Source organism: Chryseobacterium sp. MMO-72 (assembly GCF_037146035.1).
In the GTDB taxonomy this organism is placed as follows: Bacteria; Bacteroidota; Bacteroidia; order Flavobacteriales; family Weeksellaceae; genus Chryseobacterium; species Chryseobacterium indicum.
This window is the reverse complement of record NZ_JBBCWG010000006.1, coordinates 173,015-230,685: the sequence shown is the minus strand read 5'-3', so window position 1 is coordinate 230,685 and position 57,671 is coordinate 173,015. Positions and strand designations below refer to the sequence as shown.

46 protein-coding genes and 25 tRNA genes (1 of these 71 cut by a window edge) are annotated in these 57,671 nt (G+C 34.8%); 9 read left to right on the top strand and 62 right to left on the bottom strand.

All coding sequences use genetic code 11. The features are described 5' to 3' along the window. Positions 1-62 precede the first annotated feature (62 nt). From WFH39_RS11035 to WFH39_RS10865, 35 genes are all read right to left on the bottom strand, one after another. Positions 63-932: a nucleoside hydrolase gene (locus WFH39_RS11035; RefSeq protein WP_336689930.1), complete on the bottom strand. Its 870-nt coding sequence runs from the start codon at positions 930-932 to the stop codon at positions 63-65. A 272-nt stretch (positions 933-1,204) separates the two neighbouring features. Next, the gene (locus WFH39_RS11030) at positions 1,205-2,149 is read right to left on the bottom strand and encodes a peptidase (protein ID WP_336689929.1); all 945 of its coding nucleotides are present in this window, start codon (positions 2,147-2,149) and stop codon (positions 1,205-1,207) included. Positions 2,150-2,537: 388 nt separating this feature from the next. After that, the gene (locus tag WFH39_RS11025; protein WP_336689928.1) at positions 2,538-3,128 is read right to left on the bottom strand and encodes an RNA ligase 1 family protein; all 591 of its coding nucleotides are present in this window, start codon (positions 3,126-3,128) and stop codon (positions 2,538-2,540) included. A gap of 52 nt (positions 3,129-3,180) precedes the next feature. Next, positions 3,181-4,197 (bottom strand): RNA ligase, Rnl2 family, encoded by a 1,017-nt coding sequence (locus WFH39_RS11020; protein WP_336689927.1) that lies wholly within the window; start codon positions 4,195-4,197, stop codon positions 3,181-3,183. A gap of 94 nt (positions 4,198-4,291) precedes the next feature. Next, entirely contained in the window at positions 4,292-4,849 is a 558-nt protein-coding gene (locus WFH39_RS11015) for a DinB family protein (protein WP_336689926.1), read from the bottom strand. Continuing rightward, the gene (locus WFH39_RS11010) at positions 4,849-5,220 is read right to left on the bottom strand and encodes a cyclic-phosphate processing receiver domain-containing protein (RefSeq protein WP_336689925.1); all 372 of its coding nucleotides are present in this window, start codon (positions 5,218-5,220) and stop codon (positions 4,849-4,851) included. The genes WFH39_RS11015 and WFH39_RS11010 overlap by 1 nt, the downstream gene beginning before the upstream one ends. A gap of 11 nt (positions 5,221-5,231) precedes the next feature. Next, positions 5,232-6,008, bottom strand: a complete 777-nt coding sequence (locus WFH39_RS11005; RefSeq protein ID WP_336689924.1) for an ATP-grasp domain-containing protein — start codon at positions 6,006-6,008, stop codon at positions 5,232-5,234. Positions 6,009-6,032: 24 nt separating this feature from the next. Continuing rightward, positions 6,033-6,845, bottom strand: coding sequence for an ATP-grasp domain-containing protein (locus WFH39_RS11000; protein WP_336689923.1), 813 nt, complete (start codon positions 6,843-6,845; stop codon positions 6,033-6,035). A gap of 126 nt (positions 6,846-6,971) precedes the next feature. Further along, positions 6,972-7,457 (bottom strand): ribonuclease H-like YkuK family protein, encoded by a 486-nt coding sequence (locus WFH39_RS10995; RefSeq protein ID WP_336689922.1) that lies wholly within the window; start codon positions 7,455-7,457, stop codon positions 6,972-6,974. A 213-nt stretch (positions 7,458-7,670) separates the two neighbouring features. After that, positions 7,671-7,741, bottom strand: a tRNA-Trp gene (locus tag WFH39_RS10990). 8 nt (positions 7,742-7,749) lie between these two features. Continuing rightward, positions 7,750-7,822 (bottom strand) — tRNA-Gln (locus WFH39_RS10985). An 89-nt stretch (positions 7,823-7,911) separates the two neighbouring features. Continuing rightward, positions 7,912-7,984 (bottom strand) — tRNA-Phe (locus WFH39_RS10980). Between the two features lie 90 nt (positions 7,985-8,074). Continuing rightward, positions 8,075-8,148, bottom strand: a tRNA-Leu gene (locus tag WFH39_RS10975). 312 nt (positions 8,149-8,460) lie between these two features. Further along, positions 8,461-8,533, bottom strand: a tRNA-Glu gene (locus WFH39_RS10970). Positions 8,534-8,694: 161 nt separating this feature from the next. Then, positions 8,695-8,781, bottom strand: a tRNA-Tyr gene (locus WFH39_RS10965). Between the two features lie 172 nt (positions 8,782-8,953). Next, positions 8,954-9,035, bottom strand: a tRNA-Cys gene (locus tag WFH39_RS10960). Positions 9,036-9,424: 389 nt separating this feature from the next. Beyond that, positions 9,425-9,498, bottom strand: a tRNA-Met gene (locus WFH39_RS10955). 99 nt (positions 9,499-9,597) lie between these two features. Continuing rightward, positions 9,598-9,669: transfer RNA gene (locus WFH39_RS10950), tRNA-Glu, on the bottom strand. A gap of 6 nt (positions 9,670-9,675) precedes the next feature. Beyond that, a tRNA-Pro gene (locus tag WFH39_RS10945) sits at positions 9,676-9,747 on the bottom strand. A 68-nt stretch (positions 9,748-9,815) separates the two neighbouring features. After that, a tRNA-Asp gene (locus WFH39_RS10940) sits at positions 9,816-9,887 on the bottom strand. A 5-nt stretch (positions 9,888-9,892) separates the two neighbouring features. After that, a tRNA-Ser gene (locus WFH39_RS10935) sits at positions 9,893-9,977 on the bottom strand. A 5-nt stretch (positions 9,978-9,982) separates the two neighbouring features. Beyond that, positions 9,983-10,056: transfer RNA gene (locus tag WFH39_RS10930), tRNA-Arg, on the bottom strand. A gap of 110 nt (positions 10,057-10,166) precedes the next feature. Further along, positions 10,167-10,240: transfer RNA gene (locus tag WFH39_RS10925), tRNA-Lys, on the bottom strand. A 95-nt stretch (positions 10,241-10,335) separates the two neighbouring features. Next, positions 10,336-10,409, bottom strand: a tRNA-Arg gene (locus WFH39_RS10920). 97 nt (positions 10,410-10,506) lie between these two features. Then, positions 10,507-10,580 (bottom strand) — tRNA-His (locus tag WFH39_RS10915). 857 nt (positions 10,581-11,437) lie between these two features. Beyond that, positions 11,438-12,457, bottom strand: coding sequence for a tetratricopeptide repeat protein (locus WFH39_RS10910; RefSeq protein ID WP_336689921.1), 1,020 nt, complete (start codon positions 12,455-12,457; stop codon positions 11,438-11,440). Further along, positions 12,450-14,147 carry an APC family permease gene (locus WFH39_RS10905; protein ID WP_336689920.1) on the bottom strand — a complete coding sequence of 566 codons (1,698 nt, stop codon included), beginning with the start codon at positions 14,145-14,147 and terminating at the stop codon, positions 12,450-12,452. The genes WFH39_RS10910 and WFH39_RS10905 overlap by 8 nt, the downstream gene beginning before the upstream one ends. Beyond that, on the bottom strand, positions 14,137-16,533 hold the full coding sequence (locus WFH39_RS10900) for a hypothetical protein (RefSeq protein WP_336689919.1): 2,397 nt from the start codon (positions 16,531-16,533) through the stop codon (positions 14,137-14,139). Before WFH39_RS10900 ends, WFH39_RS10905 begins: the two co-directional genes overlap by 11 nt. Beyond that, complete coding sequence (locus WFH39_RS10895) at positions 16,524-17,267, bottom strand: hypothetical protein (RefSeq protein ID WP_336689918.1); 744 nt, start codon at positions 17,265-17,267, stop codon at positions 16,524-16,526. The genes WFH39_RS10900 and WFH39_RS10895 overlap by 10 nt, the downstream gene beginning before the upstream one ends. Continuing rightward, complete coding sequence (locus WFH39_RS10890; protein WP_288460084.1) at positions 17,240-18,373, bottom strand: AAA family ATPase; 1,134 nt, start codon at positions 18,371-18,373, stop codon at positions 17,240-17,242. Before WFH39_RS10890 ends, WFH39_RS10895 begins: the two co-directional genes overlap by 28 nt. 675 nt (positions 18,374-19,048) lie before the next feature. Beyond that, a complete protein-coding gene (locus WFH39_RS10885; RefSeq protein ID WP_336689917.1) occupies positions 19,049-19,747 on the bottom strand; it encodes a hypothetical protein in 699 nt (232 codons plus the stop codon). A 2-nt stretch (positions 19,748-19,749) separates the two neighbouring features. Then, positions 19,750-20,337 carry a DUF4919 domain-containing protein gene (locus WFH39_RS10880; protein ID WP_336689916.1) on the bottom strand — a complete coding sequence of 196 codons (588 nt, stop codon included), beginning with the start codon at positions 20,335-20,337 and terminating at the stop codon, positions 19,750-19,752. A 387-nt stretch (positions 20,338-20,724) separates the two neighbouring features. Then, positions 20,725-21,438 carry a hypothetical protein gene (locus WFH39_RS10875; protein ID WP_336689915.1) on the bottom strand — a complete coding sequence of 238 codons (714 nt, stop codon included), beginning with the start codon at positions 21,436-21,438 and terminating at the stop codon, positions 20,725-20,727. Positions 21,439-21,440: 2 nt separating this feature from the next. Continuing rightward, positions 21,441-22,025, bottom strand: a complete 585-nt coding sequence (locus tag WFH39_RS10870) for a DUF4919 domain-containing protein (RefSeq protein WP_336689914.1) — start codon at positions 22,023-22,025, stop codon at positions 21,441-21,443. Between the two features lie 79 nt (positions 22,026-22,104). Beyond that, on the bottom strand, positions 22,105-22,743 hold the full coding sequence (locus tag WFH39_RS10865; RefSeq protein ID WP_336689913.1) for a hypothetical protein: 639 nt from the start codon (positions 22,741-22,743) through the stop codon (positions 22,105-22,107). 138 nt (positions 22,744-22,881) lie between these two features. On the opposite strand from WFH39_RS10865, the gene deoD reads away from it, so the two are divergent. Next, entirely contained in the window at positions 22,882-23,592 is a 711-nt protein-coding gene (gene deoD / locus WFH39_RS10860) for a purine-nucleoside phosphorylase (RefSeq protein WP_336689912.1), read from the top strand. Positions 23,593-23,648: 56 nt separating this feature from the next. On the opposite strand, the gene WFH39_RS10855 is transcribed toward deoD, so the two are convergent. From WFH39_RS10855 to WFH39_RS10780, 16 genes are all read right to left on the bottom strand, one after another. Continuing rightward, positions 23,649-24,434: a TatD family hydrolase gene (locus tag WFH39_RS10855; protein WP_336689911.1), complete on the bottom strand. Its 786-nt coding sequence runs from the start codon at positions 24,432-24,434 to the stop codon at positions 23,649-23,651. Continuing rightward, positions 24,431-24,751 (bottom strand): hypothetical protein, encoded by a 321-nt coding sequence (locus tag WFH39_RS10850; protein WP_336689910.1) that lies wholly within the window; start codon positions 24,749-24,751, stop codon positions 24,431-24,433. The genes WFH39_RS10855 and WFH39_RS10850 overlap by 4 nt, the downstream gene beginning before the upstream one ends. 341 nt (positions 24,752-25,092) lie before the next feature. Continuing rightward, positions 25,093-25,161, bottom strand: a tRNA-Arg gene (locus tag WFH39_RS10845). An 11-nt stretch (positions 25,162-25,172) separates the two neighbouring features. Then, positions 25,173-25,886: an SIR2 family NAD-dependent protein deacylase gene (locus tag WFH39_RS10840; protein ID WP_336689954.1), complete on the bottom strand. Its 714-nt coding sequence runs from the start codon at positions 25,884-25,886 to the stop codon at positions 25,173-25,175. Between the two features lie 131 nt (positions 25,887-26,017). Then, positions 26,018-26,087, bottom strand: a tRNA-Val gene (locus WFH39_RS10835). Between the two features lie 85 nt (positions 26,088-26,172). Further along, positions 26,173-26,244: transfer RNA gene (locus WFH39_RS10830), tRNA-Gly, on the bottom strand. Between the two features lie 8 nt (positions 26,245-26,252). Continuing rightward, positions 26,253-26,325: transfer RNA gene (locus WFH39_RS10825), tRNA-Arg, on the bottom strand. 7 nt (positions 26,326-26,332) lie between these two features. Then, positions 26,333-26,404, bottom strand: a tRNA-Asp gene (locus WFH39_RS10820). Between the two features lies 1 nt (position 26,405). Next, positions 26,406-26,479 (bottom strand) — tRNA-Gly (locus WFH39_RS10815). Between the two features lie 3 nt (positions 26,480-26,482). Further along, a tRNA-Ala gene (locus WFH39_RS10810) sits at positions 26,483-26,557 on the bottom strand. 9 nt (positions 26,558-26,566) lie between these two features. Then, a tRNA-Asp gene (locus tag WFH39_RS10805) sits at positions 26,567-26,637 on the bottom strand. 85 nt (positions 26,638-26,722) lie between these two features. Further along, positions 26,723-26,793, bottom strand: a tRNA-OTHER gene (locus WFH39_RS10800). Positions 26,794-26,798: 5 nt separating this feature from the next. Continuing rightward, positions 26,799-28,163: an SDR family NAD(P)-dependent oxidoreductase gene (locus WFH39_RS10795; protein ID WP_336689909.1), complete on the bottom strand. Its 1,365-nt coding sequence runs from the start codon at positions 28,161-28,163 to the stop codon at positions 26,799-26,801. Positions 28,164-28,518: 355 nt separating this feature from the next. After that, positions 28,519-29,184, bottom strand: coding sequence for a hypothetical protein (locus WFH39_RS10790; protein WP_336689908.1), 666 nt, complete (start codon positions 29,182-29,184; stop codon positions 28,519-28,521). A gap of 448 nt (positions 29,185-29,632) precedes the next feature. Then, positions 29,633-30,346: a DUF434 domain-containing protein gene (locus tag WFH39_RS10785; protein ID WP_336689907.1), complete on the bottom strand. Its 714-nt coding sequence runs from the start codon at positions 30,344-30,346 to the stop codon at positions 29,633-29,635. 15 nt (positions 30,347-30,361) lie between these two features. Beyond that, positions 30,362-31,351: a hypothetical protein gene (locus WFH39_RS10780; protein WP_336689906.1), complete on the bottom strand. Its 990-nt coding sequence runs from the start codon at positions 31,349-31,351 to the stop codon at positions 30,362-30,364. Positions 31,352-31,688: 337 nt separating this feature from the next. Here WFH39_RS10780 and WFH39_RS10775 point away from each other — a divergent pair, with 337 nt between their 5' ends. Next, on the top strand, positions 31,689-32,717 hold the full coding sequence (locus WFH39_RS10775; RefSeq protein WP_214588603.1) for a LacI family DNA-binding transcriptional regulator: 1,029 nt from the start codon (positions 31,689-31,691) through the stop codon (positions 32,715-32,717). Positions 32,718-32,935: 218 nt separating this feature from the next. After that, positions 32,936-33,469, top strand: a complete 534-nt coding sequence (locus WFH39_RS10770; RefSeq protein WP_336689905.1) for a hypothetical protein — start codon at positions 32,936-32,938, stop codon at positions 33,467-33,469. Between the two features lie 235 nt (positions 33,470-33,704). On the opposite strand, the gene WFH39_RS10765 is transcribed toward WFH39_RS10770, so the two are convergent. Next, entirely contained in the window at positions 33,705-34,073 is a 369-nt protein-coding gene (locus tag WFH39_RS10765; RefSeq protein WP_214588602.1) for a winged helix-turn-helix transcriptional regulator, read from the bottom strand. Between the two features lie 128 nt (positions 34,074-34,201). Here WFH39_RS10765 and WFH39_RS10760 point away from each other — a divergent pair, with 128 nt between their 5' ends. The 5 genes from WFH39_RS10760 to WFH39_RS10740 all read left to right on the top strand — a co-directional run bounded on the left by WFH39_RS10760 (position 34,202) and on the right by WFH39_RS10740 (position 41,574). Next, positions 34,202-34,993 carry an SDR family oxidoreductase gene (locus WFH39_RS10760; RefSeq protein WP_336689904.1) on the top strand — a complete coding sequence of 264 codons (792 nt, stop codon included), beginning with the start codon at positions 34,202-34,204 and terminating at the stop codon, positions 34,991-34,993. Between the two features lie 20 nt (positions 34,994-35,013). Beyond that, positions 35,014-35,331: a nuclear transport factor 2 family protein gene (locus WFH39_RS10755; RefSeq protein WP_290261926.1), complete on the top strand. Its 318-nt coding sequence runs from the start codon at positions 35,014-35,016 to the stop codon at positions 35,329-35,331. Between the two features lie 1,067 nt (positions 35,332-36,398). Further along, positions 36,399-38,474: a leucine-rich repeat domain-containing protein gene (locus WFH39_RS10750; protein WP_336689903.1), complete on the top strand. Its 2,076-nt coding sequence runs from the start codon at positions 36,399-36,401 to the stop codon at positions 38,472-38,474. A 65-nt stretch (positions 38,475-38,539) separates the two neighbouring features. Continuing rightward, positions 38,540-40,585: a leucine-rich repeat domain-containing protein gene (locus WFH39_RS10745; RefSeq protein WP_336689902.1), complete on the top strand. Its 2,046-nt coding sequence runs from the start codon at positions 38,540-38,542 to the stop codon at positions 40,583-40,585. Positions 40,586-41,067: 482 nt separating this feature from the next. Beyond that, positions 41,068-41,574: a hypothetical protein gene (locus WFH39_RS10740; RefSeq protein WP_336689901.1), complete on the top strand. Its 507-nt coding sequence runs from the start codon at positions 41,068-41,070 to the stop codon at positions 41,572-41,574. A gap of 82 nt (positions 41,575-41,656) precedes the next feature. On the opposite strand, the gene WFH39_RS10735 is transcribed toward WFH39_RS10740, so the two are convergent. The 10 genes from WFH39_RS10735 to kduI all read right to left on the bottom strand — a co-directional run bounded on the left by WFH39_RS10735 (position 41,657) and on the right by kduI (position 54,699). After that, positions 41,657-41,887, bottom strand: a complete 231-nt coding sequence (locus WFH39_RS10735; protein ID WP_336689900.1) for a hypothetical protein — start codon at positions 41,885-41,887, stop codon at positions 41,657-41,659. A 188-nt stretch (positions 41,888-42,075) separates the two neighbouring features. Next, the gene (locus tag WFH39_RS10730) at positions 42,076-43,227 is read right to left on the bottom strand and encodes an AbiH family protein (protein ID WP_336689953.1); all 1,152 of its coding nucleotides are present in this window, start codon (positions 43,225-43,227) and stop codon (positions 42,076-42,078) included. Positions 43,228-43,259: 32 nt separating this feature from the next. Continuing rightward, complete coding sequence (locus WFH39_RS10725; RefSeq protein WP_336689899.1) at positions 43,260-44,876, bottom strand: UxaA family hydrolase; 1,617 nt, start codon at positions 44,874-44,876, stop codon at positions 43,260-43,262. Between the two features lie 5 nt (positions 44,877-44,881). Beyond that, a complete protein-coding gene (locus tag WFH39_RS10720; RefSeq protein WP_336689898.1) occupies positions 44,882-46,345 on the bottom strand; it encodes a tagaturonate reductase in 1,464 nt (487 codons plus the stop codon). Between the two features lie 893 nt (positions 46,346-47,238). After that, on the bottom strand, positions 47,239-48,774 hold the full coding sequence (locus tag WFH39_RS10715; RefSeq protein ID WP_336689897.1) for an MFS transporter: 1,536 nt from the start codon (positions 48,772-48,774) through the stop codon (positions 47,239-47,241). A gap of 178 nt (positions 48,775-48,952) precedes the next feature. Next, a complete protein-coding gene (locus WFH39_RS10710; RefSeq protein WP_336689896.1) occupies positions 48,953-49,612 on the bottom strand; it encodes a bifunctional 4-hydroxy-2-oxoglutarate aldolase/2-dehydro-3-deoxy-phosphogluconate aldolase in 660 nt (219 codons plus the stop codon). A 210-nt stretch (positions 49,613-49,822) separates the two neighbouring features. Further along, positions 49,823-50,830 (bottom strand): sugar kinase, encoded by a 1,008-nt coding sequence (locus WFH39_RS10705; RefSeq protein ID WP_336689895.1) that lies wholly within the window; start codon positions 50,828-50,830, stop codon positions 49,823-49,825. 825 nt (positions 50,831-51,655) lie between these two features. Further along, positions 51,656-53,053 carry a glucuronate isomerase gene (gene uxaC / locus WFH39_RS10700; protein WP_442891704.1) on the bottom strand — a complete coding sequence of 466 codons (1,398 nt, stop codon included), beginning with the start codon at positions 53,051-53,053 and terminating at the stop codon, positions 51,656-51,658. A 16-nt stretch (positions 53,054-53,069) separates the two neighbouring features. Beyond that, entirely contained in the window at positions 53,070-53,852 is a 783-nt protein-coding gene (locus WFH39_RS10695) for a gluconate 5-dehydrogenase (protein WP_336689893.1), read from the bottom strand. A 10-nt stretch (positions 53,853-53,862) separates the two neighbouring features. Continuing rightward, the gene (gene kduI, locus WFH39_RS10690; protein WP_336689892.1) at positions 53,863-54,699 is read right to left on the bottom strand and encodes a 5-dehydro-4-deoxy-D-glucuronate isomerase; all 837 of its coding nucleotides are present in this window, start codon (positions 54,697-54,699) and stop codon (positions 53,863-53,865) included. An 853-nt stretch (positions 54,700-55,552) separates the two neighbouring features. Between kduI and WFH39_RS10685 the strand changes: the two genes are divergently transcribed. Beyond that, positions 55,553-57,671: the 5' portion of a SusC/RagA family TonB-linked outer membrane protein gene (locus WFH39_RS10685; RefSeq protein WP_336689891.1), read on the top strand. 896 nt of this gene lie beyond the right edge of the window; only the first 2,119 of its 3,015 coding nucleotides appear in the window; it begins with the start codon at positions 55,553-55,555; its stop codon lies beyond the right edge, outside the window.

Genomic DNA, 57,671 nt, shown 5'->3' with positions numbered 1-57,671 from the left:
CTGTGTCAGAATGACAAACTTGCTGATTAAAATTGCAGTTTTAGTTTAATAATATTAATTCGTTAAGGTTTCATCACCATCCACAGATCTTTGAAATCCGGAATATGAGTTGTAATCAATGATGAGTTGTGTCCGGAGCTTTCTTTTACTTCACGAGAGCCCCATTCACCACGCTGTCTGTAAGGAATTACTTCCGCCCAGACTGCTTTTGACGGATCTATCGCCAATAAAGCTGCCACAGTATCATGAAGTGCCTTTTCTTTGAGTTCCACTGCTTTAAGAAATAGCTTCAATCCTTTATTTTCATTTAGAAAAGGGATCAGGATTTCTGCATCTTTCTTTGTAAAAACAGCAGCATGACAAACATTTTTACTGATCATCCGTCTCTCAGTCATCGGTATTGAAAGCAGCTTTTCTGCAGCCAATGGATTTCCATTCAGGTTGAACGTCGCACAGGTAAGCTTACCGTCAAATTTTTCCAGTCGATGTTCTTTTGGAACAATATTATCGCCTGCAAAACCACCCTGACAAAACCAGCGATCAAAGAAAACTCCGGTTTCCCACAATGAATGCGGATTTGTAAGTGCTGCTCCCGTCAGTAAAGTACAATCGGGAAACTGATGAAGTGTTTCAGCCATAATATTTGCTGCGGTATCATCCGCTTCTAAGTCCTCAAATTTTCCGATCCAGTCTTGGTAAAAGCCCGAAACACGGCTCGCCGAAGATTTTGGAGTTCCTGCGCCGACGCGGACATCTTCTCTGTCCAGAATTTGCAGAACACGTTTTACAAATCCTATCTGATCTTTTCCTCCCGGATGTATGGATACGCTTGCGAGATGAACCTTGGGATGCGTTGCCAAAACAGCCAACGTCATCGAATCATCAGGATCAGCCGTTTCCATATCGAAATGAAAAGGTAATTTATTTTGCATGATTATTTTTAGTTTTTTTAATTTTAATTGAATAAATAATTTTAATTAATTGATTTATAAAATCATATTAATTTATCGCAAAGAAAAACAAAAGATTTTTTTACTTATTGAAAGTTGGTAAGCTAAACAAAGGCACTTCGTTTATTTAAAAAATAAAAAAATGGTATTACTTTGATCAGTTTTACGCCTTTGTATATTTTAAAAGCTGAATTTTTAATAATTGAATCTCTTTGTTTAACCTTGCGTTTAAGACTTATCCCGAACTCAGTTAATTAATTTCCCTGAAATGCTTTATAAAAAGCGGTTTCAATTTCCAATTGGTCGCTTTCAACATATCTTCTTGAAAAGTGAATCGGAACGGCTTCTTTCACTTCACATTCTTTCATGATTTTTCCGGATGCAGAAGCAAAACTGTGATAGTTGATCTTCGCAAATTCCTGATCTTCATCTTTGTAGAATGTTTCGATGTACACCATATCCGCTTCCCTGAAAACCGTTTTAATTTTTTCATAATTGTCTTCACAGACCGCATGATCCATGATTACGCCTAATTTATATCCTTTGTTTCGAGTCAGAAAGTGAAATAAATCGCAGGCTTTATAAACCGCTCCTTCAATCTCAATTTCTTTGCCGGAATCATTGTTTTCAAAGGCTTTCTTCAATTCGCTGATCCATTTTCCTTTTTTGAATTCTAAACCGTTTTCATTAAAAGTAACCGAATCTTTTTCTCTGAATAAATACGCGATGGAATCTGTTTTGTGATCCAAAATTGCAAAATCAACATTCATATATTCGTCTTCAAAAAGGAAATTCTGGGTTTCTATCAATTCCAGATTCCAATGTGGAGGAAGAATTTTATAGACATTAATTTCTTCTTTTGAAACGATTTCTCTAATCTCATATTCAATTGCATTTTCATCAATTAAATTCCAAGTGTAAGATTTTAATCTTGCTTCAATCTGCTGATGAATATTTTTCGGTCCGCAAATCACGATTTTTTCTCCGCTTCCAATCTGGTGTCTGAAAATTCCGTCGAAATTGGAAAAGTGATCAATGTGAGTATGACTGATGAATATTGCTGAAACCGACTGTACTTCTTTCACCGTCAGCAAACTTGCCTCTCCGCAATCGCATAAATAATGCTTTGCTGAATTCGGGACTTTTATTAATATACTGATGTCTTCTTTTAATAAACTTTTTATTTCTGCCTGTAACATTTTTTTCTAATTTTTTTTGATTATCCGTTATCAATCATAATACTTGATTTTAACGCTAAGCACACAAAGATTTTTTATAAACAAACTGTTTTTAAGGTTCGCAGAGGCGTTAAAACTTAACCAAGATCGCAGAGGTTTTTATTATGACAAATTACAGACAATCAGATTTTTTTAACAATAATTAATTATTTCTGCTGTCATTCTGAATGGAACAAAGTGGAGTGAAGAATCTCTAAAAAAATATTGTGTAGATTCTCTGAACTTCGTTCGCATCCTTTCAGGCTGTGTCAGAATGACAAACTTTCTGCATATTAGTCAGATCAGTTTATGGTTCAATTTAATACGTAAAAAGTTCCGATAAAATAAATTACCGAAACTTCATCTATATTTAAACAATAAGTTCTTTTACTGATATTCTTCGTACACCAAAATCAGATTTTCTGATCTTGCACATACGATTGTCAGCAGTATGATGGAAAACAATACCCTCCATATCATTTTCGGGATTGCTCAAAAAGTTTTTGATAAATTCAAAGTCCAGACTTTCTAAACTAAGAATATTTTTGCCATGTTTTACCAATAAATGACCTTTAATATTCTCAGGATTTCCTTGTATCTTTTCACCAATAAGTTCGTAGGTTCCATCTTCCACCCTGCCCAATTCAGCCAAAGCACTGAAACCTTCCCAGAAGTATTGATCTTCTTTTTTATCAATATCACACGCTACCCAATGCGGATGATGACCTGTAATAAGATCCGCTTCCTGACACGGAATTGCGCCCTCAGGAGCTGTTTTTCCTTTTTTGGCATCGTATCTTTTGTATAATTTACCGTTGATTACTGCACATGCAGAACCATCAAACTTTTGTGTAGCAACAGCTTTCCCATCAAAAACCCATTTGTTTTCAGGATTAATTTCGTTAATAACTCTTCCTAAATTATGTATATCTTTTTTGAATAATGTACTTATCTTTTTCATTTTTAATAGTTTTAATCACAAAAGTTTTTATTCATCGGCATAACTCTCAAAACTATACTTTTGCGGAAATTAATTCTTCTTTTACGATGTCAATCACTAAAGAATTCAGTTTTTTATTGATTCTTTTCTGTTCTTCTTTCTCAATGGTTTCGAAAACTTTCGGAAAATCTTTTTCAAAATCTTCTAAAATATCCTGCGCAAAAAGACCGATCACTTTCCCAATCATTTTGGGTTCGAATTCACCAATTTTGCTGACCACGTTGTTTAGCCTGTTTGTAGTTACATATTTTTGAATTTCTTCCCAGATACTCTGAGCTTTTTCGCTAAAGCTGATTTGCTTTTGAACCGTTTTTTCCTGTTTTCTTACCACTTTAGATTTCTCGATCCATTTTTCATTTTTATTTTTCAAAATGACTCTTGAGCCGTTTCCAAAATATCTGGTTTTCAAAGTTTTCAAAATGGTTCCTTCACACATATTGTTCTTGATTTCAGGAAGTCCAAGCCAGCCCGGAATTTTAGAATCGAAAACATTCGGAAACTTCAAAGCATCTTCCAAAGTTCCCTGAAAAAGAATTTTTGCATAGAAAAATCCGGTTTCTTCGAAAATTTCATTCACCACATCGGTATCCAGATAAGTAGTTCCGTTCAGCTTGATGTCGAATGCATAAAATTCGTTGTGCGGAGCATATTCAATACCTTTCTGCACTTTTACCGCATCTTTTACAGGTTCCACTTCTTTGTGTTTGTAACCTCCACCGAACAATTCACCGTAGATTACGACCGTCTCTACATCCGGATGAATATTTTTCACTTTTTCGAATACTTCGATGACGTTTTTTCTGTAACGTTCTAAAATCTGATGTGCGTTGAAGAATTTTTCATCCTTTTCGATGAAAGCGGTTCTCTTCCCGATTTTAATTTCCTTTCCATCGGTAAAGAAAGAGAAATTAGCACCGTGAACTTTCTCCTGCACGATGAAAACCTCATCCCCAAAACCCTGAATCCTGATCTGATCGATTACCCGGGTCTGGTAAGCGTTTTCTATTGAGTTATATGTTTTGAAAATCATTTTTTTAATTTTTTATTTGTTATTACTTTAAACCTCACAGGTTTTGAAAACCTGTGAGGTTTCACTACTGTCTGAAAAAAGACAATTCAAGTATTCAAATCGCTTCTAATTCATTATTTTTCATCTGAGTAAGATGTCTCTGAGCATGAAGCGAAAGGAAATAAATGTACTCGTAAACATTGATTTTCCCGAGTTCGTTCACCGTCATTGTTGTTTTGCAGAGGAGACCTTCGCCATTTTTCATCAAGTCTAAATAACTTAAACATTGATGATATTGCTGAGTAATTAAACTTCTTATTTCAGTTAAATTTAATTCTCCTTTCGGCTCCATATGTTCCGGTCTTATCCATTCGAATGAACCGTACTCGCCTATTTTTTCAAACTTTTCCTGATTGAAACGGTAATTTTTTATTTCAAGATTCAAATCAAGATGCAGATAATTCCGCATTGCTTTTTTTGAGCCTTTTTCAATGAGTATCAACAGATAAAAGTTCGTGAGATAAATATGTTCTAAAATCTGCTGAACTGTCCAACCTCCATTTGAAGGCTGAAAATTCAACGTTTTATTGTCTTTATCAAACCACTTGTCAACCTCATCAAAACTGAGCTTCAAATGCATTTTTATGTCTTGAATGAATCTGAAAATGTCCATTATAAATTTTTAAAGTTTTTTAAAAGGCTTTCAATATTTTCCTTTCCTACAGGATTCATGGAATGGCAATAAAACTGTGGCAAATCCAAATAATTATCGATACAATATTCTACCAGCCATTTTGCACAATCGTAACCTGTTTTTTCAACAAATTCCTGAGAATTCGGTTCCAAATAATGTTCATCAGCAAGGTCGTGGTCAAAAGAGATCATTTCTGGAAGTCCTTTTTCCAAAATCCTGTTGACAAACTGTTCGTAATTCCGAACGATATGCCAGTCTTTTCTGAGGAAAATATCCTGTTTGGTATAATGATACGCTTCAATCGGATATCTTATATCGTCCAGAAACAGTAATCTTTTTGTTATTTCCATTGCTTATTTTTTTAATTCGAAAAGTAAATATTCAAAGCTTTGATAATACTTTTCACGTTTGTATTCGGATAAAATCCTGAACTGTTGATGCAGTTGATTTCAACAATCTTCCAGCCTTCATCAGTTAAACAAATATCCATTACAAAAGCTTCTTCCAAATTGAAAAGCTGAATCATTTTATTGGCGAAACTCAATCCGTCTTCTGAAACTTTTTCTTCAAAAGGAGCATGATCATTGAATTTATAATATCCTGCATCAATAATTTGTCCGCCAACAATCCAAAGTCTTGCTTCTTTGATCGTTCGTTTTGCTTCAGAAATCTGAACCAAAGAATCTTCTGTAATTCTGTTGGTTTGATTTTGCAATGCTTCAAAAGCAAAATCTTTCCATTCCGTTTCATTGAAGACTTTTCCAGTAAAAATTTTCGCTTCATTATATGGCTTGATGAATTTGAGTTCATCTTTTTTCCAAATCAATTCTTCCGAAATTTTATGAACGGAAACTTTATGATTAAGAAGGTTTTCACTGTAATATTTGGAATACACTTCATACAAGTGATTGCCTCCGTAAAAAGAACCGGGAAACCAATCTGTATTTTGCTTTGCCAATCTTGCAATCGTCACCGAACCGTATACAAAAACATCTTTTCTGTCTGTTTCGAAGTCAATTTTTTGTGCGGTTGGAGGAATATTAATTACGCTGTAATCAATATTTAATTCTTCCAAAGCATCAAAAATCCTGTAATGATCGGGATCTAAATACGTATTAGCCTGAACTAAAAAATACATGGTTATTAATTTTTTAAGGTTCTTTTATTTGTTTTTTACAATACCCGCCAATTCCAGTTTTGCATCTTCAGGAAATCCTGAAAGTCCGGGAATATCGTTGTATTCTACAATCACTTTTTCTCCGTTTTCTGTTTCCAGAACGTCAATTGCCACAATATCTGCTTTGATGTTTTCCTGTAACAGTTTTATTTTTTCTATCCATTCTTTTTCGGGCTCGATGAGTTGATATTGCTGAGTTAAAGAATTGGCTTTCCAATATTTGCCTTTTCTTTTCATTGCCCAGACTTTGTCATTGATAACCAGATAACGGATGTCATATTGATAATTAATAAATTTCTCTGTCGTCACATAATCCTGATGAATAAACAGCAAATCTTTCAGTTCTTCCCATTGTTCTTCGGTTGAAACCAGACTTTTTCCGTATCCGCCGTGATGATTTCCAACTTTAACCACAAAGGGAAATTGCATTTCCAGATTTTTCAATTGAGTTGTATTGGTTGCGACATTAAAATCAATCACAGGTAATCCAAGTTTTTTCAATCTGTTTAACATGGATAATCTTTCGTAACCTATTAATAATGTCGAAGCTGAATTCACGCATGGAATTCCTGAATATTCAATCAATTCCAAAATGTTTCTGTGTTTTGCTTCAGGATTGATTGCTCCCAATCTCCAGAAAATAACATCCGGTTTGCAGACTCCATTCTCATCAATAACATACAGTTCAGCATTTTTTACGATAAATTCTGCGGTCTGAACTTTTTTCTGAACCACATCAAATCCTGTAAAATAATCCTGCCAGTATTTTTCTCCATTGATGATTAAAATTGTTTTCATTGTTTTATTTGTTATTACTTTAAACCTCACAGGTTTTGAAAACCTGTGAGGTTTCTGAAAGCTTTAAAATAAATGTAGAAAATTAAAAACTCTAATTTCCATACATTCCACTTCCAGCTATTTTTATCACACCAACATATCAGCACAATTGGAACTTGCGAAGGCGTAAGGTTTTGCTTTAAACACATATCCCATTCCAAGAATATATCCCATTGCGTCTCTTAAGGCAACATTGGATTTGAAATCCGGATCGGTATTAATGTCTGCATGTACCTCCATTTCCACTCCATAAGCATCCAGAACAGCGCAAATGGCGTAAGCAATTTCTACGGATTTGTTAACCTCGTTCAGCATACGTTCTTTGATACTGATAGTCTGTATTTCTCTTTCTTTTCTGATAAAGGTAAACGCTCCTTTTCCCTCACGAATAAATACTACTGCCGTAGCATAATTAATGGCATCCCCGTATACATGGGAGTCTGAACCTACACAAACCTTCAGTCGGTGTCCATTAGCCTGTTCGCGGATGATGGCTTCTTCTACCAGCTGTGTGATAGAGTTTTGGAAAATTTTCCCTGTCATGTTCTGCCATACTTGTTGTTGCGTTTCCATTTTTTCTACATGTTTTTTGTTTTGTTTAAATTTTTATTAATTATTATTTGAATATCTGTAATCTGGCAGAGTGCTTTTTTAACGCAAAGTCCGCAAAGATTTTTTACTACTCACTTCTATTAAAGTTCGCAAAGGCGTTTCACTCAGCTAAGAACACAAAGCTTTTTAAATTCACTTGTGAAGCAAATTCACCATTGACCATTAACATTCCTGCACTCCGAACCGGACTCGAACCAATACCATCAGTTTTGGAGACTGAGATGCTGCCATTACACTATCGGAGTAGTTTTTGTTGATTCATCAGGACTCGAACCTGAACAACAAGAGTCAAAGTCTTGTGTGCTGACCAATTACACTATGAATCAATTTTATAAGTAATGAGTAATAGGTAATTAGTAATTTTTTTTGCGCATAATTCATTACTTATTGCACATTACTTATTACTGATATCTCGTGGAACAGACAGGAATCGAACCTGTACCTTTAGTTTTTCAGACTAACGTGCAGACCTGCTACACCACTCTTCCAATTTTATAGGTAATGAGTAATTGGTAATCAATAATATTTTTTGCCTGCAATTTATTACCCATTGCTTATTACCGATTACTTATATTCTGTACGGGAAGAGGGATTCGAACCCCCAAAACCTTGAGCCTAAATCAAGTGTGTCTGCCAATTCCACCATTCCCGCGGATTTCATTAGTAATGAGTAATTGGTAATCAGTAATAAAAATTATCTTCTATAAATTTATAATTCGTATTAACCTTAAATAATTACTCATTGCTAATTACTTATTACTTATATTTTTAGGTTCGAGAAAAGCCTGTCTATATTTATAAACTATGCCTGTAATGTTTTTTTAAAGATCTTCTGCGCTCGACAGACCTTTCTCTTTCCATTTAACCTATTTCTTTGTGAATTGTCAATCGTCAATTTATTTCGTAGTCAATTCTTAAATTCACTTGTGGAGCAAAATTCACCATTCACCTTTTCACTTTCCTGTACTCTATAAGGGAATCGAACCCTTGTTTTCTGCTCGAAAGGCAGGCGTCCTGAACCGTTAGACGAATAGAGCGTTTTTGTTGTGAATTGTTAATCGTCAATTTCTTTACGGTCATTTTTTTAAATTGACAATTGACTATTCACCATTCACTTTTTTTTGACCATCTGACCAGGAGTCGAACCTGAACAACAAGAGTACATTTCCTGCATGCTGCCATTACATTATCAGCGGTTTGGTGGAAGTAGCAGGATTCGAACCTACTCAGCAATGAAGCAACAGATTTACAGTCTGCCCCGACTCTCCAGCTTCGGCGTACTTCCCTTTTTTCATGAGTAATAAGTAATTGGTAATAAGTAATATTTTCCAACTAACTTTTTAATCTTTAATTTTTGAAGAAAAACAAAGCCTGTCTTAATTTTTAGTTTGATGTAAGAACTTCTGCGCTCGACAAACTTTTTCTTTCTTCGGAACTAATCTCATTTTAGTTATTTGAGATGGTTATGGGATTCAAACCCACTCAGCTTACGCAACGGTTTTGCAGACCGCCCCGACTCTTCCACTTCGGCGAACCATCGTTTTTATGAGTAATCAGTAATGGGTAATGAGTAATTTCCCAATATTCTGATTATTTTTTTTTATTTAAATTTTCATTAAAAAATAAAGTCTGTCTTATTTTTTTGTTTGATATAAGAACTTCTGCGCTTTGACAAACTTTATTTTCTCTAAAAATTTATATTATGTCACAACTTTTTTCATCCATTTTCAGTTGAGTTAAGAAAAAGCCTGTCTATATTATATCGTGTTTTTTTGGCTAAAGATCTTCTTCTCTCGACAAGCCTTTTCTTTTTCTCTTTGAAACAATTAACTTAGTTTGAATTGTGAATAGTCAGTTATCAATTCGCTTTGCTTGTCAATTTAAATTCACTTACGAAGTAAATTCACCATTGACTATTCACTTTTCTGTAATTTCGGAAGGACTCGAACCTTCAACCTTCGGCTTATGAAACCGATACTCTAACCCATTGAGCTACGAAATCGTTTTTAATTTGGTGAATAATCAATTGTCAGTCCCATTTGTTCATCAATTTTAAAATTCACTTACGAAGTAAATTCACCATTGACTATTCACTTTTTTGTACTCCATAAGGGAATCGAACCCTTGTCGTTCGGTAGAAAGCCGAATGCACTAACCTCTATGCTAATGGAGCAAACTGTCTGGAAAGCAGGGTTCGAACCTGCGACCTCCCGCGTCCAAGGCGGGTAAACAACCACCGTTATCTTTCCAGTTTTGCAGATTCACTTTCATTTTCTTTTCCGGGAGACAGCCGGAGCAGAAGTTTTCCGTGAATCTTTGCGGTCTATGCGAGAATCGAACTCGCAGTGCCCGAGAGACAGTCGGGAAGGTTAACCATTACCTCAATAGACCTTTTGCGGAGAGCAAAGGAATCGAACCTTCACTACTGTCGTAGAACTCATTAGCAATAAGCCGCAACAAACCAATATTTGCCTACTCTCCTTTTGTGATTCCGACAGGATTCGAACCTGTAACCCTGGGTTTAGAAAACCCATGCTCTATCCAATTGAGCTACGGAATCTTAGTATTGTGAATGATCAATCTCCAATGGTCAATTGTCAATTCGCTTTGCCTGTCAATTTTTAATTTACTTATGAAATAAAATTCACAATTGACTATTCACTTTTTTTGTAATCCCAGAAAGATTTGAACTTTCAACCCCCGGTTTAAAAGACCGGTGCTCTAACCATTTGAGCTATGAGATTGTTTTTATGTTGTGAATGGTCAATCGTCAATTCGCTTTGCCTGTTAATTTTGAATTCATTTGAAACAAAATTCACTATTGACCATTCATTTTTTGTAATCCCAGAAGGACTCGAACCTTCAACTTTTGGTTTCGTAGACCAACGCTCTATCCAATTGAGCCATGAGATTATTTTTAATTTGTGAATTGTTAATCGTCAATTCGTCTTGCTCGTCAATTTTTAAATTCACTTACGAAGTAAAATTCACTATTAACTATTCACATTTCTGGGGTATCTCCGGGGATCGAACCCTGTTCTCCGGTGCCACAAACCGACGCTTTACCAAATAAGCTAGAGAAACCATATACCATAAAAAAAGCGCCTCTTTTCGGGAGGCGCTTTATATTTCTGGACGTGTCAGTTCATTAGCTGACCCATGTATATAAGCACCTTTTTCCCACAAATTCACTATCAAGAAGAATAACACAAGCATATCTTTGTCCCATCGGTTCTGTACCGCGTTGTCCTGAATATAAATTAGATATGTTATGTAATTGTTTCATTTTATTCTTGTTGTTTTAAAAATGTTTTTTTGAAAGGCTTGAAAACCTGTTGCTTTCAATTTTCGGTTGCAAAGTAAATATGATTTTTTTTAACTCGCAAATTTATTTTTCATTTAAATATTTGAAAATCAATTAATTATGTTCTAATTTTAGAATAGAGAATTTCTGTCCGCAATACTTTGCAGATGTCTCAAATACCTAAATGACTGTCTCTCATCGGTTTACTGATCACGCTCTATTTTCTTATTAATTGTTCATTTGTTATTAAATAATTTTCATTTTTATGGTTATTTTTTTTCATTCTAAATAATTTCTGCTCTAAAAACACAAAAAACGCCTCGGTAATCGAGGCGTTTTTGCAGTATTTTGATAAAATTTTTACGGTTTTACAGTAAATAATTTTCAAAGCAAGCACATTTCGCCTCATAAGATATCATCCATTCATACCCAAACGATCCCTTTAGTACAGGGCGATCGCATAGATTTAAACTGATATGTGCTCTTTGTATTGTCATTATTTTATGGTTGCAAAGATAAATCTTTTTATTAAAAGTTTTTTATTTTGTCATTGCGAACTGAAAGTGAAGCAATCTATATTATGTCATTTTTACTTTGAGATTGCTTCGTCGCCTTGCTCCTCGCAATGACAAACAAATCAATTCCTGAATATTCTGTTCCTTCCCGTCTTATATCTGGAAATATCTTTCAGAATCACTTCATCATCCGGATTGAAATACTTCAGTTCATTTACGATTTCTGAGCGGGTTGCTACTTTTTCGGCGATGATTTCGTAGGCGATATTTCTTGTGGTCGATTGAAGTTTCGGATCTTTTTTAAATTCGTGTTTCATGGCTTCAAGATAAGTAATCTTTTTCTCCGAAGGTGTTTTCTGATAAAGTTCCTGAATTTGCTGATCGAGTTTTTTCACATCAAAAATATTGGCAAAATAGTTATTGAGACAGTTAAAAGCATCACGGTCTTCTTCCCAGCCTTTCAGCAGAATTTTCTGTGCTTCATCTGGCAATTCCATTTTTTTACGGTAAATTAAAGAACCTTTTACCATCTGACTGTTGTTTACATAATCGTCCACCACCATCTGATAATAGATATTGGCATTTTTGGCATCATTCATTTTCCTGTAGAGATCGCCTACTTTTTCTTTCTGTTCGAGTTCTTTGTACAAATCGATTGCTTTTTTATACTGCTTTGCTTTTTCGTAGCAGTTTGCAGCTTCCGATTTATTCTTTAATTTTTTAAGATAAATAACCGCCGCTTCGTTGTATAAGCCTCCGTCTTCCAGTGTTTTTGCCCCGCGATAGTAATCTTTCATCAAGTTCATGTATACTTTTGCCGCTCTTTTATAATCTTTTTCACTGATGTATTTCTGAGCCAGTTCTTCGTATTTATTCCTGATCTTATCGAAAAGGGATGCTTCCAGATAAAAATTCCCTCCTCCGTTTCTGCCTTTTCCCGAAGAGTTGCTTTCTTTTTCCTTTTTTTCCAACTGCATGAGTACCACAAAAATGATGAACGCAACAATGGCAAAAATCACCAAAGTTCCTACTACACTCCAAAAACTCTGATGGAACAGCTGCGCCAGAATTCCTATCATTTTGATGATGGCGAGAATAAAAAATGCCGCCAAGAATTTATCTGTAAATTTCTGTCTATTCATCTTTGTCTGAATTAAAAATAGTTTCATCTTCGCTGAAAAGACGGTAAAGAAGCAATACAATGCCGATAATAAGGATCCATACAAACCAATTGTACCCGAACATTGCGATCAGCGGATAGAAAATATACGCCAACATGGCAACCAAAATAATCATTAGGAAAATCTTGGTTCCCGCCGGAACATTTTCACCGCCTATATTCAGTGATTTTCTATTGACGAAGAAAGAATACAGTCCTACCGCACCTGTCATGGCAACAATAAGCCAGAAAATCTCAGCAAAAGAGGTGCTTTTTTCTTCCGGATTACTTTTTTCAGCGTTCAGTGTCGAAATAGCAGGCGGAGTCTGTGGAAGTTCTTTCGTTCCGTACAGCCTTCCCAATGAGTCTTCCACCAAAATGGCTTTCTTTTTCATAATGGTTTTTACAACTCCTTCATCGGCAGGTTTTCCTGAACCTGATTTCTGAATGGAATCTTTAATTTTCTCTCTGATTTTTCCTTCATTCTGAGCCAGATATTTTACAATTTTCTTTCGATACACTCTTTTTAATGAATCGGTTGCCGCATCTGTTTTATCATTCAGCTTAAAAATATCATTCTGAATTTTATTAAGCGGTCTTCCTCCATTCTTGAGATATTCCTGATAACTTTTTTCACCCGGTTTGCTCATGCTTAGAGAGGCATTCATATGTTCTTTCATCAGTTCTCTCCGCTTTTTTCCGTACATGGAATCGATTTTCATATCAATATCGGTAACTCCTGATTTGTACGCCACTACGGGAGCCATCATTGTTTTATCCGGAGTCTGAACTTTACCCGAAGAAATTTTAGAAGATTCTTCCGGTTTATCTTTATTAAGATTGATAAAAACTCTGGCTAAGCCGATCATTAAAAGAACAACCCAGAATATCCAACGGTAATTTCTACCGGAAGATTTTCCGTTAAAATCGTCTTCCTCTTTTTTACCAAAGAGTTTTTCGAGCCATGAATTTTTAAATTTAAAAATCCCGAAACCATCACCTCTTGAAGTTCCCATAATATCCAACGGAACGCCAAGTTCTACTGCTCTGTCAGGATATTTTTCGATATATTTTAGATATTTTTCGATTTCCTTTTTATTTCCCGTCATCACCTTTTTCATGTCAAAGGGAAGGTTTTTCATCCATTCTTCTTCGGTTTGCGGTTTTTCGAGAGATTCCAGAACTTTTTCATCGTCCATTTCAACGGTAAAACTTTCGATTTTCTGAGGAATCTGAACGCCTTTCGATGGCTTTCTTACTTTATCTTCCGAGATTTCCGGATTCTGAATGATGGAGATCCAGTCGATTTCTTCATTCAATTTAACCAAACCAAATTCGGGGTGCATGATGAGATATTCCGCATCGATATTCTGCCACTCTTCAGGATTTACTTTCGGATAAAAGACCGTATTTTCAGGAATGAAAAATCTATTATCGACGCATTGAAAATAAGAATTTCTGCCAATTTCGTTTGGAGCAAGATTTTTAAACACCAAAAAACATCCGTATAAAATATTCGGTTCTGTGGAAGGAATCGGGAACGACTGAACTTCATGTAAGTCTATTCCTAATATTTCCATCTCATAAAGCCATACAAGCGGTGAAGAACCTTTGATTAAAAGTCCTTTTTTGGGGTAGTTATTTTTCGGAAAAGGTTTAAGTCTAAGTTCCATATTCCCAAATTTGATCTATAAACCGTTCCATATATTCAACATACATTTCTTTCATCGTTCGCACTTTCAAAAGTGTATTCTGTGGCAGATAATATTCTGAGCCTCCAAATTCCGTGTTGGTTGCCAAAGCCAGATTTCCATATTCTGTGGAAGGAATATAAAATTCGGGGATATTTTTGTTGCTGCTTTTAAAAGTCAGCATTCCTCGATTGTCCGTGATAATTTCGCTTCCGTCTGAAAAGGTAAATTTATTTTTATTCTGCTCCGCACAGATTTCCAGCGGATAATTATTTCTGTAAAATGTGATGGAATCTTCGTTATATAATTTGTTTAATTCATTATTTGAAATGACTAGCTTTTTTTCTGTATTGATTCCGATATTGTGGAAATTATTCAGGATTTTTAATCCACTGTGGATTAATTTGTTAAGTTCAGATCCAACTCTTAAATTATTTTTATAAATTTCTTTCTCATTCACAAATGCCTCTTCAAAACTAACATTTCCATCTATAGCAATTTTATTGCTGTAAGGAATATCATCCAAATGCAGATAAAAACTTTTATTAAAGTATATAAGTTGACTTTTAATAGGTATATTTCTTCCTGTCAAATTCAGCTCAGAATATTCTTTAGTATTTAAATTTAATTTTGAAATCAGCTTTTTATCGGGCTGATACTGGCATAAAATAAAGTCTCCCTGCTTATTTTTTGCCAACGCAAACTGACCTTTTGGCTTTACGGAAATATCATCAATTAAAATTTCGCAGCCATGATGTGTTTTATACGTGTCATAATAATTGCGGTTGTAATAATTGTCTGAAAGATAGGTTCTCAGCAACTGTTTTTTATTGCTTAAAATAAAAAATTCCCCTTCATACAGAAAGGTTGCAATTTTATTGATTGGCGCAGGAAACAAAATCGGATAATTGAACGGAACATTTGCTTTTTTGCCGTTTCCTGAAAATTTACTTTCCCTTCTCTGTCTTCTTGCCGGCGGATTTGCCCACAATTCCTGCAAAGGAAGCATGATTTTCTGGATATGCTTTCTTGTTCCTTTATGATATTTGTAAAAGTTCAGTTCACCGTTTGCAGAAGTCGTCACCAAAAATTTCAGGCGGTCTCTGTTTTTGTGAATGATTTTCTGAAGATTTTGATGGCTTAAATTTTCCTGATTCGTGATAAAAAAAACTTCCAGATCTTTTTCTTTATGTTCTTCATTAAAAAACTTTTCAAGTGCGCCTGAAACTTCCAGAACCGGACTTACATGATTGAGATTTTCCACTACTTCATCCACATTATCCAGAGACATCGGGATGATATTCTGTCCCAATGCAAAAACTTTGCATTCTGAAAGTGCTTTCGGATGTTTGATGACCGCAATTGCCGATGCAAACCCCAAAACTTTCGGGGTTCCCCAGTTTTTCAGGGAAGTATCAATTAAAATAATTCTTTCAAAAATATTTTCTTCGGGCGGAATTTCTCTTTGGATAAACAACGCTTCATTGTTTGCAACACGGTTCATGAAAATGTCATCCTCATTGGCAAATTCAGACAAAAGCATTCTGTGAAGTTCACCTTTATTCGTCATATCCGAGATTCCTCCAATCGGCTGTTCTCCAGGCGAAAGATGACGCATAGGGATTTTCAGACCGCTCCAGATCCTTTTAATTAAACTTCCGACCTGAAACGTTTTCGGCTCTTCAATGAGTTCCTGAATAAAATCTTTATTGGTTTCAACGGTGGTTTCTTCTTCCACCACTTCATCTTCCAATTCCGAAATATCTGTGAAACCTTTCATGGCATTGATGATGGATTTTCTAGTCGGAAATTTATTCTGAAGAAGCGCTAAAGTTTTAATATCTCTGTTAACCGCAATGGAAGTTAGAGGCTTTTTAACAGCAGCTTCGCCGATGATGTGAGGCTTAGTTTCAAATATTTTTAAGATTAACCCTGAATTTACCGAGGAAACCCGATTGTGACTGTCTTTAAAAATGGTCTGTAAAAGAATGATTTTATTCTGTCCCCGCTTTAAAGAACTTCCGATACTGCTCAGATTTTCTAAAAATTTAATGGCAAGATCTACATCGGATTCATTTTCCGCAAAATTATCTTTCTGTCTGTTCAGATAATAAAAAACGCCGTCTAAATTTAAGTAGCCATCATGAAGCGCATACAAAACAAGCAATAAAGAACCGAAAGGCGGAAGACCCTGTTCTTTAAGTTCTTTAAGAATTTCCATTACGTAAGGTCTGTACGCAATTGCGCCTACATTCGGAATCGAAATAAGGTTGTTTTCATTATATCGGGTGTCGTCCGGAACATCTTCATCGGTTGTCCACTCCCAGAAATAATTGATATATGATTGGAAATATGCAATTATATCCATTCCTGTGATTTTTCAGTCAGTCTGAAAGAGCTTACGGATAATTTGCGGAAATCTTCTTTATTTAGGTAAAGAACATTTCCGTTTTCGTTCCATAAAAGCCACTGATCGCGACCTGCGTTATATTTTCTCTGTAATAAAGAGCTCATGTTTTTAAATTCAAAATCGTACCCTGTCGGTAAAAGATGTCCGTCTTTTGACCAAAATGTTTTTCCCGGAAAACTTAATAAAGGACTTCCTATAAATAAAGCATTGTCATTAATCACCATCCAGTCGATTTTCTCCAGCTTAAATTTCGGCAGTGTGATTAAGGTTTCCCTGATTTCTTTTATTGAGCATACCAACGCTGTTGCGGGATGCTCTTCTTCGCTTGGTTTCAGTTTAATTTCAATTTTTCCGTCAATTCCGAAAAAATTATGGTTGAATGACGGGAAAGTTAATCGTAAAGCTTTATCAATGGGAGTCCAAAGCAAAGCCGTTCTCATTTTTTTGCTGGGAACCAAAGCGTCTTTTCTGAATAAAAGTCCGTCTCTTAATTCATAAAGCAGGAAATTCGGCAACTTTTGAATTTCAGAGGAAACCGCCTGTTCATCTGTAAAACCTTTCAGCCAGACCACATCTTCTTCTAAAGCAATCTGAACATTTTTCCAGTCGCGGATGGAGCCCAGAACATCTTCATCTGCACGCGGAATTTCTGCCCAGAATTCTTTTAAACCGTTTGAAGAATCTTTTGCCATAGATTTTCAATTTCCTGTTGAATATACTGTTTCTGCTCAGGATTTCTGATCCACTCGCATCGCGTCTGAAGGTATCTTAATTTATCTTTGATGACGTTCTGCTCTTCAAAACTCAAAGATCCCTGATTCCATTTTTCGACTAAGATTTTTACGTCTTTCATCACTTCTTCCGGATTCGGCGTTTTGTTTTGCAATGCCTGCGGATGAGATTTCGGATGGTCATCTTTTTCAATCGTTCTGTTGATGATTCCTTCGAGAATTTCAATCTGTTCTTCGGTGTCCCAAATATGTTTCAGCACCCATAAATCTGATAAAATCGCTTCATTTCTGCCACAAATTAAAGCACTTGCCGCGATAAGGTTCTGCAATTTAACGGCTCTACGGTCGGAAATGGCAATTCCTGTATTTCGGAGACTGATGATCGTGTTTAAATAGACTTCGTAAATGGGTCTTAAATCGACTGTTTTACACAAATTCTGAAGTTCTTTTATTTCGTGGGAAAGAATTTCGGGAGTTTCTGTTTCGGTATTATTTTCCAATTTTCTCCCGGCTAAAAGCACCTGATGAAGAAGGTCGGGATGTACATAATCTACATTAATTCTGATGAGAAAACGGTCGAACAGGGCATTCAATGCTTCGTCTTCAGGAAGAACGTTACTCGCTCCCACGAACATGAGCGCAGGAAGGTGTTTGGTTTCTTTTCCTCTTTTAAAAATCTTTTCATTTAAAGCCATCAAAAGGGAATTCAGAATGGCTGAATTGGCATTGAAAATCTCATCCAGAAAAACCATGGATGCTTCGGGCATCATTCCTTCAGTGTTGGTTAATAATTCTCCTTCTTTTAATTTTCTGATATCAAAAGGACCGAAAATTTCGTTCGGTTCTGTGAAACGGGTTAATAAATATTCGAAGTTTTTTCCGTCTTTCACGGTTTTTGCCAACGTTCTTACAATGGCAGATTTTGCGGTTCCGGGAGGTCCGTACAAAAAGGCGTTTTCTCTTGCCAGAAGACAGATTCCCAATAAATCGACGACATCATTTTTCCCGACAAAGGTTTCTTTTACGTGGTTAAGAACGGTGTTTAATTTTTCTATATTCTGAGTCATTTGTTTGTATGTTATAATTTTTGACTTCTTTTTTTAATCGCAATTGTTTTTTAACGCAAAGTCCACAAAGTTTTTTTGACTACTAACTGTTTTTAAGTTCGCAAAGGTACTTCGACAAGCTCAGCATAAACTATTCATTTAACAAAGCAAGCAAAGGTCTAAATTTATTGTTATTTTTCTTTTTTGACGAAAATTATTGTTTTTTTGAACTGCTTTTTAACACAAAGTCCACAAAGTTTTTATTTACTTTCTATATATTTTAACCATTAAGATTGATTAAGGGTTTAAGATTAGTTAAGAGAAATAAATTTCTTAAGCTTGTCTTTAATTTGCTTGCAAATTCTTAATTCGTCTTAACTTCTTACCTATTCTTAATGGTTTAATTTTTTGCGGTGATTTTTGGTTTTGAACGCAAAGACCGCAAAGTTTATTTAACTACTCACTGTTTTTAAGTTCGCAAAGGTAGTTTGACAAGCTCAGTATAAACTATTCACTTAACGAAGGAAACAAAGTTTTTATTTACTTTCTATATATTTTAACCGTTAAGATTTATTAAGGGTTTAAGATTAGTTAAGAGAAATAAATTTCTTAAGCTTGCCTATAAACTATCCACTTAACAAAGCGAGCAAAGGTCTAAATTTATTGTTATTTTTCTTCAAATTAAAAGTTTTAGTTTTATTTAATAAAAAATCTTAACAGGAAAAAGTAGATAAACTGGCTTATGGTCATTGCAAGTAAAATATCAATATAAAATGATAGCGGAAACATAAAAAAAGTCAAATCATATACAAAATAAAGCACAATCAGAATACCCAGACTTATAAATCCCAAATATTTCCAAAGTGATGATATTGAATTTGACAGCAAAGAAATAATCATCAGCAATAAAACGACAAAGCACAGAAAGAATACTCTTCCATACATCTGATAATTTTTTGCAACAACAGGAATCAGTTGATTATAATCTATCTTTTTCGTAATCAGTTCATAAGCAATTACTAAAATCTCTCTGCAAATTTTAACAGGATTATATCCCAAAATTAAAGCTACCGAAAAAAGTACAAAAACAAGTAAAGCATGATAGATATAATTAATTTTACTTGATCTTTTCCGGGCATTTTTTAAGATCTCTTCATCATCCAGATTCTCTTCATCTTTAAATTCTATCGAACTTCCGGGAATATATCCGAAATTGATTTTAATGCCATTCTTTAAGGTGTAACTGTATAAAGGTTTACCAAAATGCATCAGCATAGAGATGCCTTTTATGTCTTCCTTCAATAAAAATTTATTGATATAGTACGGAATAACACAGAATAAAAACATATAGGAAGCAATAAGAATTCCTGTTATAAGTGCCGAGTTTATTTCCATATTCAGTTTTTATTAAAAAAATTCCACCAGCTTTTCTTTTTTGGCTTTTCTGTTTTTTCTGCCTTTGCATTTCTTTTGTTGAATGAGAAAGCAATTCTGTGGTAAGGAACAGAAATATCGAAGTAAACTTTGGAACCGTCGTTCAGCGTGAGAACATCCATTATTTTATCTTCTCCTTTAACGAGCCTCTGCATCGTATCTTCTTTATTGAAGTGATACCTTATGAGATCTCTTTCATCAGAAATTCTCGTAACAATGTAAGGTGAATCTTCTGTACCGTCACCGGTTTTTTCGATACATTCAAAAATGATCTTTGCAATGGTCATTTCAATATTCATTGCTTTTTCGTCGCCCAATTCTTTATAGGCAAAATATTTAAAGATATGAACACTCGGACTGAGCAAAATATTCACGTTTACATATTTTACGACTTCCTGAAATTTTCCTTCATTTAATAATTTCTGAACATTTCCTGTATCTTCAGAATAAGGATCATATTCCGGATCGTTGATTACGAGTTCTCTACACTTCAGAAAAGTTTCTCTGGTAGGATCGCTTAAAAATTCAAATACTTTTTCGTAGGTTTCCATTTATTGGTTATTGTTTTTTTGTCTTTTTGAAAAAACATTGTTTTTAACACAAAGTCCACAAAGTTTTTTTATCAACTAACTGTTTTTAAGTTCACAAAGGTACTTCGACAAGCTCAGTATAAACTATTCACTTAGCAAAGGAAACAAAGTTTTTATTTACTTTCTATATATTTTAACCATTAAGATTGATTAAGGGTTTAAGATTAGTTAAGAGAAATAAATTTCTTAAGCTTGCCTTTAATTTGCTTACCTATTCTTAATTGTTTAATTTTTTGCGTGATTTTAGGTTTTTAACGCAAAGTCTGCAAAGTTTTTTTTAATTATTTACTGTTTTTAAGTTCGCAAAGGCATTTCACTTAACAAAGTAAATAAAGATTTATAATTAATTTATTTAATGAAAAATCTTAATGATAAAAAATATAAAAACCCGCTTACGGTAATTGATATCAGCAGATCTATATAAAAGCTAATCGGCAGTTCAAAATATTTGAGCCCCATTACAACATAAGATCCTAAAATCAAAAACATCACAAGTATATTGGTAAAAACCGAAAATGGTGCTAATGCCAAAAGAAATGATACAAAAACAAAATACGTCATTGCCGCAAAAAACAGATAAAAATACTTCCCATACGTTATATATTGGCTGTTTACCATAGCTTTAAATTCTGAGAAACTCTGCTTTCCCGCTATAAGATCATAAAAATTTTCTATCAAATCTGTGAAAATAGTTATCGGGTTATATCCATACATGAGGCTTACAAAGCTTCCGACTACAATAATTAAAACCATTGTGACCACCTGCAACAAAGATATATTTTTAGCAAAATTTCTGAAATATCTTTTTCCTTCAGGAGAATCTAATGAAAAATCTTCAAGATGGAATTTAAGACCATAATTAAAAGGAATATAACCAAAGTTTATTTTTACTCCGTTTTTTAGGCTGTAGGAATAAAGAGGTTTACCGAATGTTGAAAATACGTGCACTTCATCTACTTTCAGCTTTAAAAATCTGCTGCTCAAATAATAAGCAAAAATGCAGAACAGAAAACCGTAAGTCGAAAAAATGATGCCAAGAGCGAAAGCTGTATTTATTTCCATATTTAGTTTTTACTTAAAAAATTCCACCAGCTTTTCTTTTTCGGCTTTTCTGCCCTTTTTCCTTCCGATTTTTCTTTATCCAAGAGAAATTTAGACCTCTTATAAGCATCAGTAACATCAAAATACAATTCAGAACCGTCTTCAAGAGTTAATACATCTAAATATTTATCTTCATGCTGAATTAATCTTTTCTGAAGATATTTTTTGCTTAAACGAAGCTCCAGAAGGTCATCTTCATCAGAAGCCCTGATAACAATATAAGGATTTTCTATGGTTCCGTCTCCTGTTTTTTCTATACAATTTAGAATATTATGACAGATAAATACTATACTTTCTGCGGCTTTTGTATTTCCTATCTCATTTAAAGAAATAAATTTTAAAAAATGTGCTCTTGGACTTAATAAAACATTAATGGTAACGTAATAATTCAATTTATCATATTCCTTATTTTCATATAGTTTTTTCATGATTTCCAAATCATCAGAATCAGGATCGTAATCTGGATTAGTGATAATCAATTCTCTGTGTTTTAAAAAATTTTCTTTTGTAGGATCTGCCACAAAATCAAATACAGTCTTTTCTCTCATTCTCTTAGGTTATTGTTTTTTAGTTTTCTAAAGAACTTCTGGTTTATCGTTTATTTTTAAACGCAGAATCCGTAAAATTTTAATGATCTGTTGTTTTTAGTTCTTTCCAAAATACATCTTTATGCAGTCCAAATTCAGCAATTAACAACTGATTGAGGTAAGGAATTTCTGCAAGCCGATAGGATTTCTTTTCTACAATTCTTTCCAGATAGAGCTTTCGGTAGGTTTTGTCCTTTAATTCTTCTTCCCAGTTGATGTCTTCGAGATCGAGATCAAATCCTACTGCTGAATAGTGAAATTGTTTCAGAATATTTTCCAGCATTTTCACCAAAGGATCTTCCGGATCTGAAACCTGTAAAGCAGAAACAATCTGTGGTAAAAACCGGAGTGATAAATCTGCGGACAGGATGCCTGAAACATCTCTTTTCCCTTTGAAAGACGGAATTAATTTGTTTAAATCTTTAGCCGTATTTTCTCTTATTAAATGAAGCTGCGCGCTGTGATAGACAACTTTTGCAGCCCAGACTGCTGTTTCTGTATCGCAGACAAGTGTATCGGATAAAAATTCAAGTCTTTCTTTCTCAAACTCAGCCTGAAAATAATCTGCGGCATCCTGCTCTTCCTTTTTGGAAATTTCATGAATATCTGAGAAAATGGTGATGCATTCTTCTTTTCGAAGCAGAAATAAAGTGTCTAAAAAAGCTGATTTTTTTTCCATCATTTAACAAAAATAAAAAATATTCTTTTCGAATTGAAAATTTTGAAGGTAAGTTGATTATAAATCTTTAATTAAAAACCATTGTTCAAGGATTAAGAAATCACAATTTTATATCTTTGCCCTTTCAAATAAAAAATTATGAGTATCCACATCAGTGCAAAAAAAGGAGAAATTGCTAAAGTTGTTTTACAACCCGGAGATCCGCTGCGTGCAAAATACATTGCGGAAAACTTTTTGGAAGATGCTAAACTGGTAAGCCAGACCAGAGGAATTTTATATTACACAGGGTTATACAAAGGGAAAGAAATCTCTGTGGGAGCAAGCGGAATGGGCTTTCCAAGCATCGGAATTTACTCTTTTGAACTTTTTACAGAGTATGATGTAGATACGATCATCAGAATCGGAACCTGCGGTGCGTATACCACAGACCTGAAAGTGTATGATCTTCTGAATGTGGAAAATGCAGCGAGTGAAAGCACCTACGCAAAATTCGCTTGGGGAATTGAAGAGGAAAGCATTTCTCATCAGGGAAATATCTTCAATATCATCAACGAAACGGCAAAAGAAATGTCTTTAACGGCAAAAGCGACGAACATCCACAGTAGTGATATTTTTTACAGAAAAGATCCTGCAATTCCAGCAATTGCCACAAAATATAACTGTCCGGCAGTAGAAATGGAAGCTTTCGGACTGTTTGCCAATGCTAAGCATTTAGGAAAAAATGCGGCAACGATTCTTACGGTTTCGGATATTATTCCTACGCACGAAAATATTTCAGCAGACCAGAGAGAAAAGGCTTTGAAACCAATGATTGAGCTTGCTTTGGAAGCAGGGATTAAGAGTTTGTAATCATTATCGATCATCCAAAATAAAAAGAGTTTTACATCATCTGTAGAACTCTTTTTTTATATCCTGAAAAAATTACGGGCAACTTCCGTGGTTTCATCTGCAACTTCTGCTATGCTGATTTTCTTCAGATGGGCAATCGTCTGTGCTACATACGGTAAAAAGGAAGGTTCATTTCTGCGGTTCTGCATTCTCGGCATATTTTTCGGCAGCATAAAAGGCGCATCGGTTTCAATCATCATTCGGTCGAGCGGGACATATTTTATCACTTCTTCCAAATGTTTAAACCTGTTCTGATCGCTGATGGCTCCCGTAAATCCTAAGTAAAAGCCTTTATCCAGATACATTTTGGCTTCCTGTAAAGTTCCTGTGAAACAATGTACCACAGCTTTTGGAAGTTGAGACAAATATTCATCCGTTATTTCATTAAATCTTCTGAAGGCAGATCTTTCATGAAGAAAAAGTGGTTTCCTGACTTCTATGGATAATTCAAGCTGCGCGCGGTAACATTTTTCCTGAACAGGTCTTGGCGAAAAATCCCTGTCGAAATCCAGTCCGCATTCTCCTACGGAAACAACGTGGTCTTGTTTTAATAATGTTTTTAATGCTGGAATACTTTCGTTGTTGAAAGATTTTGCATCGTGAGGATGAATTCCCGCCGTCGAAAACAGAATTTCGGGATAATCTTCTGCAATTTCCGCAGACTCCTGGCTTCCGCGAACGCTCGTTCCCGTGAGAATCATCTGCTCTACTCCATTTTCGAGTGCGCGGTTGATTATTTCTTCTTGTTCGTCATAAAATTGTTTATTGGTTAAGTTTATACCAATGTCGATTAATGTGTTCATTTCTTTTTTGTTTTATTATTTATTAAAATGTATCTTGTTATATGTGCTCTGCTTATCGAGCTTTTAAATGATTTTTCCGTGTAAAAACTTCTGTAATCAGAATCTGTTCTTCCGTTAATTTCTCTTGTGATTTTAACCCAGATTAATTTTCGCCTTTTCTTTCTTTGCTTAAAAAATTTAACGGTCTCACTAAGTTGATCTTCTATCTCCGATTTTTCAGTTCGTCTCCATTTCTTGTTTCCGTATTTTTGTAAATACTGAGGAATTTTACCATATTCTCCTGCTCTGTAAGAACTTTTATTATAAATGTTTCTCATAATATATAGGAATAATTTTCAGTAAACGTTTTATTTAACAATAGAAGTTACTCTAAACTTTTATTTAACATGAAACTTGTTTAAACTTTTTTACCACAAAAAATGCAAAAAGATGTAAACACTTTAGTTTTTAAGTTTAATACTTAACTGGAAAAAAAGGGCACATAAGTTAAAAAATCAAAGATTTTTTCTCTTTGCAGACTTTTGAAATACTTTAAATATACTACCATTTCGCTATACATTCTTTTGCGACTTTTGTGGTTAATTCTGAAGTATAAATCTTTTATTTTAAATCTAAATCTGTTAAAAAAACAGCAAGACAAAAAATGAATCAAAAAAAAGGAAACAGGCAGAAATTGAACCTGCAACTCATCTTAGAATGATGCGCTTTTCAGTTAAACTACTGCTTCCGTATGAAAATTTAAGCGTTTATAATTTCTTCAATCATCATTTTTAATTCAGGAAGTGCTTTTGAACTGCTTTCCTGTACCGAAAATAATGTTTTGCTTCCTTTTAAAATATAATCAAAATACGTATCGCTTTCAGGATTGATCAGGACGATCCATTTTGCACGGATTTTTACCGTTTCCACAATATTTACAGGCAAAGCCGTTGATCCCGAAGTTCCGACTACAAATAAAATATCTGTATGGTCTGCAATGTTGTACGCTGTATCGAAATGATAGTATTTTTCATTATAACTTTCATCGAACCACAAAGTATGAGGACGAAGCCAGTTTCCGCACTTTTTACATTTCAGATCGTCGATTTCATCTGCCGTTAAATCTTCGGTATACTCTTTAAACTTAATATTTTCAGGGAAATCGAAAGGTTCGCTGCATTCTTTTGAGCAACGGACTTTCTGTTTGCTTCCATGAATTTCATAGACATTCTGCGTTCCCGATCTTTGGTGAAGCCCGTCAACATTTTGAGTAATCAATCTGAATCTTTCACCTAAAAGTTTTTCAATTTCCGTAATCGCCAAATGTCCCGGATTAGGTTTTGCTTCAGCAATCATTTTCTTCCAGAACAGATTATACTGCCATACTTCTTCCTGATTCCGGCTGAAATATTTATACGTCCCGAATTCTTCAGGACGATGATATTTTGTTCCTTTAATCCAGATTCCGTCGATCGAGCGTTAAGTCGGAAGTCCGCTTTCCGCAGAAATTCCGGCTCCGGTAAGGAAAGTAATGTATCCTTGTTTTTCTTTAAGAATGATATTTAATGTTTCTTTTAATTCTTTCATGGTTTTTAATTTTGAAGGGAAACAGGCAAGATTTGAACTCGCATTTTCTCTGGGTTTGAGATATTTTTCCATTTAAATTACTGCTTCCATTTTGGGAGTACTGTAGGATTGAACCTGCCACCTTTGATTAGTGAAGTCAATGTTCTTACCAATCAGAACGATGTACTCCTTGTGAAATGGGCAGGATTCGAACCTGCAGCCTCTGACTTGGAAGGTCAGCGCTCTTCCCTTGAGCTACCATTTCCTTTTTTGGGAGACAAGCAGGACTCGAACCCGCAACTCATTTTAGAAGAATGTATTTTTCCATTTTTATTACTATTGTCTCCATTTTGGGAGCGCAGCAGGACTTGAACCTGAATTTCCGGCACGATAAGCCGGTGTCCTTCCATTTAGACGATGCGCTCTTAGAAACATGCGGGACTCGAACCCGCAACCCTTAGTGAGGAAGACTAATGCTCTTCCATTGAGCTACCGTTTCTGTTTGGGGAGATAAGCAGGATTTGAACCTGCATCTATTCCGTGCAGGGAATACATTTTTCCAATTAAACTATTATCTCCGTTTTGGAAAGCGTGTGGGACTCGAACCCACGACCTCCGCTGCGACATGGTGGTATTCTTCCTGCTGAACTCACGCTTTCAATTTGGAAACTCAACAGGACTCGAACCTGTAATTTTGCATAGAAAGTGCAATGTTTTTCCAGTTATAACTATGAGTTTCTTTCTAAAAAGTACAGGATTCGAACCCGTGACCTTCTGGGCGTCACCAGATGCTCTTCCTCTGAGCTAACTTCTTATATTTTACCAGTCATTAATTTTATAATTTTTCAATAAAACTCCGCTGAAATAATTTCCGTTGATTCCTTCCACAATCGGATGGAGAATTCTCGCAGCTCCGTCTACAGAATCCAATGGCGGAATGTATCCCTGCTCAAACTGTTTCTTTCTTAAACTTTCCTTCGCACCTGTAGAAATCCATCCTACATCTACTGCCGTCATATAAATCTGATCTTTTTCAAATTCTTTAGCAGAAGTAAGCGTCATCATATTCAAAGCTGCTTTCGTCATATTGGTATGCGGATGAAACATCGTTTTGTTGTTGTAGCTGAAAATACCTTCTGAAGATGTTACATTAACGATGAATCTTTCTTTGAAAGAAGAAGCCTTCATTAAAGGTTTTAATTCTTTGATCAGAAAATACGGCGCAATGTGATTGATTAAATTCACCTCAACCAATTCGTACATCGAAATCTCTTCCAGTGTGGAATTCCAGCTTGTTTTATCCCGATTATCCACCGGTTGTCCGAAACGCGTTAAAGCGACATTTGTTTCTTCATTTTCCGCATATTCCAGTTTACCGACCTCTGCGGAAATGGGGGTTGCGTTCGGAATCAATTTATGATTGTTTTTAAACTCAACGAGCATTTCGTTTTCACGTCTGATGATCGGAAGGTAATACTGATCGGGATATTTAATCGTCTGTGCCGCATTATTGATGAGAATATCAAGCGTTTCAAATTTCGACTGATAAAAGTCTATAAATTCCTGAATTGCCTTCAAATTTCTCAGATCGAGACCATACACCCAAAGTCTGTCTTTCCATTCTTCATAATCTGCTTCCTGCTGCAAAGTTTCCAGTGCCAAAGCCGGAAAACGGGTCGTCAAAACCAAATTGGCACCATTTCTCAGGAGCTTTAAAGCGGTTGCGAAACCTACCTTTACACGTCCTCCGGTTAAGATGACATTCCGTCCCGTTAAGTCTGCCGAAAGAAAACGTTTTTCATAATTTTCATCCGCACATTTCGGGCATAATCTGGTGTAAAAGGAATGGGCGTACTGATAACTCTGGTTACAGCAGTAGCAGTTTTTGGGAATCTGTAATCTGGTGAGTTGGGTATCATTTTTTTCATCATCATAAAAAGCAGAAACTCCCGCCAAAGCTTTTTTCATCAGTACCGATTCTGAATTAATTTCAAGATCGTGCGTTTTCATCTGAGAATAACTTTCCAGACGGTTTTGTTTTTTGGCGTTCTTATGAATTTTTGTGATCAACCCAGAAAAAGTTTGATTGTCCGGATTTAGAAATGGCTCATCTTTCAGGGCTTTTAATACCTTGAGACATGATTCCCATTCGTTTTGCGTAAAGTTTTGGTTAGAAAAATCCATTGCTTTTTATTTTACGCTTACAAAATTATCTGCGTAATGCGCAATGTTTTTACGTAGAGATAAAAATTTTTAAAACATTAAGTTTTTTTAAATTCTGATTATCCGCAATATGCTGTAACTAAATGCTGTTTGCTGTAATCATTATTTTTTTACCACAACGTACACTAAGGTTATCCACAAAGCTCACAACTATTGTGTTCCTTGTGGAAACCTTTGGTGTTCTTCGTGGTTAAAATTCAAGTATGCTAAATAACGGATATTCAATTCTAAATAGATATGTTCAGTTAAGATTAAATCATTTTGATTTTAAGGTTTATAGTAAGAGACTTAATGACATATTAAATGATTCAAAAACTTATTGTAAAGAATTTTCGTCATTAATAAAAAACTCCAGAAAGCCAATCAAATGTTTTCCACCATGGCTCCATCGGATTCCGTGACCTTCTTTTTCCCTGACTTCAAAAACAAGTTCATGTTTGTAATGAAAGAAAATATTCCACCATGTGGTGTGGTCGAGAATGTAATGTATTTTCTCCATCACTTTTTGCTGTTTCTGCTGATTATTTCCTTTTACTTCGCCCCAGAAATCGTCATTCAGCCGACCGACGTGTTTTTCCCACGCTCTCTGCGCAATGGTAATTTCGCTGTTGAAAGGCTTTTCGCAGGCTTCGATCAGTAAACTTCTTAAAGGCGGAACGGCGTTTTCATCACGAAGGCTTGCCGAAGTGAGGCGTTGTCCTAAAATATTCAACCAATGTTCGAAAGGAATTTCTTCCAATTGTTTCGCTTTGTTTTGATCTGAATTTTCAGATTCTAAAACAGAGATGAATAATTTAAAACTTTCATCACGGTCGATTTTAATTTCTTCATTAAAATAGGGCAGATTCCAATCTAAATTCTGATTTTTAAATTTCTTAATGTTTTTCTGTAAATTTTCAAGATGTTCTTCGGCTAAAATGGCTTGATATTTTTCTTTCCATTCCGCAGAAAATAATGATGTATATTTTTGAAATGATTGCATGGTTTCTAATTTTAAACACTAATAACACGAATGTTTCTCACAAATATCACAAATAATTTATTTATGCAATTTATGTTTACCCTAACACGAATAACACTAATGTTTTTCACAAATATCACAATAAATTATTCGTGCTTTTTAGTGTTAATATTTGTGCAATTTGTGTTTACTTAAACACTAATCTTTTCGCAAATATCACAATAAATTATTTGTGATTTTTAGTGTTTTTATTTGTGCCATTTGTGTTTACTCAAACACGAATAATGCCAATGTTTCCGCAAATAGCACAATAAATTATTTGTGCTTTGTAGTGTTGATATTTGTGCAATTTGTGTTTGCTTAAACACGAATAACGCCAATTTTTCCGCAAATATCACCATAAATTATTTGTGTTTTTAGTGTTGCCATTTATGCTATTTATGTTTTATATATAGCATTTGTGTTTAAATCAACACATTTTAATAACATTAGCCAAAAGGTTTTCTTCCTGAATTAAATATCCGATGAGATTGAACCAGCTTTTGCAGTGATCCAGAATCCATGCATCGGAAGATATTACAATTTCAGAGTTTTCTGCTAAAAATTTATCGGGATTAAATTCCAGTTCAACGTTCCAGTTGAGGTTATTTTCAATGGCAAAATCCATAACGATCTGCTTGATTCTTCCGCTGTTTGACACTGGTTTGTCGAAAATCCAGATCAGCTTTTCCGCGTGAGATTTATGAAAAAATGAAGCAACGAGTTCAATGGCTTCCTGCGTCTGATTTACTCTTTTGTATGTTCCGAAAACACCGGAAAGATCACGGAAACAGCCATCTGTTCCTTCAAAAATATAAGCTTCGGAAAGAAGACTTTCGAGTAAAATCAGGACATTGAAGCCATCCAAATATAATGTTTTGGCTTTTAATTCAGAAATTTCGAGCTGTTTAGATTTTCTGTTCTGAAGCTGAGTTTCTGATGCGGAAGCTCCTCGAACCGCCTGAATCTGTCTTGTTTTGAGGCGGTAATGATTTCCGACAAGTTCCGACGAAGCTTTTTCAGCATAATTCCGGCTTAATAAATACTGCATATCCTGCACTGCCGATTTCATTTTCTCAAGCTGTTTTTCTGATCCGAATAAAGTATCATCGCCTGTATTTTTTCCGCGGTTTCTGTTGCTCATATTTAAATTTAAAAGTTATTTTTCAGCGTAATTATAATAATTTGCTTCAGAATCGAAGATAACAAGAACATTTTCTTTTACTCCGTAAGTTGCCGTGTCGCTTATATAATCAAAACTTTCCGGTAAAGTTTCACCATTGGTTTTTAACAGATTGTATTTGTTGTCTTTTTTAAATACTCCAATAATTTTAGCCTGATAAGCAGGAGTAATACATTCGAGTGGTGTTGAAAGAATTAAGTTGAGTTTATTATTTTCATAGGTATAATAATTCCACTTACTGTTTTCGTATAACATGACATAATTTCCTATAAATTTTGCGTGTTGAAATTTTATTTTAAGAATCTCAGTCCCATCAGGCAGATAAAGACCATATTTATTTTTCTTTTTTAAGATCAGTAAGTCCTGATTTGTACTTTTATATATCAAATCCTTTTTAGAAATAATAGAATCTACATCTGTTTTAAAAACCGGTCCTTTATTTACCTCAATCAAGTTATATTTCCCGTTTGGGCTTTTTGATATAAAATAATCGGGCGTTGCGGGCTCTCCGCAGTAAATAGAAGATTCCCGGAAAATTCCGTTTCTTACATCATATCTGGTGACCTCATCAAATACTGCATATTTTTCATAAGAAGTCAATTTAACCGGATAGGAAGATAAAGAGTAAAAAATAAATCTTCCGCTCCGATCAATCAATCCCCATCGGTTTTTATACTTTACAACGGCTGTTTTTCCGACAAAAGGATAAGCCATTTCAAATCCGTAGGGAAATATTTTTTGCCTGGTTTTACTATTATAAAAATAAAATTCACGGGAACTGTCACCAGAATAATCATATAAATTACTGACAAAAACCGTATCATTATCAGTCATCCTAACGAAATTATCCAGCAAGTAAAAATCTATTTTATCTTTAAATTCAGAAATTGAATTCTGCGAGAAAAGGCTTCCCGAAAAGAATAATAAAATGAGAACAGTATATGATATTTTCCTTTGCAAATTCATGGTTATAAGAATATTTTTTACAAATTACAAAACTATCTCAATTAACAATACAAAGCTGAAATTATTTATACTTATTGTTGTTACAAAAAAATCTTAAGAAAACTAAACCAAACAATAGCGGAAATACGTTTTATTTTATGCAAATCTACTCTTTTCAACTTAAGCATACTGCTTTTAATACAAATAAAATCAGCCATTTAAGCAGACCTCTTTTTTAAAATGACAGTTATTCGTTATAATATCATTACAATTGCTTTCTAATCTGCATAATTTGATTAAATTTACCTCAATAAGGTATTTCGTTTTGAAATACACGATTATCCTGAAAAAAGTTTTTATGAATAAAAAAAATGCCACGATATACGATATTTCGAAGAAGCTAAATGTAAGTGTGGCAACGGTTTCCAGAGCATTGAACGATCATCCGAGAATAAGTGAGGCAACGAAGGAACTGGTAAGAAAAACTGCCAAAGAAATGAACTATAAGCAGAACAATCTTGCCAAAGCCTTAAAAAGTGGTGAAACGAAGAATGTAGGAATCATCGTACCTTTCGTAAATACCAATTTTTTCTCTTCCGTGATCCGCGGAATTGAGGAAGAGCTTTCCCCTTTTGGATATCATGTCATCATCTGCCAAAGTCATGAGGATGTTAACATCGAGAAAAGACAGCTTAATACGCTGCTGAATGCACAGGTGGACGGAATTTTCATCTCGGTTTCCAAAACCACGGTAAATACAGAACATATCCAAAGTATTCTGGATACTTCCAATACACCGATTATCTTTTTCGACCGTAAAAAAGACATTTCAGGAATCAGCACCGTAACAATTGACGATTATCGCGGCGGGTATCTTGCGACAGAACATCTTATAAAAGAGGGCTATAAAAATATCTGCCATTTCGCCGGCGACCTGAATCTTGAAATTTATCAGAATCGTCTGAACGGCTACAAGCAGGCTCTTACGGATCATGATTTTAAGGTGAAGGAAGAAAATATCGTGATTACGGAAAGTTCTGTGGATGCAGGAATTGATGCTATAAAAAAACTATGGGACAGAAAATCTGTTCCCGACGCCATTTTTTCGTCCAGTGATTTTGCTGCGTTGGGTGCCTGTCAGGAACTTAAAAAACGAAACATCAAAATTCCTCAGGAAGTTGCCGTTATTGGTTTTTCCAATGAGCCTTTCACCCAGTTTATGGAGCTTCCGATCAGTTCTGTAGACCAGACTCCGGTCATGATGGGGAAAATGGCAGGACAGGTTTTTATCGAAAGTGTAAAGGAAAACAGCTTTGGTGTTTCCATCGAGAAAAAAGTAGTACTGGCTCCTCAGCTTCATATCAGGAAATCTTCCAAGAGGAAGTAAATTTAAGTCATTGAAATAATCCGACCTCAATTTCAGATATGCGTTTTTTATTATTTATTTCAGAAATTCATACGATCTGTAACACTTAGCAGGGAATTGTTTTGGTCTTAACTTGAATGAAAGCCTTGTCGTTTCTGTTTATTTGATTTATTTTTAACGAAAATTTAGATTAAATTGATGCAGGAGTAGCATCAAGTATAAGCATTAAATAAATAACTATGAAAAAAAACTTAAAGCTGGCAGTTGTATTAATCATTACACTTGCAAGTATGAATGTAAATGCTCAAAAAAAGGCAGCGGTAAAAACCTCAAAACCAACAACCGAAAATAAAACCGCCAAGCCAACAAAGCAGGAAACAATGGATTGGATTGCCGGGAAAATGAAAGAAAATTTATTGGAGCGTTATAAATTTAGTTCTTATAATAATGGTGTTTTTACTTTTACAACGGCACTTAATGGAAATTCTACGTGTACTTCTTCAATTGACTTAAATAAAGTTACTGGAATAAGTAATGAGTATTCTAACGATTTTTATGTTGCCGGAAAAGCTTTACAAAGCACTTCGTGTCCTGATAGAAGAGATTGGAGTGGTGTATACGAGAATATATCTATTAGTGGTCCTAATTATAATGAATATCATATATTTTTCAATTTTACTCCGGACCAAGCTTTGGTAGAAAGGTTGAAAAAAGCATTTACCACTTTAGTTGAATATAATTCAACACGAAAAGGGGCTGATGAGAAGTTTTAATAAAAAAACAGGACTTATAGAAAAACAAAAAATTTAGATAATTATGCCAGTGCAAAAGCATTGGCTTTTTTATAGATATTATAGATTTATAATAAATGACTTTACATCACCGTATGTGCTATCGATATGAAAATCTGCAATAAAAGGGCTACGAATTTCAAATCTGTACTATTGAGATACAGCGCTATGTTTATTCTTATCCTGATTACCCGTTCTTTCGTAAAAAATAAAGGGACTATTCATCAATCAGTAATTCCGTCTTTTTTATAACGTTTCGCAGGTGTTCTTCATGTGTATCTGCCCAATTGCCCAAAGCTGCAATTACAGGAATTAAAGTCTTCCCGAACTCTGTAAGTGAATATTCAACCTTCGGGGGAACAACCGGATAGATCATTTTGGAAACCAACTCGTGATCTTCCAGCTCTTTCAGCTGAATATTCAGAACTCTTCTGGAAGCATCGGGAATTTTACGCTGCAGTTCGCTTGGGCGCTTATAACCTTCGTTAATGAACCACAGCAAACGGATTTTCCATTTCCCGTAAAGCACTTCGCCGATCAGATCCAGACCGCAATTAAGATTCAGTGGGATTTTTCTTTCTCTCATATAACAAATTTAGATGAATGTACCAAAACATACAATAGGGGAAAAATTTATCCCTATATGAATCGGTTTTCCGTACTTGTACAAACTGTTTTTATCCCTCAATTTTGTCCTATAAATCATTCTTAAAAATGGAACAATTTAATTTCAACAACGAGTTATCCGGCAGGACTGCATTGGTAACAGGAGGCACAAAAGGAGCCGGAAAAGCTATTGCCGAAAGACTTTTACAGGCAGGTGCAACGGTTATCATCACCGCAAGAAACGCACCGGAGGAAGAAAACAGCCATCTGCATTTCATTCCTTCAGATTTAAGCAAACCGGAAGGGATACAGAAAGTAATCACGGAAGTGCTTTCAGCTTACGGAAAGCTGGATATTCTTATTAACAACCTTGGCGGTTCATCTACACCGGCAGGCGGTTTTGCCGCATTATCGGACGAAGACTGGGAGTCTACTTTTCAGGCAAATCTCTTTGCTCCTGTACGTCTGGACAGAGGATTTTTACCGCAGATGATCGAGAGAAAAAGCGGTGTTATTATCCACATCGCATCCATTCAGGGTAAACTGCCGCTTTATGATTCCACTCTGCCTTACGCTGCTGCAAAAGCAGGATTGAGAAACTACAGTAAAAGTTTATCAAACGAAGTGACTCCTAAAGGTGTTCGTGTACTGACGGTTTCTCCGGGCTGGATCAATACGTCAGCATCGGAAGCATGGCTGGGTGAAATTGCAAGAAACTCAAACAGTACCGTAGAGGAAGCACAGCAAAGTGTGATGGATGCGTTAGGCGGAATTCCTTTCGGAAGACCTGCCGAGCCGAAAGAAGTGGCAGAACTGGTGGGGTTTCTGGTATCACCAAGAGCCCGTTATTTAACAGGAACCGAATTTGTAATCGATGGCGGTACGATACCTACAGTTTAATCATCTAAAAAAATAATACAATGAATTTACCAAAAGTAATAACAGATCTTGTAGAGGCACAGAATAATTTCGACAGCCTTGCTTATGCCGAGTGTTTCTCTGAAACTGCAGTAGTTTTTGACGAAGGAAAAACACATACTGGGAAAAAAGAAATTCAGGAATGGATAAAAGAAGCCAATGAAAAATACCAGTCTGTAATGGCTCCTGTAGCCTATTCTGAGACCGAAGAAATCCTGAAAGCTGAGGTGTCGGGTAATTTTCCGGGTAGCCCGATTGTTTTATCCTATCATTTGAAATTGGAGGACGGACTTATTCAGTCTCTAAACATCACCGGTTGATTATTGGCAGCTGAAAAAATTTCAAATAGTCCAGGCTGAAGTGTATGCTTCAGCTTTTTCGGTCTGAAAGATTTTCTAATTAAGTTTGCTTAAACTCATTTTAGATGTAACCGCGAAAAAGACAAAAGACTTTATTGGATTTATTTAAAGTATTTCAAACGTCTTCAAAGATTTTTTCTCTTTGAAGACGTTTGAATTTATATGCTCTTTTTTTCCATTTAAGCAGTAAACTTAAACCCCTAAAGTGTTACAATTTTTAGCCTCTTTTTCGGTGAAAAAGTTTAGACAAGTTTACTATTAAAATCAACTGCAGTACACTGAAAATATGTGGTGCATGAATAAAAATATAGTGCGCAACAACAAAAATGTAGTGAGCAATGATAAAAATACACTGCGCTGAACTAAAAATATACTGCGCTAAAGTAAAAATGCCGAGAATCAGAATAAAAATACAGGGAGCAATAACAAAAATGTAGAGAGCAATGATAAAAATGTACTGCGCTGTACTAAAAATATGCTGTGCTAAAATAAAAATGCCGAGAACTTGAATAAAAATATAGCGGACTAGAATAAAAATTGAAAGAAGTATCATAAAACGGCATAGAGCTTTCTAAAAAAACTTCTGTTGTAAGAAAAAAATAAAGAGCAGTAAATCAATTATGCAATGTATTTTAATGAATAGGATGTTTAAAGTAAAAAGAGTTTGCTCCTTTAGGAGCAGAATCTGTGTAGAAATAAGAATAAATCCGTCAATCAATCCATAGGATTAATATCTTAAATACGATAAATTTTCTAAAGATAGTGTTCCTACGGAACGCAGAATGCCTTGCGAATATGTTTTCTACACAGATAAAACTCTATAGAGTTTTCTACCATTTTACTTTAAACAACTTTGAAAATAAAAAGATATGTGAAAAAAAGTTTTTATGGCAAAAATTGCCTGGAAAAATTATTACAAAATAATATATTTATCGCCTCAATGTTACTGTATATTTGGTTATTTTTAACGAAATTATTTTTCGGTTTATACATTATATAATACCAGAAATCAGCCTTTAATTAAAACCATGAACGACCTCGAAACTATTATAAGCAAATTAGAGAATGCTCTCCATATCAAATTGGCGAAAGAAGATAAAGACAGTGAAAATTTCTGCTATATTTCCGGCAGATTGACTTATTTATCTCTTTCGAACCTGCACTTTGAAGATTTCTCCGCACTCGAACCTGTTTTTGAAACACTTTATACACTGATATTAACAGAGTGTTCTATTGCCAATGCCAACGATATGCATCGCATGAAAAAACTGGAAACCCTTGTTCTGAAAAAATGTTCAATTTCAATGGAAGAAACTTTTGATCCGGACATATCTAAAGCTAATACAACTAAGGGGAATTTTGAAAGTATATATCTGGAAGATATGGATGTTACGCATCCCGGATTTTTCTTACCTATTTCCAAATATCTTCATGATATTACATTTACAGAATGTACCGTCAGCAATATTTATGAATTAAATCTTTTTCCTTCCTTATATTACTTAAATATAAATAATAGTCAGTTTATTACGTCTGAAAACGACATTCAACATAAGCAGAATTCCATAAAAAAACTCAATTGGCTGAAATTTGAAAATATGAAATTGAAAAACTTCGATTCGTATCTTCCTGTGTTGAAAGAAATAACTGTTTTAAAATTATACGACTGCGAACTGGACAGCTTAAAAAACATCAGTCAGTTTCCACATCTGAAAAGGCTTCATCTTGATCCTGAATTAAAAATTAATGATCCCAATTCTGAATATGATAATTCACAACATTTTAAACTTAAAGAATGCATTATTCAGTCATTTGTATCATTTTATGACTGGACTCCGGATGTGGTACAGCCTGATTTTGATGCAAAACTGCTCCTTTCTGCAGCTCCTTATCTCCGAAATCTGACAGTAGAAGGATACAAACTGATCAATACAGATTATCTGAAACATTTGCCAAAGTTAAATCAACTCAATTTTGAAAAATGCACCGTAGATCTGGAAGATTATTTATCTGTGGCACCACAAATTAAGCGGATTTATTTTAATACTTCCGAAATAAAAAATCAGTACGCTTTCAAATATTTTACAAAACTCGAAAAGATAACAGTTTCAGTAGATCGTCCTGAAGATCGAAATTTAATAGATCTTGAGAAGCTTTTGCCTTTAAAAGAAAGTTTAAAGAAAATTATTCTTTGGAATACTGAGATCATTCAGAACATTGATCAGATAACAAATTTTACTACATTAGAAGAGCTTGATATAAGAGCTGAATCTGTAGAATTTGCACAGAAAATACTGTCTATGGAATCTCTTAAAAATCTGGACCTGAATATTTATATTAAAGAACAGGAACCTGAAATTACTGAGCCCATTATTCTGGATTTGCAACATCTGAAAAATGTGGAAAAATTACATTTGGGTACCGTTGGAGATTTTTATTTTAAAGGAATCGGGCATTTAAAATCTTTGAAAAAGCTTATTTTAGATGATGATTGCGATCTGGAAAGTTTAGCGCAGTTGCCGTCACTTAAAAAACTATTTATTGAGGTAAATGCGATCGATAAACTCCCTCGTTTAGAGCATGTAAAAGTACTTAAATTATACAGCAGAGGAGAATATTGTGAGATAAATTTACATGATAAATTTCCCAATCTTAAAAAACTTGATTTAAGGGCATCAGAAGAGCAGAAAATAAACATCAGCAATTTGGAAAAATTAAAAATACTTACACTCTTTGGAAGCGATTTTGATGGCATTGTGTCTTTAGAAAATCTTCCCAAACTTGAGGAACTGGATCTAGGTTATTGCGGGATTTCCACAGTAACTAAACTGGATAATCTTACCCATTTAAAGACATTAAATCTGGAAGAAAACGAAATTGAAAACATCGCTGGTTTAGAAAACTTGAAAAATCTGGAACGACTGAACCTCTATGATAACAAAATCTACGATATCAGTATATTGAATAAGCTCCCCAAGCTTCGTGAAGCCAATCTTGCAAGGAACAAAATAAAAAAAGAAGATGCCGAAAAACAGCTCGACAAACCGGAAGTGGGAATCTGGTACTACAGACCTTCTACTCCTTTCCGAATAATTATTGACTAGAAACACTGCCTGAAAAAAAATTAAAAGTAATAAAAAAGAGTTTACTTTTAACCTAATTTAAAAATATGAGTGATCCCAAAACTATTACCCAAAAACTTGAAGATTCCCTTAATATCAAATTTGAAGAATGGGACAGAAAAATAAAAAAGAGCGGAAAATCTTATTATAATGGCTATAATCATTTATATCTCTCAAACTTACATTTTGAAGATTTCTCTGCGCTTGAGCCTGTTTTTGATAGCGTTGAATACTTAACATTAACAGAATGTTCAATTGTCGATGTGCGAGATTTACATAAGCTAAGGCTGCAGTCTCTCAATCTGAAAAATTGCTCACTTCCCGATAAAGGTACTTTTAATCGAGAAGTAACAAAGATTGAAAAAATTTATCATAACTTTCAATTTTTGACATTGGAAAACATGGATGTTCCACATCCTGGCTTCTTCTTACCTATTTCCAACCGTCTGGAATATCTGAAGTTCAATAACTGTACTCTCCACAATATAAGTGAATTAAATCTTTTTCCTGACCTGTATCGTTTAACCATTGGTAATAATACGACCATTATTGAGTCGGAAAATGACATATATTATCCCGCAGAGAAAGATAAAAGAGCAACAGGTATAGATTTTAAAAATATGAAAATAAAGGATTTCAATTCCTTTCTGCCAATTTCTACCCGCTTATTGTTCATGAGTTTACTTAATTGTGAAGTGGAAAGTTTAAAAAGCGTTTGCCAATTTTCTGATTTTGAAAAATTGTATATACATCCCCCTCTACAGGTTAATGATCTCAGTATCCCGGATAATGAAATACAATTTGAGTTGAGATGCATGATAGTAACAGAAAGTATGGATTACCTGCGGAACGACTGGGTATTATCTGATTTTAATACAGAGCTTCTTGCATCCATCGCTCCCTTTACCCGAGAACTTGATGTAGCTGGATATAGTCTTATCAACGTGCATATTCTAAAGGATTTTAAGATATTAAATAATTTGTCTTTTAATAATAGTTCAATAAATGATCTGGAAGATTATTCGTTAGTGGCTCCAAAAATTAAGAGCCTTAGCTTTTCCTCAACAAAAATTAAAAACCAGAAAGCATTCAGTTACTTTACGAAATTAGACAAAATAACAATTTCACGAGATTATTATGACAGAACATTTATTGATCTTAGAAAACTTCTGCCGTTAAAAGGAAATGTAAAAAAAATTAATATTTACGAGATAAAGGCAATCCGGAATATTCAAGAATTAAAACATTTTACGGTATTGGAACAACTTCATACCTGCGCAAATTCTATTGAGTTTGCACAGGATGTCCTGTCTATTGAATCCCTCAAAGATCTTTATCTGAATTTTTTTGAACAAAAACCAGAAACTGAAAGACCTATAATTCTGGATTTACAACGGCTGAAAAATATAGAAAAATTACATCTTGACTCCAATGATGATGTATATTTTAAAGGAATCAGTCATTTGAAATCATTAAAAATCCTGGAACTGGAAGATGATGGTGATCTGGAAGAATTAGCAGCTTTACCTTCACTTGAAAAGTTAGTGATAAAAGGAGAAATAATTAATAAATTTCCTGATATGAAACAGGTAAAAGTTCTGGATCTACATGTTCCGAAAAATTATGACCCATCTTCACTTGAAAAATTCCCCAACCTTGAAAAGCTTGAATTAAATATTTTTCCCGAACAAAAAATAGCGATTAACGGATTAAAAAAATTAAAAACAATAGTATTTGATTATATCAGTTTTGATGATATTGTTTCTTTTGAAAATCTGCCAAATCTGGAAGAAGTAGATCTTACAGAGTGCGGAGTTACCAATCTGTCCAAATTGAAAAATCTCACCAATTTAAAAAAACTTAATCTGGAAAAAAATAAACTTGAAAGTCTCGAAGGTTTAGAAAATCTTAAGAATCTGGAACAGTTGGCACTGTATAAAAACGAAATTTCTGATCTCACTCCTTTAAATAACCTCCCTAAGCTTAGAGAACTGTTTATTTGGGATAAGAAAAAAGAAGATATCGAAGCCTTACTCGAAAGACCGGAAATATTAATTAGACATGATGATACTTTTGTAATAAAAATTGATTAGGAAAATAAATCTGGAAAAATCTTAAATAATGGCTATAAGCAAAAAAATAAAAATAGAATTTCTGTGGATGGTAAAGAATATCTTTGGTGGGTATTTGATGAGTACGATCAGACGGAATTTGACGGAATACAAATTAAAGCCGTATGTGCTGATCAAACTCATTTTATAAAATATGGTTTGTAGCAGAAAGATGAGGATCGCAGATTAGTGATTTCTCTGAAAAATTATGCTAAACTGATTCATCTCTCCTCACCTCCAAAGTTTGAAAATGATCAGGGAATAATTACCAAAAGCGGAATTAACAGAATGATAAAATGGTGTAAACAGGATGGACATCTGGTTCAATATGCACGTGATGGAAACAACTTTAACCTGAATGACGAAGAAAAGCAAGCTCTAGCTAAAGAAATATTAAAAATAATATCTTAAATTTTATGACATTCTAATAAAAATATTAAATCATTAGATGATTCAACGAAAACATGGAACATGAAATACTCAAAATATTAGATAAAAAGCACCTTTTACTTGTAGGAAAATCTGAAACTGAAAGGCAAAATTTCGTCAGTTATATTATCGAAAATACAAATTATGAAACCTTCAGGTTTCCGACCGGGATGAAACTATTCCATGAATATTTAGACTTTGTAAAAAAGGAACAGCTTTATCAACCGTGGTATGAAGCAAAAAAATACAACGGAAACCAAATCTTAGATTTTCACCGGGATTGGATTTCAGAAAATAATTCTCTTTTGGTTTTGGAAGAGTTTGATTATATGGAGGAATCGTGGAAAATGGAATTATTCAGACTTTTTATCCATGAAACTGAAAACCGCAGAAAAGGTGAAGACAAAATTAAAGTCATTTTCTCACAAAATTCTGAAAATGGATTAATCGATAAGCTTTCTCATATTATTACGCTAAAGGAATCCGAAAAAAGGACGAAAAGGCAGATCATTGAACAAAACTTAGAATTGATAAACATCTAAAATGTACACCTCATCTTTTGATTAATATTCTAAAAACAAAAAAAGCGGTTGAAAAAACCGCTTTACTTTTACCAAAGATTTGCTAATAAACACATCCGCAACCTGTTTCCCATTCCTGGCAAAGACGAATAGGTTCATTACACCATCCGCCGCCGCCACCGCCGCCGGTTACTCTGTAGCATATACCGTCGTTACAGTAATAAGATCCTACAGTGGGTGGACAGTTTCCATCCAGATCGCAGACTGCGTAAGCAACGTCGCCGCCGCTGATGAGTACGAGCTGACTTCTTTTTAATTTTTTTAGATTTTTCATAATGAATATTTTTAATTTGCTGATTACTAAGGTATAAAATTTTTAAATCACTTACAAGTGTTTTACATAAACCAGATGTAGCGGATTTGCAATCCGTGACCTTACATTATAGGTGTTTTAAGCACGGATTACAAATCCGCGCTATCAAAGGAAGCACGGATTGCAAATTCACATTACACAAATTCTTGTTATTCTAAAAAATTAATTAAGGGTTTACAAAAAGATTTATTTACTACACGATCTCTTAATTTAGCTTTACTATTAAAATTTCTGCTAATATTTTTATAAACATCTAAATAATAATCTTGAGTAGCAGATTTTTGATAATAATAAATTTTCACTGAAGCACAATTGTCATGTTCAAATATCGTATTAAGTAAAGTTCTATCAGTATTTCCACACGAATGACCCATAATACAGATCTGAAATAAATCTGAATCAATGTATTCTAAAACCTTTTTATAATTATCTGTTTTTGCATAATTGATAGATTTAAAATGCTCGAGAAACCTGTTGTCATTCTTATTTTCAATTACTGAATATTCAGAATCAAGTTCATCTCCATATCCGAAAATAATTGGGTTTTCAATGTCGTTTAATTTTCCATGAATATTTATTATTTCAGTTTTTTCCTTTTTGTATAAATCTGCTGTCTCTGTATAATTAAAATTTAATAATAAAGTCGTATCTGAATTAAAATTTTTATTAGTTTTTTTAAAATCACCATATATTCTTTCCATTGCTGCTTTTCTACCTGCTTCATTGTTATATAAACCATCATGTATTTTTGATACGACACGCTTCGCTTCTTGTGATAATTCATTAAATAAAATTGGACTATCAATATGCTCTAAAATTTCTGATATTAAATTACTATTATTCTCTCTAAATTGATTCTCTACATTCGTTAAATACTTTTCTAAATGATTTATAAATGAGTAAAAATCAGAATTAAGTTTTTTAATTGTATTAACATCAGCTACTTTTAACATCTCATAAAAAAATCCTTCTAAGTCATAATAATTAACAGAATTAAATCTTTTAAGTACATATTCAAAGAATATGTTATTGAATGTAAAAGCTTCAATATTTTGTTTAAAGCTTAAATTTGATGGATTAAATCCATACTCACTATTTATTGTGATATCAAAATTATAATCTAGAGTTCTTTGAAAATATCTGCTTTTAACTTCTTTCTCAAAATCATCAATAAAATCATTATAACTTGTTTTAATTCCATGAGCTAAATCAAAGCCATTTCCGATAAGTATTATTTTGTTCATTAGTTTTTTTTCTAAAAATACAAAAAAGAAAATGCTCCCCACATAAGCAGGAAGCATTTTCAACCCTAATATTTAATATAAGTAAATCATTACAAAGAGACCCCTCGTCTCCATGGAATGAAATCATTCTGATTCAGTAAGTCGGCTTTCGTTTTCACTTCACCGCTTGCCACTTTAATGATGTATTCGAGCAGTTCGTCTGCTGCTTCCGAAATGGTTTTATCTCCGCTGATGACCGTTCCTGCATTGAAATCGATAATATCAGACATTTTTTCAGCTAAAATGGTATTTGAAGAAATTTTAATCACCGGAGCAATCGGATTTCCCATCGGTGTTCCGAGACCTGTCGTGAAAAGAACAACTGTTGCTCCGGAACCGACTAAAGCAGTCGTACATTCGGCGTCATTTCCGGGGGTACAAAGCAAATTCAGTCCCGGTTTTGTCGCATATTCTGTAAAATCCAGAACCTCAACAATCGGAGCAGATCCTCCCTTTTTAGCCGCTCCCGCGGATTTCATGGCATCAGTAATCAAACCGTCTTTGATATTTCCGGGAGACGGATTCATATCAAAACCTGAACCTGCCGCCACAACAGAGTTTTCAAAATCTTTCATCAACTTAAGGAATTTCACACCGTCTTCATCATTGATGCAACGGTTGACAAGCTCATGCTCTACTCCGCACAATTCAGGGAATTCGGCAAGCATCGTTGTTCCGCCAACTGCTGCCATAATATCTGAAACTTCTCCCAAAACAGGGTTTGCAGAAATTCCGGAGAAACCGTCGGAACCGCCACATTCCAAACCGATATTCAGATTTGTGATGGAGGCAGGTTTTCTTTCAATATTATTAGCCTGTTTAATTCCTTCATAAGAATCTTTGATCACGCCGGTCAGCATTTCATCAATCGTTCCGGATTTTTGCTGTTCGTAAACAACAATCGGTTTCTTATTATCGGGAGCCAAAGCGTGAAGCGCATCCATAAAAATCTGCACCTGAAGATTCTGACAGCCTAAGCTGAGAACCGTTGCACCGGCAACATTCGGGTTGTTCACATATCCTGCAAACAGTCTTCCCAATGCTTCCGCGTCCTGACGAATTCCGCCACAACCGCCTTGATGGGTGATGAATCTTACATCGATATTTTTAAATACTCTGGTGTCTTCTTTCTCTTCCACTGCTGTATCGGAGGTTTCGCCACCATTTAATAATGACCTTAATAAAAGCTGATGTTTACTCGCTTTTTCGTGTAACAGCTCTTTTTCAAAAATATCTTTCAGCGTTTCGATATTTTTGTTTTCGCAGAATACCAAAGGAAAAAACAGCCAGATGTTTTCCGTTCCCACCTGTCCGTCTTCACGGTGGTATCCCATGAAAGTACGGTCTTTCCATCGATCTACATTCGGGGGAATCCAGCCTAAAGTTTCAGTTTTGCCTTCTACTTTTGCGCTTTGGTGTTTTACGTTTTCGGTTGTAATTACCTCACCTTTTTTGATGTGTTGATTAGCTTTTCCGACAATGACACCATACATGATGATCTGATCTCCTTCTTGAAAATCTACCGCAGCAAATTTATGTTTAGCCTTAATGTCTTTTATCAACGTGTATTCTGCACCGTCAAGATGTACCGATTCTCCGGCAGATAAATCCAGCAGCGCTACAATAACGTTGTCTTTGGGATTTACTTTCAGGACTTTCTTTTGCATGATTTTTAAGAATTGAATTCTACAAAATTGTTATACGCAGTTTCCATATCATTATGATCGATTTCATACAATGCTTTTGCCACCGCTGTTTTCAGACCTTCAACCTGAGTAAGATCTGTGTCCCAGAAAGAAGTTTCAGAAAGTGTTAATTCAGCGACTTTTTCATATTCTTCGTTTGCCCAGATTTCTTTGAATTTAGCAACGATTCCTTCTTCATCATTTAAAGGAAGAGCTTTTTCGCCGAAACTTCCCTGATAGAATCTGATGAGACTTGCCAACGAAAAGGTAAGGTTTACCGGCAATTTTCCGTTGTTTTCAACATAGGTAAGTAAACTCGGCAATACTCTTACTTTAAATTTTGATACAAAATATAAAGCAATACTTGCCAAATGGTGCTTGATGAAAGGATTTCTGAAACGGTCGAAAACTTCTTCCGCGAATTCTTTCAGTTCAGTCTCATCTAAACCTAAGGTCGGATTCACTTCATTAAAAATGGCATCTTTCAGGAACTTTCCGATAAATTGGTCATCCACAGATTCTTTAACTGTTTCTTTTCCCGACAAAATTGCCGTAGCCAACATTAAAGTATGACCGCCATTCAGAATTCTTACTTTTCTTAAGCGGTATGGCTGAATATCATCCACCACCAAAATCTGCTCGTTGATTTTGTTGAAGGGAATTCTGGCATTTAAATTTCCGGCTTCCTGAATGACAAAAAGAAGGAATGTTTCCGAAACCACCATCATCTGATCTTCATAATCCAGCCGATCTTCATAAGATTCTGCATCATCTTTCGGATAACCCGGAACAATTCTGTCCACCAAAGTATTATGGAAATAATTGTTTTGATGAATCCACTCCACAAATGCATCTTCTAAATTCCAGAGTTGAGCATATTTGATGATAATATCTCTTAAAACAAATGCATTGTCTTCAATTAATTCGCAGGGAATAATTCTCAATCCTTTATCAGCCGCTCCATTGAAGTATTTAAATCTTTCGTAAAGTAAAACTACTACTTTCGCAGGGAAATTTTTGTGTGGACCTTCATAAGAAGTTTCCGTTTCATCAAAAGCGATCCCTGTTTCCGTGGTATTGGAAAAGATAAATTCCAGTTCTTCTTCTTTTGCCAAAGCTAAAAAATCATCGTAATTGGTATAAGGATTAATTGATTTCTGAATGGCAGAAATAACGTGCTTTTCATCAATAATTTCTCCTTTTTTAATTCCTCTTGTGAAAAGGGTGTATAAATTATCCTGCTCTTCCATTTTCTGAATAGAGCCGTTTGGTGTTGCCTGTAAGTTGACAATCCCCCCTTTCCAGTCGGTTTCTTTATTTAATTTATCAATTACATAATCTGTGAATCCTCTCATGAAATTTCCGCCGCCAAACTGAACGATTTTAATGGGAAGTTTTTCCTGAGTATTATTTAATTCACGATTTAATTTTTGTTTTATCTGATTTTCCATTTTTCTAATATTGTTGCACTAGCTTTGGTTTGTTTTAAACGCAAAGGCGCAAAGTTTTTTTGAATAATAACTGTTTTTAAGTTCGCAAAGGTGTTTCACTTAAATAAGATCACTAAGAGTTTATTTACTTTCTATATATTTTAACCATTAAGATTGATTAAGGGGTTAAGATTAGTTAAGAGAAATAAATTTCGTAAGATTGAATTTAATTTGCTTGCAAATTCTTAATTCTACTTAACTTCTTACCTATTTCTTAATGGTTTAATTTTTTGCGGTGATTTTTGGTTTTGAACGCAAAGTCCGCAAAGTTTTTTTGAATAATAACTGTTTTTAAGTTCGCAAAGGCGTTTCACTCAGCAAAGGCAATCTTAGTAAGACTTTCTAAACTATTTTGCCCTTTTAAATCTCTACTATTTTTGTTTAATTCTTAATTTTCTTAATTACTTAAATGTTCTTAATGGTTTAATTATTTGCGGTGATTTTAGATTTTGAACGCAAAGACCGCAAAGTTTTTTTGAATAATAACTGTTTTTAAGTTCGCAAAGGCGTTTCACTTAAATAAGATCACTAAGAGTTTATTTACTTTCTATATATTTTAACCATTAAGATTGATTAAGGGTTTAAGAAAAGTTAAGGGAAATAAATTTCGTAAGATTGAATTTAATTTGCTTGTTAATTCTTAATTCTTCTCAACTTCTTATCTATTCTTAATGGTTTAATTATTTGCGGTGATTTTTGGTTTTGAACGCAAAGTCCGCAAAGTTTTTTTGAATAATAACTGTTTTTAAGTTCGCAAAGGCGTTTCACTTAAATAAGATCACTAAGAGTTTTTATTTGGGCTAAGAACACTTTTGCCAAACCTATAAGGTTTTTGAAACCTTATAGGTTTAGTTTTATTTGCTAATGACTTTATATTTCGGAACCAGTATTCTCATTACTGTCCATGCAATAAGGTACGCTACGGCACAGATTGAAAAAATAATCATGTAGCCTTTATCAATTCCGTCCTTAACGATTGCACCGGATTTTTCCAATTGTTCAAAAAATCCATCCGGTAATCTTTCGTTGATGTATTGAGGATATTTTTCAAGCAAAGGAATTCCGTCTACGGTTGTCCATACTTTGTGAGCGTGATCGAATAAAACTCCGGAAGATTTATTAATTAAAAAAGAACCGATTCCGCCTGCCATTCCGCCAATTCCGGTAATGGTAGCAATGGCTTTTTTAGGGAACATATCGCCGACCGTCGAGAAAATGTTTGCCGACCAAGCCTGATGTGCAGCTCCGGCAATTCCGATAATCAAAACAGGAATCCAGTATGTTGCCGAACCTAATGTCTGTGCCAAAAGTGCCAAAAGCGGAAAAAATGCGAAAATCAACATGGCTTTCATTCTTCCTGAATAGGCATTCATTCCTTTCTTTTCAACAAAATATTTTGGAAGCCATCCTCCAATGATGGAGAATAAAGTGATCATATACAATACAAATAACGGAAAAGCACTTTGCGTAGAATCCATTTTGTAAACGGAACTTAAATACGCCGGAGTCCAGAATAAAAAGAACCACCAAACACCATCCGTCATGAATTTTCCAAAAGCAAATGCCCAGGTCTGTCTATAACTGAAACATTCTTTGAATGTGAATTTTCGTTCTTCTGTTGTTACCGTATTTTCTTCAACAACAGCATCTTCCTGATCCTGATTAATATACGTAAGCTCATGTTCATTCACTTTATGATGCTGATGCGGTTTTTTGTAGTAAAATACCCAAAGTCCCATCCATACAAATCCTAAAGCCCCAATGATGATGAACGCCCATTCCCAACCCATCGATTTGGCAATGAAAGGAATTGTAACGGGTGCTGCCAAAGCTCCCACCGTTGCTCCCGCATTCCAGATACTTGTAGAAAAAGCTCTGTCTTTTTTAGGAAAATATTCTGCGGTTGTTTTAATAGCTGCCGGAAAATTTCCCGCTTCACCAATCGCCAAAACAAAACGTGCAAAAATGAACAAAGTTACACTCGTACTGATGATTGCTCCGGTATTAGAAACCGTTTTAATCAGTTCTTTAGAACCATGGAACCCTGCAAACCAATCTCCGGTAAGAATTCCCGCAGTAGCGATTCCGCAAAAAGCGTGTAGAACTGCACCGACTGACCAAACTCCGATTGCCCAAAGGAAACCTTTTTTGGTGTCCATCCAGTCGACAAATTTTCCTGCGAAAAGCATTCCTACGGCATAGAAAATGGAAAACAGCGCAGTGATATTTCCGTAATCGTTATTGTTCCAGTGAAATTCCGGAGCAATGAAATCTTTCCATGTTAATGATAAAACCTGCCGATCCAGATAATTAATGGTCGTCGCAATAAACAGCAGCGAGCATATCGTCCATCTGAATGCACTTGGTTTAAGAGATTTAACCGAACTCATACTTATTTAGAATTTAGTTATTTTTTGTTTTAATTTTTAATGATGCGTTTTTTAAACGCAGAGAGCGCAAAGATTTTCTTTTTAAACTTCATGTATATTTAAGTTCGCAAAGTTACTTCGACAAGCTCAGCATAAGCTATTCACTCAGCGAAGCTATGTATTGCGTTATTTTTCATTATTACTTTAAAGTTTGGATGATTTGCAAAACTTTCTTCGTTTCATTTTCAATGGTTGCATAATCTTTAGCAGCCATCAAATCTTTGCTGATGAGTTTACTTCCCATTCCTACCGCAGAAACTCCGGCTTTAAACCAGCTTTCAATGCTTTCTTTCGTGGCATCCACTCCACCGGTCGGCATGAATTTCAGGTTAGGAAACACATCTTTAATGGCACTCATAAAACCTGCTCCTAAAGCATTTCCGGGGAATAGTTTTACAAATGTTACTCCTGCCGCTTCTGCGGTGATAATTTCAGTCGGCGTCATGCAACCCGGACTGTACAATACGTCTTTCGGAATTAAAAATGCGGCAACTTCAGCTACAAAACCCGGACTAATAAAGAAATCTGCTCCCACTTTGTGATATTCTTCCGCCTGTTGTACATTTTTAATCGTTCCGATTCCCAGAAGCATTTCCGGCATTTCCGCGTTACGGATTTCTATCATTTTTTTAAAATTGCTTAATGCAGATTCTCCGCGGCTTGTATATTCTACTGCCCGAATTCCTGCTTTGTAAAGCGATTTCAGTATCTCTATGGTTACCGTTTCATCATCATTATAATACAAAGGCAAAATCCCCTGATTAACGATGGCGTTGGTAACGGTTTGAATTTTTGTCATTTTGTTTTATTTTTTCAAAATAATCTTTGATGGAATTAAATATCCTTTAATATTCTGTATATATTTTTAACGCAAAGTCCGCGAAGATTTTTTTGACTACTAGCTGTTTTTTAAGTTCGCAAAGCCGTTTCACTTAAATAAGATCACTAAGTTTTTTGATTTAATTCTAAAAAGAATCGCTATAAACTATAAACCAGCAACTAAAAACTATTATCTCTTAATTCTTCCTCCGGAATTTCCTGCCATTACTTCAAGAATGTCTTCTGCGCTGCAATAGTTGATATCTCCTAAAATCGTGTGTTTGATCGCACAGGCTGCATTCGCAAAATTCAAAGCCTTTTCATCGTCGAAATTTTTTAAGCCATAAATTAAACCTGCCGCGAAAGCATCTCCTGTTCCGATTCTGTCGACTACATTGTCTATTTCTAAGAACTTGGTTTCAAAATAATTTCCATTGACTAAAGCTCTTCCCTGCGTTTGCTGAGAACTTGCCGTAACCCCGATTCTTATTTTGTCGAAAACTTTATGAATGGACGGACATTGTCTTTTTAATTCTTCACAGGCTTGTAAAAAACCTTCTTTATCGGATGAAAACTGAGCTTCTAAGATTTCGTTGATTTCGTTCACGCCACCAATAAAGATGGTTGATAGAGAAACCAGTTCTTTCAAAACTTCGTTTCCGTTTTTTCCGTATTTCCAAAGGTTGGAACGGTAAGCCGGATCGGTCGTAATCTCGATTCCTAATTCAAGAGCGGTATGTAAACCTTCTTTGAGACTTTCATAAGCCGATTTTGAAATTCCGGGGCTGATTCCTGTCCAGTGAAAATAATCGCAGTCTTCCAAAGCGTTTTTCCAGTCGATTTTCCCTGCTTCGATATTGGCAAAAGATCCGTTTAATCTGTTATACGCAATTCTGCTTGCGCGAACCGATGATCCTACTTCTAAGAAATACAAACCTAAAGGATGTTCATTTTTAGAAATAAAACCAGTATCAATTCCGAAACTTTTGACAAAAGATAAAGCTGATTCTCCCACGAAATCATCCGAAACTGCACTTACATGTTTTACTTCGCATCCCATCGTTGCTAATGACGAAGCGACATTGAGTTCTGTTCCGCCAAAGAAAAATTCCATTTCATGGCTCTGCTTCATGGTTCTGTTTCCGGGAGGGGAAAGCCGCATGATGATTTCACCGAAAGTAAGTATTTTGCTAGCCATATTTTAATAAATACTCTGTTTAATATCTGCTGTTATTTTAACGCAAAGTGCGCTAAGATTTTCCTTTTAAAACTCGATGTATATTTAAGTTCGCAAAGACGTTCTACTCAGCCAAGCTCACAAAGATTTTTCAAGTTCAGAAAAAATGCGGATATGTAATTATTGTTTATTTAAATCATTAAGATTTATTAAGGAGTTGAGAATAGTTAAGTTTTAGCATCGCTTTAAGCAATATGCTTAATAAAATCTAAGATTTTAAGCTTAAAAAACCTTAACTCCTTAATTCTCCTTAATGATTTAAAATATTTTTTATTTCTCGCCGATTTTACATATCTGGCAGATAATTATGTTATAAAGATCCACGTAATCTGCAAGATTTTTAATTTTACCATTAAGATTTATTTAAGGAGTTTAGAAAAATTAAGTGAGCTTCGCTTTAAGCATTCTTGCTAAATTAAAATCTTTGATTTTATCTTAATCAAAACTTAACTTCTTAATTGTCCTTAATGGTTTAAATATTTTTTATTTCTCGCCGATTTTACAAATCTGGCAGATAATTATGTTATAAAGATCCGCGTAATCTGCAAGATTTTTAATTTTAACCATTAAGATTTATTTAAGGAGTTTAGAAAAATTAAGCTGAGCTTCGCTTTAAGCATTATTGCTGAATTAAAATTTTTGATTTTATCTTAATCAAACTTAACTTCTTAATTCTCCTTAATGGTTTAAATATTTTTGAATTTCCCGCAGATTTAGCTGATAACGCAGATCATTTTAAATCTGCAAAATTTGCTCAATCTGCGAGAAATTTACTCTTATTTAAATTTAAAAATCAAAATAATTTTTAGCATTATGGTAACAGATATCGGAAATAATTTTTCCTACGTGTTCCATATCCTGTGGCAATTCTCCGTTTTTCATTTCTCCTCCGAATAAATTACAAAGTACTCTTCTGAAATATTCGTGTCTCGGGAAAGAAAGGAAACTTCTTGAATCGGTTAACATCCCTACAAAACAGCTTATCAATCCCATGTTTGAAAGGGCATTCATCTGCTTGATCATTCCGTCTTTCTGGTCTAAAAACCACCATCCTGAACCGAACTGTACTTTTCCTTTAATGCTTCCGTCGTTGAAATTTCCGATCATCGTTGCGAAAATTTCGTTGTCGGCAGGATTTAAATTGTATAAAATGGTCTTCGTTAATTTATCTTTTCCGTCTAAAGCGTTTAATAATTTAGACAAAGTTTCAGCCTGCACGAAGTCACCGATAGAATCCCATCCTGTATCGGGACCGAGAATTCTGTGCATTCTTTCGTTATTGTTTCTCAAAGCTCCTAAATGAAACTGCTGAACCCAGCCGAATTTGTGATACGCTTCTCCTAAGAACAGTAAAATAGCTGTTTTAAACTGATTTACCTGCTTTTCGGCAATTACTTTTCCTGAAAGTTTATCATTAAAAATGGCACTTACTTCAGCTTCTGTAGCTTCTTCAAAAGAAATATTGTTCAGTCCGTGGTCGCATAATCTGCATCCGTTTTCGTGGAAATATTCGATTCTTTTTAACAATGCATCGCACAAAGTCTGGTAAGAATTGATCTCGATTCCTGCCGATTCGCCTAATTTGGCAATATAATCTGCAAAGTTGTGGTTTTCAATTAAAATTGCTTTATCAGGACGGAATGCGGTACTTACTTTTACTTTCCAGCCGCTTTTTGCCAAATCCTGGTGGTAATTTAAAATATCTGTTGGATCTTCTGTTGTACACAGAGATTCTACATTCATCATTTCCAGCAAACCTCTTGTGGATTTTTCAGGAGTCTGAAGCTGAGCGTTAATGTTATCGTAAATTTCTGAAGCGTTGTTTTCATTCAGCAATTCATCAATTCCGAAATATCTTTTCAGTTCTAAATGCGTCCAGTGATACAAAGGATTTCTTAATGTATACGGAACCGTTTTAGCCCAGGCTTCAAATTTTTCTTTATCTGAGGAATCTCCGGTAATGAATTTTTCGTTCACGCCCATTGTACGCATCGCTCTCCACTTGTAATGATCGCCGGCAATCCAGACTTTAGAAATATTGTCAAAAACCGTGTTTTCTGCAATATCTTTAGGAGTTAAGTGATTATGATAATCAATGATCGGCTGCTTTTCTGCGTAGTTGAAGTATAATTCTTCAGCGTATTTATTTTGTAATAAAAAAGTATCTGTAATAAAAGAGTTCATTCTTAAAGTTCTAGTTTTATTCATTAGCAGGTTTTCCGATGGTTGCTAAAATTCCGCCGTCAACGTAAATAATCTGTCCGTTGATGAACTTACTTGCATCTGAAGCTAAAAATATAGCCGTACCTGCAAGGTCTTCCGGATTTCCCCATCTTCCTTCCGGAGTTCTGCTGATGATAAATTCGTTGAACGGATTCCCGTCCACTCTTATGGGTTCTGTCTGCGACGTTGCAAAATATCCGGGACCGATTCCGTTCACCTGAATATTATGTTTCGCCCATTCTGTTGCTAAATTTTTGGTGAGCATTTTAAGTCCGCCTTTTGCCGAAGCATACGCTGCAACGTTATCGCGTCCCAGCTCACTCATCATTGAGCAGATGTTGATGATTTTTCCGGACTTTCTTTTAATCATGTATTTTCCCACTAATTTGGACATGATGAAAGGTCCGGTAAGGTCTACATCGATTACTTTTCTAAAGTCTTCCACATCCATATCAATTGCCGGAATGCGTTTGATGATTCCTGCATTGTTGACAAGGATGTCTATTTTCCCATGAGCAGCCTCCATTAAAGCTACTTTCTGAGCGGCTTCCCGTTCGTCGGTTACATCGAAAATATATCCGGTTGCTTTGTATCCTCTGGAATGATAATATTCCAGCGCTTCGTCTAATTTTTTCGGTGTTGTACTTGTGATTGCCAGTTCAGCACCTGCTTCTGCAAGACCTTCTGCCATTGCCATTCCCAATCCGTGAGTTCCGCCTGTAACAACGGCAACTTTACCGGATAAATCGAATAATTTCATGTGGAAAATATTACTTTAGTTCGTTAGTTTTTACAGCATCCATATCGCCATAATCCATATTTTCTCCCGCCATTCCCCAAATAAAAGTGTAATTGGAAGTTCCGACTCCTGAGTGGATAGACCATTCCGGAGACAGAACAGCTTCGTTGTTTTTCATAAAGATATGACGCGTTTCATGAGGCTGCCCCAGAAAATGACTTACCGCCTGACCTTCTTCCAGATCGAAATAGAAATAAGCTTCCATTCTTCGGGTATGCGTGTGAGAAGGCATCGTATTCCAGACACTTCCTTCGTGCAGTTCCGTCATTCCCATCTGTAATTGGCAGGTTTCCAGTACGCTGTTGACAATCAGTTTATTGATTGTTCTTTTGTTTGCGTATTTTGTTTCGCCTAATTCTACAATTTCTGCTTCGTTCTTTGTAATTTTCTTTGTAGGATAAGAATGATGAGCGGGTGCAGAATTGAAGTAGAACAAGGTCTGTCCTTCGTTTCCGTTTTCAAAAATCACATCTTTTGCTCCTTTTCCGATGTATAAAGCTTCTTTGTTTGCCAGTTCGAAAACGTCACCATCAACAGTTACTTTTCCGGCTGCTCCTACATTAATGATTCCCAGCTCTCTTCTGTCTAAGAAATGTTCAGCTTTCAAATCGTCTGTCGGTTCCAGCGTCAATAGGCTTTTTACAGGCATTGCACCTCCGACAATCATTCTGTCGTACATAGAATACACTACATTGATCTGATCTTCATGGAATAAGTTATTCATGAGAAATTCCCTTCTTAAATCCTCTGTTGTATATTTTTTTACATCTTCGGGATGATGGGCGTAACGAAACTCAGATTTTGTCATCTTCTTTACTATTCATTTTTGCGGTTTTAACAAAACCGGTTAAACATTGTGTAATCGATTGCATTAATTACACTGAAAATTTGCAGAAATACTTTCGGGATAAATATATAATTAATATTCAAATGATCAATAAAAATTTCAAAAAATATAATAAATAATTGTAAATCAATAATTTAAATAATAAAAATAATCCATAAGTTAATAAAATATGACCAGAAATTTAATCATTATTTAACCAAAATAATGCTTCAGGATTTGATTGAAATAAAAATCTATTAGAAAAATAGTTGGACTTTAACAATACTGATTCTGTAAACATAATTCAAAATAAATTTATTCTATACATATAATAAGGCTAAACTTTATCACTAAAAAATTTCTCTCTAAATTTCCTTTTAAAAAACTGATAAAAATCAGGAAAATGCATTAATTTTTGTTCTTGATGATGAATTTGGGGAAATCCTGAGTCTTAAAAACATGTAAATTTTAAGATTTTTTTTAAGTTATTCTATAATCCGGACAGAAAAATTTAAAGAAAAAAAACAAATAACAATAATCCATAAAAAACTGATTAACAATTATTTAAAATCCTAAAATTAATTATTAATTACAGCATTTCATTTCAAATTAATGAAAAAATAATATTTTTTTCTTTGCATATTCAAAAATAATATTAGTTTAGAAGCGAGAATATTTTGACTTGAAAAATTACGCAATCGATTGCACTACGGAAAGTGTAAGATTTTCTAAAATATTTACCACTAAAAAAGCAGTAGAATACTTCCAAATCCACCAATGAAAACAAAGATTGAAAAAAAACTTTCAACCAAAATTAAAACTATAAGGATACAAAATGGATAAAAAAGTACAATCAGTAAAGTGGTTATATTTAACTGTCTTTCTACTTCCTGTCCTTGCAATGGCTCAAGAAAAAGAAACAAAGAAGGAAAAAGAAACCAAAATCGACGAAGTGGTTTTGGTGGGATATACCAAAGTTTCTAAAAAAGACGTTACCAATGCTGTTTCTTCTGTAAAAGCAGAAGCGATAAAAGATATGCCTTCTACCAATGCTGCAGAAGCAATACAGGGAAGAATGGCTGGAGTACAGGTTTCCCTGAGTGAAGGTTCGCCGGGAGCCGATGTAGATATTGTAGTAAGAGGAGGAAACTCCATTACAGGGAGCAATGCTCCTTTATATATTGTGGATGGTGTACAGATGGATAACGCGCTTTCCATCCTTTCTCCTAAGGAAATTCAATCGATTGAAGTGTTAAAAGATGCATCTTCAACAAGTATTTACGGAGCAAGAGGAGCCAATGGTGTTGTCCTTATTACCACAAAAGGAGGGCGTAAGAGAGCAAAAACTTCAATTAATTACAACGGATTTTTAGGGGTTAGAAAAATTCAGAATACAATTGATGTTCTGGATCCTTATCAGTACGTCCTGTATCAGTATGAAGTGTACAATAAAGGCGGTGTACAGACCGATATTGATGCTTTTAAAACAAGATACGGAACTTTTGCCGATCTTGAAAAATACAAATCTGTAAAAAAGAGAGACTGGCAGGATGAAGTTTTCGGAAGAGAAGCATTCAACTTTACGCATAATCTTTCTGTAACGGGAGGCTCAGACAATTCTTCTTTCTCATTATCCTTAAATAATGTACAGGAAGACGGAATTATGATCGGTTCCGGATTTAAAAGGAATATGGCAAACTTTAAGTATGATTATGATGTTTCTAAAGCAATCAGCATCACATTAAATGCCAGATACAGCCGACAGATGATCTACGGAGCGGGAACTTCTTCCACCGGTTCGCAAAGTACCAACAGATTGAGAAATGCCGTAAGATATCAGCCGTTTGAAGGCGGTTCCAATGTAAATGTAGATGAATTCGATCCTTTATTTGCCAACGAAACCAATCTTGTAAATCCTATTCTTTTAGCCAATAATGAAGTAAAGGACAACGGAAGAAACGACCTTCTTTTAAACGGGATTATCGAATACAGAATCAACAAAGATTTCACTTTCAGAAGTGTAATCGGATATGTACAGAGAGACGAGATGGTGAATCAGTTTTCCGGACCGGTTACGTCTCTTGCAAGACAAAACAACGATCAGCCTGTTGTTTTCATGAGCAAGGCACAATCCAGAAGAATCACAAATACCAATACATTAAATTTCAGAAAAACTTTCGGAAATCATAAACTGGATTTACTGGCGGGACAGGAAACTGTGAAAACAGATGCAGAATCTTTAACGATGAACATCAAATGGTTCCCGAAATCCATCAGCGCACAAGAGGCATTTGCCAATATTCAGGCAGCTTCTCCTCCATCGGGACAAGTTCAGGACATCCCGAAAACAAACGTTTTACCGGATCGTCTGGTTTCATTTTTTGCAAGAGCCAACTATATTTTTAACAACAAATATATCTTTACTGCTTCCATGAGAGCGGATGGTTCCAGTGTATTCGGACCGGGAAACCGATGGGGCTATTTTCCGGCTGCTTCGGTTGCATGGAAAGTAAGTGAAGAAAATTTCCTGAAAGACAGTAAAGTTGTGAGCGAATTAAAACTTCGTGCAGGATACGGTTTATCCGGAAACAACAGAATACCTGCATTTTTATACAGTACGTTTTTCACAACCTCGTCAGATTACGGATATGCATTCGGAAACAATGTAACACCGGGGGCTACAACAGGAGCGATTATGTCTAACCTTAATGTAAAATGGGAATCGGCGGCTTCTAAAAATATCGGGGTAGATTTTGGATTATTCAACAGCAGAGTATACGGAACAGTAGATGTTTATCAGACCGATACAAAAAATCTTTTGCTGCTGGCTAAAATTCCTCAGACGTCAGGGTATGAATATCAGTATCAAAACTCAGGAAGCACATCCAATAAAGGAATTGAATTTTCTGTAGGAGCTTCGATCATCAACAAAGAAAATTTTAACTGGAAAATAG

Excerpts from the sequence above, each read along its gene's own strand:
- WFH39_RS10865 (WP_336689913.1), bottom strand. The coding sequence starts at position 22,743 with ATGGAAAAAAAATCAGCTTTTTTAGACACTTTATTTCTGCTTCGAAAA.
- WFH39_RS11030 (WP_336689929.1), bottom strand. The coding sequence starts at position 2,149 with ATGTTACAGGCAGAAATAAAAAGTTTATTAAAAGAAGACATCAGTATA.
- WFH39_RS10745 (WP_336689902.1), top strand. The coding sequence starts at position 38,540 with ATGAGTGATCCCAAAACTATTACCCAAAAACTTGAAGATTCCCTTAAT.
- WFH39_RS10790 (WP_336689908.1), bottom strand. The coding sequence starts at position 29,184 with ATGCAATCATTTCAAAAATATACATCATTATTTTCTGCGGAATGGAAA.
- uxaC (WP_442891704.1), bottom strand. The coding sequence starts at position 53,053 with ATGAACTCTTTTATTACAGATACTTTTTTATTACAAAATAAATACGCT.
- WFH39_RS10855 (WP_336689911.1), bottom strand. The coding sequence starts at position 24,434 with ATGAACACATTAATCGACATTGGTATAAACTTAACCAATAAACAATTT.
- deoD (WP_336689912.1), top strand. The coding sequence starts at position 22,882 with ATGAGTATCCACATCAGTGCAAAAAAAGGAGAAATTGCTAAAGTTGTT.
- WFH39_RS10895 (WP_336689918.1), bottom strand. The coding sequence starts at position 17,267 with ATGGCAAAAGATTCTTCAAACGGTTTAAAAGAATTCTGGGCAGAAATT.
- kduI (WP_336689892.1), bottom strand. The coding sequence starts at position 54,699 with ATGACAAAATCTGAGTTTCGTTACGCCCATCATCCCGAAGATGTAAAA.
- WFH39_RS10770 (WP_336689905.1), top strand. The coding sequence starts at position 32,936 with ATGAAAAAAAACTTAAAGCTGGCAGTTGTATTAATCATTACACTTGCA.
- WFH39_RS10720 (WP_336689898.1), bottom strand. The coding sequence starts at position 46,345 with ATGGAAAATCAGATAAAACAAAAATTAAATCGTGAATTAAATAATACT.
- WFH39_RS10905 (WP_336689920.1), bottom strand. The coding sequence starts at position 14,147 with ATGGAACTTAGACTTAAACCTTTTCCGAAAAATAACTACCCCAAAAAA.
- WFH39_RS10900 (WP_336689919.1), bottom strand. The coding sequence starts at position 16,533 with ATGGATATAATTGCATATTTCCAATCATATATCAATTATTTCTGGGAG.
- WFH39_RS10740 (WP_336689901.1), top strand. The coding sequence starts at position 41,068 with ATGGAACATGAAATACTCAAAATATTAGATAAAAAGCACCTTTTACTT.
- WFH39_RS10795 (WP_336689909.1), bottom strand. The coding sequence starts at position 28,163 with ATGGATTTTTCTAACCAAAACTTTACGCAAAACGAATGGGAATCATGT.
- WFH39_RS11025 (WP_336689928.1), bottom strand. The coding sequence starts at position 3,128 with ATGAAAAAGATAAGTACATTATTCAAAAAAGATATACATAATTTAGGA.
- WFH39_RS10890 (WP_288460084.1), bottom strand. The coding sequence starts at position 18,373 with ATGACTCAGAATATAGAAAAATTAAACACCGTTCTTAACCACGTAAAA.
- WFH39_RS10850 (WP_336689910.1), bottom strand. The coding sequence starts at position 24,751 with ATGAGAAACATTTATAATAAAAGTTCTTACAGAGCAGGAGAATATGGT.
- WFH39_RS10695 (WP_336689893.1), bottom strand. The coding sequence starts at position 53,852 with ATGAAATTATTCGATTTATCCGGTAAAGTTGCCGTTGTTACAGGCGGA.
- WFH39_RS10750 (WP_336689903.1), top strand. The coding sequence starts at position 36,399 with ATGAACGACCTCGAAACTATTATAAGCAAATTAGAGAATGCTCTCCAT.
- WFH39_RS10910 (WP_336689921.1), bottom strand. The coding sequence starts at position 12,457 with ATGAATAGACAGAAATTTACAGATAAATTCTTGGCGGCATTTTTTATT.
- WFH39_RS11035 (WP_336689930.1), bottom strand. The coding sequence starts at position 932 with ATGCAAAATAAATTACCTTTTCATTTCGATATGGAAACGGCTGATCCT.
- WFH39_RS10785 (WP_336689907.1), bottom strand. The coding sequence starts at position 30,346 with ATGAGCAACAGAAACCGCGGAAAAAATACAGGCGATGATACTTTATTC.
- WFH39_RS10885 (WP_336689917.1), bottom strand. The coding sequence starts at position 19,747 with ATGGAAATAAACTCGGCACTTATAACAGGAATTCTTATTGCTTCCTAT.
- WFH39_RS11020 (WP_336689927.1), bottom strand. The coding sequence starts at position 4,197 with ATGATTTTCAAAACATATAACTCAATAGAAAACGCTTACCAGACCCGG.
- WFH39_RS10870 (WP_336689914.1), bottom strand. The coding sequence starts at position 22,025 with ATGAGAGAAAAGACTGTATTTGATTTTGTGGCAGATCCTACAAAAGAA.
- WFH39_RS11015 (WP_336689926.1), bottom strand. The coding sequence starts at position 4,849 with ATGGACATTTTCAGATTCATTCAAGACATAAAAATGCATTTGAAGCTC.
- WFH39_RS10775 (WP_214588603.1), top strand. The coding sequence starts at position 31,689 with ATGAATAAAAAAAATGCCACGATATACGATATTTCGAAGAAGCTAAAT.
- WFH39_RS10705 (WP_336689895.1), bottom strand. The coding sequence starts at position 50,830 with ATGGCTAGCAAAATACTTACTTTCGGTGAAATCATCATGCGGCTTTCC.
- WFH39_RS11000 (WP_336689923.1), bottom strand. The coding sequence starts at position 6,845 with ATGAAAACAATTTTAATCATCAATGGAGAAAAATACTGGCAGGATTAT.
- WFH39_RS10880 (WP_336689916.1), bottom strand. The coding sequence starts at position 20,337 with ATGGAAACCTACGAAAAAGTATTTGAATTTTTAAGCGATCCTACCAGA.
- WFH39_RS10875 (WP_336689915.1), bottom strand. The coding sequence starts at position 21,438 with ATGGAAATAAATACAGCTTTCGCTCTTGGCATCATTTTTTCGACTTAC.
- WFH39_RS10710 (WP_336689896.1), bottom strand. The coding sequence starts at position 49,612 with ATGACAAAAATTCAAACCGTTACCAACGCCATCGTTAATCAGGGGATT.
- WFH39_RS10760 (WP_336689904.1), top strand. The coding sequence starts at position 34,202 with ATGGAACAATTTAATTTCAACAACGAGTTATCCGGCAGGACTGCATTG.
- WFH39_RS10995 (WP_336689922.1), bottom strand. The coding sequence starts at position 7,457 with ATGGAAACGCAACAACAAGTATGGCAGAACATGACAGGGAAAATTTTC.
- WFH39_RS10715 (WP_336689897.1), bottom strand. The coding sequence starts at position 48,774 with ATGAGTTCGGTTAAATCTCTTAAACCAAGTGCATTCAGATGGACGATA.
- WFH39_RS11005 (WP_336689924.1), bottom strand. The coding sequence starts at position 6,008 with ATGTATTTTTTAGTTCAGGCTAATACGTATTTAGATCCCGATCATTAC.
- WFH39_RS10765 (WP_214588602.1), bottom strand. The coding sequence starts at position 34,073 with ATGAGAGAAAGAAAAATCCCACTGAATCTTAATTGCGGTCTGGATCTG.
- WFH39_RS10730 (WP_336689953.1), bottom strand. The coding sequence starts at position 43,227 with ATGCTTCCTGCTTATGTGGGGAGCATTTTCTTTTTTGTATTTTTAGAA.
- WFH39_RS10755 (WP_290261926.1), top strand. The coding sequence starts at position 35,014 with ATGAATTTACCAAAAGTAATAACAGATCTTGTAGAGGCACAGAATAAT.
- WFH39_RS10735 (WP_336689900.1), bottom strand. The coding sequence starts at position 41,887 with ATGAAAAATCTAAAAAAATTAAAAAGAAGTCAGCTCGTACTCATCAGC.
- WFH39_RS10725 (WP_336689899.1), bottom strand. The coding sequence starts at position 44,876 with ATGCAAAAGAAAGTCCTGAAAGTAAATCCCAAAGACAACGTTATTGTA.
- WFH39_RS10780 (WP_336689906.1), bottom strand. The coding sequence starts at position 31,351 with ATGAATTTGCAAAGGAAAATATCATATACTGTTCTCATTTTATTATTC.
- WFH39_RS11010 (WP_336689925.1), bottom strand. The coding sequence starts at position 5,220 with ATGGAAATAACAAAAAGATTACTGTTTCTGGACGATATAAGATATCCG.